Genomic DNA, 55347 nt, shown 5'->3' on the forward strand with positions numbered 1-55347 from the left:
AGCTCATCCAGCTACAAAACCCTGGCGCAGATCGGCATTACCTCAGATCCCACCACCGGTGAATTGACGCTGGATTCTGACAAGCTGAAAACCGAACTGACCAAAGATCCATCCGGCATCAAGCAGATGATTGTTGGCGATGGCAAAACCACCGGCATCACCACCACGCTGGCCACCAACCTGACCAGCTGGTTGTCATCAACCGGCAGTATTCAGTCAGCAAAAGACGGCGTGAGTAAAACGCTGAACAACCTGACGCAGCAGTACAACGACATGAACACGCGTATCAACGCGATGATTGCGCGTTACAAGACCCAGTTTACCCAACTCGACGTCACCATGAGCTCGTTGAACAGCACCAGCTCTTATCTCACTCAGCAGTTCGACAACATGACGTCGAGCAGCAGTTCTAAATAGTAAGGAGTGACCATGTACAGCGCTTCAGGCACCCAAGCCTACGCAAAAATTGGGGTGGAAAGTTCAGTGATGAGCGCCAACCAGCAGCAGCTGATTACGCTGTTGTTTGATGGCGCCATCAGCGCACTGGTCCGCGCCCGCCTGTTTATGCAGGACAACAATATCCAGGGAAAAGGTAACTCGATTTCCAAGGCCATTAACATCATCGAAGGCGGATTGAAACAAGGCCTCGATGAGCAATCAGGTGATGACCTCACTAACAACCTGTTAGGGCTGTATGCCTACATGGTTCGCCGTCTGGTACAGGCCAATCTGCGTAATGACGTCGAAGCCCTCGAAGAAGTTGAAGGTCTTCTGCGCAACATCGCTGATGCCTGGAAAGAAGTCGTACAACCTCAACACCTTCAGGACGCCGTTTAATGACTATTGCACCGCAACTGATCACCGTTTACCAACAGTTACTCGATCTCAGCCACGGAATGCTGCGTTTGGCAGCAGAAGGCGAATGGGATGATTTGATTACCAAGGAAGTGGATTACGTCAGTGCGGTGCAAAGGCTGGCACAAACAACCGAAGCTGCGGAACCGTCGCGCCAGTTGCAAGAACAGCTGCGCCCGGTATTGCGCCATATTCTCGATAACGAGAGTGAAGTCAAACGTCTGCTGCAACTGCGCATGGACGAATTGACGCAACTGGTGGGTCAATCATCGATGCAGAAATCGGTGATGAGCGCCTACGGCAAGCAAGGTAATGTGTTCTTGCCGCAGAATTAAGGTTGTTTAGCTGAATAAAAAACGGGTGAGAAGGCAGCTTCTCACCCGTTTTTGTTTTCCGGCCCAGGTCACCCTAAATGGCGACCTGGAAAATTACTTCTGCGTCGGCACCGAAACCGGCTGCATAATCTGCGGCTCGATGTCCTGAATCACCGCCTCATTCGGGCGCTTCGCCACTTCGTCCAGCGCCTGCTGGCACTCCACGGTTGGACGATCCACTTTACGCAGTGTTAACCCATCATAATGCAGCTCGCCATTCTCCAGCTCCAGCGGCATCACGCGCACCTGACGCGTCACGTTGACCCAATCATCGCCCAAACGCGTCAACTTGCCCGGTTTAGCAATCACACGTTGCCACTGGCGGCAATCCAGCGTATCGCCCTGCGCACCGATAATCAGGCTGCCCATCGCTTGCTCATTGATTAGCTTGCTCTGCGGGCCGACAGTTTGCCAGTTGCCTTGCAGCTCCAGCGGGGCCGGCGTTTTCACCGCGGCGTCATAATTGCTGATCTGCGCACAACCGCTCAGCGCCATGGCGGCCACTATCATCCACTTTTTCATTCTTAATCCCTACACTCGCGTCAATGGCGGCTACGTTATAATTTTTCCAGTGAGTTACGCAAGGTACAGCGTGTTTTTTGCCGCTCCCCGCCGGATAAAACCCTCAAGCCGCCCGCTTCTACGCCGATAACTCTTCTGGAGTTAAAAGACCCTGCAATAACAATAATTACCGACACTACACTCACCTTCGTTACGGAGAACACCGTTATGCGATTGACCCTTCGCGCGCGTCTGACATCGATCGTCAGCCTGTTGTGCATTTTACTGATTGTTGCCGCCATCTGGGGAATCATTGGATTGCGTGCTGCCGACCAACGGGCGCAAAACGCCTATCAAAATGAACTGTTACCGCTGCAATACTCTTCCCGCCTGTACCGCATGGTGCAGGAACAGTCTTCAACCCTGTTTGATGCACTGCGCTACTGGACGGACAGCAGCGAAGTGGAAAAACGTCTGGCGCGTATGGCGCAATATGGCGAGCAGATCGCGAAAGATCGGCACACCTGGCAACAGCTGTCGTTCGATGCGCAAACTAAACCGTTAAGCCAGCAATTCATCACCCATCTTGATAGCTGGCAAAGCGCATTAAAAGAAGCCGGCGACCTGCTGAAAAGCGGCAACCCATCGGCGGCGCTGGTGGTGATTGAAACACGCTTGCGCAGCGGCAGCCAGTTGCTGCAACAGGATATCGATCAGCTGGATGCGCTGATGCGTCAGCACGCGGAACTCACCTATCAGCAGAGCAACAGCGATTACCAATTGGCGCGCAATAGCCTGATTGTGATTCTGCTCGGCGGTTTGAGCGTGGCATTGATTGCCGGCTGGCTGCTGATTCGTTCGATCAACCGCTCGATTGGGCAAGCGCGCGAACTGGCCGAATCGATCGCTGCCGGTGAATTGAATCATGATATCGGCGCAGTTTCGCGAGATGAGATGGGCGAACTGATGCAATCGCTGCTGCGTATGGATGTGCGTCTGGCGGAGATCGTGCGTGATGTCGGCGAAAGCGCCAGCGCCTTGAGCGATGCCGCGCGTCAAATGGCGGACGGCAATGACGATCTCTCTGAACGCACCCATTCGCAGGCCAGCTCGCTGGAGCAAACCGCCGCCAGCATGGAACAGATGACCGCCACGGTGAAACACAACGCCGATAACGCCGCGCAGGCCAACGAACTCGCCACCGATGTGCGCCAACAGGCGGAACGTGGCAGCAGCGTGTTGCGTGATGCGGTAAGCGCGATGGAGGAGATCGAATCCTCCAGCAAGCGTATCGCCGACATTAACCGGGTGATTGATGAGATCGCCTTCCAGACCAACCTGCTAGCGCTAAATGCTGCCGTTGAAGCCGCACGCGCGGGCGAACAAGGCCGCGGCTTTGCCGTTGTCGCCTCTGAAGTGCGTCAACTGGCGCAACGATCGGCGGGCGCGGCGCATGAGATCAAAGCGTTGATCGATGCCAGCGTCGGCAAAGTGGAAGCCGGCAGCGCGCTGGTACAACGTTCAGGCGCGATGCTGAATGACATCAATCACGGCGTGGCGCGCGTGGTGGATATCGTCGGTGAAATCGCCATCGCCAGCCGCCAGCAATCCAGCGGCATTGAGCAGGTCAACACCGCGGTGATCCAGATGGATGGCGCTACCCAGCAGAACGCCTCGCTGGTGCAGGAAGCCAGCGCCGCCAGCCAAACCGTCAGCGAACATGCCGGATTGCTGGTCGAGAAGATGTCCTTCTTCCGCCTGCAAGCGCGTTAAGGAGCGATGATGCGAAAACTTCTCGCTTTACTCGCTGCCCTGCCGCTGCTGGGCCAGGCGGCAACCACGCTAAATATCGCCACCATCGCCAATGGCGATATGACCATCATGCAGCAGCTGTCGTCGCGCTATGAACAAGAGCATCCCGACATCAAGCTGCAATGGCATGTCATGGACGACGGCGCGCTGCGACAAGCGGTGCTGTCGGCGATGAACAGCGGCCAGGCGCAGTTTGATGTCATTACCGTCGGTACTTATGAAGCGCCGCTGTGGGGCGAAAAAGGTTGGCTGGCGCCGCTGGATAAGCTGCCCGCCGATTACGATAGCGATGATCTGATCGCGCCGGTGCGCAAAGCGCTGTCGTGGCATAACACGCTGTACGCCCTGCCGTTTTATGGCGAAAGCAGCATGACCTATTACCGCAAAGATCTGTTCGCCGAGAAAGGCTTAACCATGCCCGCCGATCCCGATTGGACCGATATCAAAAACTTTGCCGCCAAACTCACCGATCCGCAGAAAGGCATTTATGGTTTATGCCTGCGCGGGCAGCCGGGCTGGGGCGATAACGTGGCGTTTCTCACCACCATGGCGAATGCCTATGGTGCGCAATGGTTTGATGAGAACTGGCAACCGACGTTGAACTCACCGGAATGGCGTGAAGCGTTGGGCGATTATTTGCAGGTGGTGAAGCAGGATGGGCCGCCGGATACGGTGAAAAACAGTTTCGGCCAGATTCTGCGCCTCACCGCGCAAGGCAAATGCGCGATGTGGATCGACAGCACCGTCGCCGCTGGTTTGTTGGTGAATCCGCAAATTTCCATGGTAGCGGATAAGCTGGCGTTCGCACCTGCACCGGGTGGCATCACGCGTAACGGTTCGAATTGGTTGTGGTCGTGGGCGCTCGCCGTTCCGGCCAACACACCGAATCGTGAGGCGGCAACCGCCTTTATCAGCTGGGCCACATCCAAGCAATACATTCAGCAAGTGGCAGATACCGTGGGCTGGGGTGCGGTGCCGCCGGGCAGTCGCAATTCCACTTATCAGCAAGCCAGTTATCAACGCTTAGCGCCGTATGCGGCTCAAGTGCGCGCCGCGATTGATTCCGCCACCGTTGAGCAGCCAACGCTCAATCCGGTGCCGTATCAGGGCGTGCAGTACGTAAGCATTCCGGGATTTGATCAGATGGGTAATGCCGTTGGGCAGAATCTGGCGGATATGCTGAGCGGCAAGCTGACGCTGGATGAGACGCTGGAGAAGAATCAGCAGGACGTTGCACGGATTTATCAGCAGTTGCATTGATCGGGCGTTTTGTAGGGTGCGTATTCTCGCGCACCTTACATCCCTTGTAGGGTCGCCATTTATGATGACCGAACGTATGCGATCCTGACAACATGGGCAACGCACGTTACACTAGCGCGCAAGTTGATATGCAGGAATCCCGAATGAAAACCCCAGAAGAGTATTACGCTCAGGCGCGCACCATGTTCTTTGCCGCGCACCCCGATTTCCAGGCGGCTTTAGATGAACTCACCGAGAGTGATGCGCGCCAGGCCAACTTATCGTTGAACGAATTGCGCGCGTGGCACGCGGAACGCATTTACGCCGCGTTTCTGCGCCAGAAGAAGTTAGATGGCATGTTGTTTTCCATTCAGCTAGCGGAACCCGATAAAGCCGTTGCCGCCGATGCCATTGAAAAATATCTAAAATCTCATGCGGAAGCGTTGGGCATGACGTGGGAAGAGTTCTGTATTAAGAACGAACTCTGATGCCTGCGGTACTGAAAATGCATCGAGAATACAGCTCCAACCACACAAATTAACCAAGGAAAAAGTTGTACAAGTTAGCCTAAGTTGTATAACTTAATCATTACGACGTAAGTCGTAGATTGTCCTTGAACGAATGGTGCTGTTGCACCGCCTCTGGAAGTGTTGCTGGATTTCACTTCCAGAGGTTATATTTTTCACCCTTCCCGCTCGATCCCCTTCACTTCGATATAACTGGCCACCGCTAACAGGCGATTAATGTGCGTGAGCAGCAGATCGACATCCGACTGCAAAAACTCCTGCGATGCGCGCGATGCTGTAACAATCGCATCCTGCACCGTGTCAGTAATGGTCAGCGAATTATCCTCTTTCGCCTGAATCAGCAGTGCTGCAATCAGTAACGACTGCGCTTCTACCTGCGCCACCAACTCTTTTGCTTCCACATCCATTTTTGCCATTTTCAGCAATATATCGATAACCAGTTGGCGCATAGGTTTACCCCTGTATTTATTTACAGTATCATGCCGCACCCGATCCGTTTAATGGAATGCGTTGATGTTTGTGGAGTTGATTTACGATAAGCGCAATGTGGCCGGATTACCGGGCGCACGCGAGATGATTTTGCAGGAGTTGGAAAAGCGTGTACAGCGGGTGTTTCCCGATATTGAGGTCCGCGTCAAACCGATGGAGCGGAATGCGATTGATACCGATATGAGCAAGAACGATAAAGCGACGATTGCGCGGATTGTGGAAGAGATGTTCGATGAAGCGGAAATGTGGCTGGTGGCCGATTAAGCCACCAGCGCGTTGCAGAATTAGCTTTCCTGCTCGGCATGATTGACGGCGATTTCCAGATCCTGAATCGCCTGATCGATGTCATCTAATAGTTTGCCCTGCTTGTTGAGCAGCACATCAAAACGCTCTGCGTTCTCTTTGTCTTTGTACTCACCCGCATCAAACGCCAGCCAGTGGCTGGAAAGCGTCTCGGTGTTGGTCTGCGCATAGTGGCGCATCTCTTTAAGCTGGGAGGTGACATCACGCAAGTAGTCAGTTTTGCTTTTTACAGTTTCTGTATCACTCATGCTATCTTCCTTTTCGCTTAATAAGCCGGTTTAAATAACGCTTGAATGATTAAAGGTAGTGCAAAATATCGAAGCCGCCTTAGGAATAATCGGAAGTGGCGATTTGCGGCTTAACAGGGAACATCCTTATCCCCTTGGCGAGTGATGGTGCATTACAGATACTTCCTCGCCAGTGCAATCAGTTCATCTTTGGCTGCATCCCCTAACTTCATCACGCCTTGCTCGACAAAGCTAAACGCTTGAGAAAAGTCTTTCACGCCTCCTGAAATGTCCTGATTGACCGCATTTACCGCTGATGCAGCCGTCGGAGCCACATCGGCGGCCACGGGCGTCGCCACGTCAGCGGGCGCGGCAACAGCCGCGGTTGATGCTGCTGGTACTGCCTCGGCCACTGGCGCGCTTGCCGTTGCATTCGACGCCGCGACTTCATTGGCAAAGTCTTCGGCCGGTGACGAGGCTACCGCTGGGGTCGCCGCATTGTTGGTGGTTGGATCGATAATAGTTTGATCGCTCATAACGTTCTCCTTCTTACTCAATAAAGACCACAGTCGTTGAAGCGTGGCTGCGATCCGCTGGGTCATGCTCATGTTGCCCTCCTTACCGCTTGGGTTGAGATGGCGATTTCTCTCCCTCTGCCGCTGGCGCATTGCCTGCCGGACTGCTGGCAGCGCGCTTGGGTAATCCATCGAGTTTGTTTTGCAATGTCACCAGTTGCTGAGTCAGTTCGGCGACGCGCGCTTCACGTCGTTCGGATATCGTCCGATATTGTTGGCGGATATCCTCCACGCGCCGGTTGGCGTTATTACTGACAAACAAAAACAGCACCGTCATTGCCACGCACATCAGTGACAACATCAGCAGGAAGCCGCCGAGGAACAGTTGTCGCCGATGGTTTTTTACAACGTATTCACTATTTATCTGCGTCATCACGACTCTCCTCCAGAGTGGAAATCAGTTGGTTGACCTGATTGCGAAACTTCTCGCTGTGATCGGATTCTGTGGTGGCCAGCAAAATGCTCAGCGCGTTTTTGATCAGCCGCAGATCGGTTTCCAGCGATGAAATGCGCCGCAGGTTTTTATCATGACGGATGCGCAACTCATTGTTCTCCTTGCGCATCAGCTCATGCCCCTCTTTCAGCAGCATCACCTGCTCCTTGTAGCTGGTAATGATTTCACCGCCGGCCCGATTGCTGGTCACAATGGCGGCGATACCTGCCATCAACGGTTTCCAGAACACAGCTGCTGCGCCGCCGCCAAGCAGCAACGCACCGACGCTGGTGACTAAACTCCCTTCCATGCTGCACCTCCAGATTAAAAGGTTGTGTTCCAGAAGCACGCTGACCCTCTATCCTGTTATGTGGCCAACGCCCAAATTTAAGTTTACTTTAAATGATGAATTTAAGTATACTTAAGTCAATCTTTGAGGAGATGTCAAGATGATGAAAAAAGAATCTTCCGGTGAGCGCATCCGCTCACGCCGTAAAGCGCTTCAATTGACTCAGCAGGCGCTGGCAAAGGGTATTGGCGTGTCGCATGTGGCTGTATCGCAATGGGAAAAAGAGGAAACTGTGCCACGCGGTGAGAACCTGTTACGGCTAGCAGAATGGCTACAATGCACGGCGGCATGGATTATTGATGGCGATGGCGAGGTATTTACCCCTGCAACACGCGCAGCACCGGTTGCGACGGTGCCATTGATAAGTTTGGCGCAAGCATCGGCGTGGTTAAGTGAGCAACGTCTGTTGCTGCAACAACAGGCAACCCGTTTTCTCTACAGCGACAGCCCACTCAGCGAAGCGGCATTGGCGATCACGCTGGAGGATCAGGCGATGCTTCCAGAATATCGCGCTGGCGATGTTTTGATTTTTGATCCTCAGCTGCAACCCCAACCGGGTGATGCGGTGCTGGCATTACATGCAGGCGTGGCGCTGGTACGCATTTTTCGGCTGCAAAATCAGCATAATGATGAGCAACACTTTTCATTGCGGCCGCTCAATGATGATTTTCCTCAGTTGCATTCGGCGCAAACGGGATTGGAAATAATAGGCACGCTAATGGAATTACGTCGATATCGCACCCATTAGCGCTGCGCTTAAGCTGTTATTTTAAAAAAGTTTATGCAAAGTGCGTGAAGCGCTGGCAGATCCCGGCGGCGGCCTGCTAATGTACCGGCAAAATTAAAAAACTGCCGGACAATCGCTATGCTCACCACCATCCTTTATCGCAGCCATTTGCATGACCATGTGCCGATCAAAACGCTGGAAGATATGGTTGCTAAAGCCAATAACAAAAACAGTTCTTCCGATGTCACCGGCATCTTACTGTTTGATGGCCTGCATTTTTTCCAACTGCTGGAAGGGCCACGTGATGCGGTTCAGGGCATTTATGACCGCATCTGCCAGGATGCACGTCATCACAATCTGGTAGAACTGATGCACGACTTCGCACCAGCACGCCGTTTTGGCAAAGTCGGCATGGAGCTGTTTGACCTGCGTGAACATGACAAAGACACCGTGCTGCAAGCGGTGCTGGATAAAGGCACCTCGCGTTATCAGCTCACCTACAAAGATCGTGCGTTGCAGTTCCTGCGTACCTTCGTAGTGGCGCGCGATAAAGAGAACTATTTTGAAATCCCGCCAGCCAACATGTGGGAATTTCTTGCTGAAGAAGCAGACGTCACTATTCAGCCGGACAGCACGCAAGATTGCAGTTTTGCCTTCCAGCCGATCATCGATCCTTTCGCGCGCCGCGTGACATCTTTTGAAGCGCTGATTCGTACACCAGAAGGCGGATCGCCGGAAGCCTATTTTTCGGCGTTTACCGGCGATGACATTTATCAGGCGGATATCCAATCTAAACGTCTGGCATTCAAGCTGGCGCGTGAATTGGGCATCGGCGATCAGCGTCTGTCGATCAACCTGCTACCGATGTCGTTGGTCACCGTGCCGAATGCGGTGGATATCCTGCTGCAAGAAATCGCCGCTAACGGTTTGATTCCGCAACAGGTGATTGTTGAAGTCACGGAAAACGAAATCATTTCGCGTATCGATGAATTCGCAGCGGAAGTGAGAAAATTGAAAGCGGCGGGCATCAGTTTGGCGCTGGACGATTTTGGTGCGGGCTTTGCCGGTTTGTCACTGCTTTCAACCTTTCAACCGGACAAAATCAAAATTGATCGGCAGATCATTCGCGATGTGCACAAAAGCGGCCCAAAGCAGGCCATCATGCACGCGCTGATCAAATGCTGCGCCTCGCTTGAAATCGCAGTGATTGCCGAAGGCGTCGAGCAAGCTGAAGAGTGGATGTGGTTAGAAGCTGCGGGTATCAGTCAGTTCCAGGGCTTCTTATTTGCGCATCCGCTATTGAATGGCTTCCCGGCAGTTGCATGGCCGGAAATTAAGTAACTATTTCTGTGCGCACTAATGCGTACTCTACAAAAAACGCGCTAATTCTTTGTAGGGTCGCCATTTATGGTGACCTTATTCAAACCCTAACCGTCACTACTAAGACTGATTAACAAAGTAAATCTCTTTTTGACATGTTAACCATTGCGGTTACATGCAAAAAAGAGGTTTACATAACGTATTACAATAACAAATACTGAAGATAGACATTACCTTTCTTTCAATAACCTTCAAGATACTTAATTAAAAAGGCTATTGTTCCAGATAATCCCCATCAATAATACACAACCTCAATATTACCATGCTGTTTAGCCAACACCTTACCTTCATTATCGGTGGTAATAATGTCGCAATAATAAGGAGTGTCATTTTTATATTTGCAGGTATTACTAACGATTTTAGTTTGGTTATTGCTTTTAACTGTGGTCACCACATCTGATATTTTTTTCACATCAGAAGAACGCTCGGCCGTGGCGCGCGACACCTCTTCTCCTGCCTTGGTAATACTCAACACCGACATTTCGCCCGCATTGTTATAAGCCAGATTGAAGGTCACATCGGTATTCGGTGAAGAGAGTTTCTCCACTAAACCCTGCGGGTTGTAGCTAATATCCACCGTCAGCGTCGGCGTGACTTTCTTCACCATGGCGCAGTGTTTATCCAACGTCACCACCACGTCTTGACCGTTCTCGCTTCCGGTTAATTGATCGCCGTTACGCGAGACTTCAATTACCTTGCCTTCTTTATCTACCGATTTAACATGCTGCAAACAGCCCTGTTTATCGAAATCGGCATTCACTTCGAACAATTGCTCGCCATCTTCGGCAAACAGCGTTTGATGGGTGCTTTTCACTTTGCCCGGCAACGCTTCGAACTGATAGAGATAGGCAAAGTTTTTCATTTGCGGGTAATAGTTCGCTTCATCCTTATTACATCCTGACAGCAGGACAACGGCGCTTAAAAACAGCAGGGTTTTCTTCACCTGAGAATCCTCTTCTCGTAATGTTACCGCGCTGAACTATACCCGTAAGCGATTGGAAACTACACCTGCATGTTCATGACGTCGGTATAAGCCGATACCAGCTTATTGCGCACCTGAATGCCCATCTGCATCGAAATAGAGGATTTCTGCAGATCGACCATCACATCATTTAACTGGATGCCGGGTTTGCCCATTTCAAAATCCTGCGCCTGGGTGCGTGCGGCGTTTTGCGTGTCGCTGATTTTGTCTAACGCGGCTTTCATGGTGGCACCGAAATCCACTTGATTACCGGTCTCAACCTGCTTACCGCTGGCCTGCAATGACGTCATTTGTAGCTGCTGCAACACACCATCAATCGCCTGAATCGACATTACCTGTACCTCATTGAAGAAGGGATTAAATTTTCACGATGAGAAAGTTAACACAGTGTCAATAGGACAAAGGCGCTAAATGACAGCAAAAAACCCGGCTTATCCAGCCATCGAAGTGACACGTTTCAACAAATAATGCCTGCCATTAAGTGGAATTTAATTTTCACCTCCCCCTGACTTTGGGGGGAAGTCTTCAGGGAGTTCGTTTTGTCACCACTAATAATTTCAGGCAGGAATTGGTCATGAATGCGAGTGCAGCCGCTACACCAGAGACAGCAAAGAAAGGTTTCAGTGACCTTCTCGCCCGCCTGCGCGCTAATCCGCGAATCCCCTTAATTGTTGCTGCCGCGGCGGTGATTGCCGTGGTTTTTGCCTTGGTGATGTGGGCGAAAGCGCCTGATTATCGTGTCCTTTATAACAACCTCTCTGATGAGGATGGCGGCGCGATTGTCACTCAGCTGACGCAAATGAACATCCCTTACCAGTTTGCTGAAAACGGTGGAGCGCTGATGGTGCCCGCCGAAAAAGTGCATGAATTGCGTCTGCGCCTCGCACAGCAGGGCCTGCCGAAAGGCGGCAATGTTGGCTTTGAGCTGATGGATAAAGAGAAATTCGGTATCAGCCAGTTCAGCGAGCAAGTCAACTATCAGCGTGCGCTGGAAGGTGAACTGTCGCGCACCATCGAAACGCTGGGTCCGGTAAAAAGCGTACGCGTGCATCTGGCGATGCCAAAACCGACCTTGTTCGTGCGCGAGCAGAAAGCCCCGTCCGCCTCAGTAACCTTGAATCTGCAACCAGGCCGTGCGCTGGATGAGGGCCAGATTCAGGCGATTCAGCACATGGTATCGAGCAGCGTGGCCGGTTTGCCGCCAGGCAACGTGACTGTGGTCGATCAAACCGGTCGCTTGCTGACGCGTTCAGACAGCGAAGGTCGTGACCTGAATGATGCGCAACTGAAATATGCCTCAGAAGTGGAAGCGCGCTTCCAGCAGCGTATTGAAGCCATCCTTAATCCGATTGTTGGCCAGGGCAATGTGCATGCGCAGGTGACGGCGCAGATCAACTTTGACCGCAGCGAACAAACCGACGAGAAATATCAACCGAACGCCAACCCGAACAACACCGCGGTGCGTTCGCGTCAAACCAATACTTCCGAGCAAAATGGCAGCCCGTATCCTGGCGGCGTGCCGGGTGCATTGTCGAATCAGCCTGCGCCAGCCAATACCGCGCCGGTAACCAATCCGCAAAACAACGCTAACGGCCAGAATGCCAACGGGCAAAACGCTAACGCGCAGAACAATGCGCAAAATAACGGCAGCACCACCAGCACCGCACAAAGCAGCGGCCCAAGCAGCTCCAGCCGTAATGACACGGTTAACTACGAACTGGATCGCACCATCCGTCATACCAAAGTTAACGTTGGTGATGTGCAGCGCCTGTCTGTTGCGGTGGTGGTGAACTACCTCGACGACGGCAAAGGCAAACCGGCTGCGCTTAACGAGCAGCAGATCAAACAGATTGAAGATTTAACCCGCGAAGCGATGGGCTATTCCCAAGCACGTGGCGATAGCGTCAATGTCGTGAACTCGCAGTTCAACATGACCGAGCCAAGCACGGGCGACCTGCCATTCTGGCAGCAACAAGCCTTCTTCGATCAGTTGATGACCGCCGGTCGCTGGCTGCTGGTGGCGTTGGTTGCCTTCATCCTCTATCGCAAGCTGGTGCGTCCACAGCTGATGCGTAAGAAAGCCGAAGAGAAAGCAGCGGCTGAAGCAGCGGCAGCGCGCGCAGCGGCGATGGAAGATGAAGAAGCCTTCAGCGTGCAGCTCAGCAAAGATGAGTTGGAACAAGAGCGTAAATCTTCTAACCGCATGAGCGCCGAGGTGATGAGCCAGCGCATCCGCGATATGTCTGAAAACGATCCGCGCGTTGTGGCGCTGGTTATCCGTGAATGGATGAGTAACGAACTATGAGTCTGACCGGTACTGAAAAAAGCGCCATTCTGATGATGACTATCGGCGAAGAGCGTGCGGCAGAGGTGTTCAAGCACCTCAACCAGCGTGAAGTGCAGCATCTGAGTCAGGCGATGGCCAGCATGAAGCAAGTTTCGCACAAGCAGCTGACTGAAGTGCTGCGTGAGTTCGAAGCCGATGCCGAACAGTTTGCGGCGCTGAGCCTCAACTCCAACGATTACCTGCGTTCGGTGTTGATCAAAGCGTTGGGCGAAGAGCGCGCCTCCAGCCTGTTGGAAGATATTCTCGAGAAGAACGAGACCACCAGCGGCATGGAAACGCTCAACTTCATGGAGCCACAAGCGGCGGCCGATCTTATCCGCGACGAACATCCGCAGATCATCGCCACCATTTTGGTGCACCTCAAACGCGGTCAGGCAGCGGATATTCTGGCGCTGTTCGACGAACGTCTGCGTCACGATGTGATGCTGCGTATCGCTACCTTCGGTGGTGTGCAGCCAGCGGCGTTGGCGGAACTGACCGAAGTGCTCAACGGCTTGCTGGATGGCACCAACCTCAAGCGCGCGAAGATGGGCGGCGTGAGAACCGCAGCCGAGATTATCAACCTGATGAAAACGCAGCAGGAAGAAGCGGTTATCGAAGCGGTACGCGACTTCGATGGCGAGCTGGCACAGAAGATCATCGACGAGATGTTCCTGTTCGAAAACCTGGTGGAAGTGGACGACCGCAGCATCCAGCGTCTGTTGCAGGAAGTGGAATCCGAGCAGTTGCTGGTGGCATTGAAAGGTGCCGAGCAGCCGCTGCGCGAGAAGTTCCTCAAGAACATGTCGGCACGTGCGGCCGATATCCTGCGCGACGATCTGGCCAACCGCGGACCGGTGCGTATGTCGGCGGTGGAAACCGAACAGAAAGCAATCCTGCTGGTGGTACGCCGTTTGGCAGAAGCAGGCGAAATGGTAATTGGTGGTGGCGAGGAAACCTATGTCTGATGCCTTTTCCGCCCGTGCCTGGCAGCGCTGGCAGCCTGATGATTTAGGCAGCCCGTTTGGCGCCGAGCCGGTGCAGCCGATGGTTGAAGAACCGCAAGTGGATGTTGAACTGAGCGCCGAAGCGGAACAGCAGCAGCAACTCGAACGTATGCAGCAGCAGATGCGTAAAGATGCGCAGACGCAAGGCTACAGCGAAGGTTATCAAAAGGGGTTTGCCGAGGCGCAACAAAACGGTTATGACGCCGGTTTCCAGCAAGGTTTAGCCGATGCACAGCAGCAGCAAGCGCCGTTGCAGGCGCGTATGCAGCAGTTGGTGACCGAGTTCCATCACACGCTGGAAGCGCTCGACAGCGTGATCGCCTCACGTCTGATGCAGCTGGCATTGGAAGCGGCACGCACGGTGATTGGACAAGCCACGCAGGTGGATGGCAGCGCCCTATTGCGTCAGATTCAACAGTTGATTCAGCAAGAGCCGATGTTCAGCGGCAAACCGCAGTTGCGTGTGCATCCGGACGATTTGCAACGCATCGAGCAGACGCTCGGCCCAACGCTGGATCTGCACGGCTGGCGTTTGCTGGCCGATAGCACGCTGCATCCCGGTGGCTGCAAACTCAGCGCGGAAGATGGCGATCTCGATGCCAGCGTGGCAACGCGCTGGCAGGAACTGTGCCGCCTCGCTGCGCCGGGGACGCTGTAATGACCTCGCGCCTGTCACGCTGGCTCGGTGCGCTCGACGCCTTCGAAGACCGCATTTCTCAAGTGCAAACGGTGCGTCGTTATGGCCGTTTGACGCGTGCCACCGGCTTGGTGCTGGAAGCCACCGGGCTGCAACTGCCGCTCGGTGCCACCTGCATTATTGAACGTACCGATGGCAGCAAAATCACTGAAGTAGAAAGTGAAGTAGTTGGCTTCAACGGGCAGAAACTGTTGATGATGCCGCTGGAAGAAGTCGACGGCATTTTGCCTGGCGCTCGCGTGTATGCGCGCATCAGTGGCGACAGCGGACACAGCGGCAAACAGATGTTGCTCGGCCCGGAACTGCTGGGTCGCGTGCTGGATGGCAGCGGCAAACCGCTGGATGGTTTGCCCTCGCCAGAAACCGGCTACCGCGCGCCGCTGATCACCGCGCCATTTAACCCATTGCAACGTACGCCGATTGAAGATGTGCTGGATACCGGCGTACGCGCGATTAACGCCCTGCTCACCGTCGGTCGCGGCCAGCGTATGGGTTTGTTCGCCGGTTCGGGCGTCGGTAAAAGTGTGCTACTCGGCATGATGGCGCGTTACACCAAAGCCGATGTGATTGTGGTTGGCTTGATTGGCGAACGTGGCCGTGAAGTAAAAGAGTTTATTGAAAACATTCTCGGTGCCGAAGGCCGTGCGCGTTCGGTGGTGATTGCTGCGCCAGCGGATGTGTCGCCGCTGCTGCGTATGCAAGGTGCCGCTTACGCCACGCGCATCGCCGAAGATTTTCGCGATCGTGGTCAGCATGTATTGCTGATTATGGATTCCCTCACCCGCTATGCGATGGCGCAACGTGAAATCGCGCTGGCGATCGGTGAGCCACCGGCGACCAAAGGTTATCCACCTTCGGTATTCGCCAAACTGCCGGCGCTGGTAGAACGCGCCGGTAACGGTACGCACGGCGGCGGCTCGATTACCGCTTTCTATACCGTGTTAACCGAAGGCGACGATCAGCAAGACCCGATCGCCGATTCAGCACGTGCGATTCTTGACGGCCACATTGTGCTGTCGCGCCGTCTGGCGGAAGCCGGTCATTATCCGGCGATTGATATTGAAGCCTCGATCAGCCGCGCCATGACCTCATTAATTGATGAGTCGCATTATGCGCGTGTGCGTCAGTTCAAACAGTTGCTCTCCAGTTACCAGCGTAACCGCGATCTGGTGAGCGTGGGTGCGTATGCCGCAGGCAGCGATCCAATGCTGGACAGAGCCATCAAGCTCTACCCAGAGATGGAAGCCTTCCTGCATCAAGGTATTTTCGAACGCAGCGACTACGACGATGCCTGTTTGCATCTGCAGGCGATGTTCGGGTAACGCTGGGAAGCGAGGTTAAGCCATGAAAACTGCCAGTGCCATCGACAAGCTGCGCGATATCGCGGAGCAAGAGCTGGAAAGTGCGGTGATCCATCTCGGCGATATGCGCCGTGGCGTGCAGCAGGCCGATGAACAACTCAACATGCTGCTGGATTATCAGGATGAGTATCGCAATAAGCTCAACCAGGATATGTCCGGCGGCATCGCCAGCACGCGCTGGAGCAACTACCACCAATTTATTCAGACGCTAGAAAAAGCTATCGATCAGCATCGCCAGCAGCTTTTCCAGTGGAATCAGCGTTTAGAAACCGCGCTGAGCAACTGGCGTGAGAAGCATAAGCGGCTCAATGCTTATCAAACCTTGATTACGCGCGCTGAGGAAAAAGCATTACTACAAGAAAACCGTCTCGATCAGAAACGGATGGATGAATTTGCCCAACGGGCCGCATTGAGGAAAGGCGAATGATTACGCTGCCAACACTTGCTACGCAAACCTCGGTTAAGGGAGAAGCGGATACTTCAGTTTCACCCGATCTTTTGCAAGGTGTCGATACGCTGCCGCAGGGATTTATCACGGAACTCGGCAACCGTTTATTGACGCTGGCAAAGCAACAAGGTGTTAACACGCAATCAACTGATCTCACAGCAGAAGTTGATGAAAAAGACGTCACAAAAGCGTCATTAAGCGCGTTATTACAGGCATTGGACAAACCGGATGCGTTAAACGCACTTTTACAGCCGGAAAACACTAAAGCCACGCTGAAATCAGCCGATGATAAAGACAAGAGTGAGGCAAGTTCGTTAAGTGCCAGCGACTTACAGAATGTGCAGGCGTTATTCGCCATGTTGCCGGTAGCCGTTGAAAACCGCAACAGTCAGCCAACCGTAAGCAGCAGCCTGAGCGAAGGCAAAACTGACACTCGCGCTTCGCTTAATGCCGCATTGTTAAACGGTTCGCTGCAAAGCGCAGTAAAAGAAGAATCGGCGCAACCAGATAGTGCCGGTAAGAAAGCCAGCGATGCTGTAAGTGTCTTAACGCAAACCAGCGCCAGCACGCAGGCCAGCAACAACAGCGCCACCGCCAGTTCAGCCGGTGCACTGACGCTGGATGAGAGTTTCAAGCAAGTGTTGAGCGCGTTGAGTAAGCCAGAAGAACGCAGCTCTGCGCAAAACAGTAGTAATGATGTGGCGACGCCAATCACCAGTGCGCCGCTCAGCAGCACCAGTTCACTGGTTGCCAGCACCGCCTCGACCAGCACTACGCCGTCGACGCCGATGCTGAATGCGCAACTCGGCAGCAGCGAGTGGCAGCAAGCGCTGAGTCAACAAATTGTGATGTTTAGCCGCAATGGGCAGCAGAACGCCGAATTGCGCTTACATCCGCAGGATCTGGGCGCTATCCAGATCAGCCTGACGCTCGATAAAGATCAGGCACAGTTAAATATGGTTTCCAGCCACAGCCAAGTGAGGGCCGCGCTGGAAGCGGCTCTCCCTCAGCTGAAAACAGCGCTGGCGGAGAGCGGAATAAACCTGGGACAGAGTAACGTCAGCAGCGACGCCTTCGCACAGGGCCAGAGTTATCAGGGCCAACAAGAAGGACGTCGTGACGGACAGCACGGCAGCTTTACCCTCTCCCAGGACAGTGAAAACGAGATAACGCCTATTGCCGTCCCGGCAGCTCTTCAAGCGCGCGCGGCCGGTAACGGCGCTGTCGATATCTTTGCCTGACAGCAGCTAAACGCTGAAGGTAAGCGTAAAACCCGCGTCTTTTCTTGCCATTGTTTGACTTAAGACGCGGGATAATCTGTCCAGGTGAGCCGAGAGGTTTGCCCATAATTCACAGGAAGTAACTGCAAGATGTCTGATAACGCGAAAGCTAAAGGCCGCAAACGTTCACTACTAATACCGGTGTTACTGATTGTAACGCTGGCCGCTTGCAGCGTGGCAGGCTATGCAGTCTGGCGAATGATGAATAAACACGAGGGCAGCCAGACGGAAGCAGCGAAAGTTGAGCCTCCGGTCGCTCCTGTATTTTTTGCAATGGATACGTTTACAGTTAACCTGGTCAATCCTGACAACGATCCTGACCGTGTGCTGTACGTGGGGTTCACCCTGCGTCTGCCCGATGAGGACACCCGTCGTCGGTTGAATGATTACCTGCCGGAAGTGCGCAGCCGTTTGTTACTGCTGCTGTCACGCCAGAGCGCTACCGCGCTGGCAACCGAGCAAGGCAAGCAAGCGCTGGTTGATCAAATCAAACAGGTTCTTGCCCCGCCACTGGTAAAAGATCAACCGGCTCAGGTCGTCAGTGACGTGCTGTTTACCGCCTTCATTTTGAGGTGATTTAATGGGCGATAGCATTCTCTCCCAGGCTGAGATTGACGCGCTGCTTAATGGCGACAGTGACAGCGCGGAAGTAGAGAACAGTTCCAAAGGGGCCGATGGCGACATCCGTCCCTATGATCCCAATACTCAGCGTCGCGTGGTGCGTGAGCGTTTGCAGGCGCTGGAGATCATCAACGAGCGATTTGCCCGTCAATTTCGTATGGCGCTGTTTAACCTGCTGCGCCGCAGCCCGGATATCAGCGTCGGTGCGATCAAGATTCAGCCGTATCACGAGTTTGCCCGCAACCTGCCGGTGCCAACCAACCTGAACCTGATCCACCTCAAGCCGCTGCGTGGCACGGCGCTGGTGGTGTTTTCACCGAGCCTGGTATTTATTGCTGTCGATAACTTGTTTGGCGGCGACGGTCGTTTTCCGACCAAAGTGGAAGGCCGTGAATTTACCCACACCGAACAGCGCGTAATCCGTCGCATGTTAAAGCTGGCGCTGGATGGCTACAGCGATGCGTGGAAAGCCATTTATCCGCTGGACGTCGAATATGTACGTTCAGAGATGCAGGTTAAATTCACCAATATCACCACTTCGCCGAACGACATCGTGGTCAACACGCCGTTCCAGGTGGAGATCGGTAACCTGGTGGGTGAATTCAACATCTGTATTCCGTTTTCAATGATTGAGCCGCTGCGCGAGCTGCTGGTCAATCCACCGCTGGAAAACTCCCGTCAGGAAGATAACCACTGGCGCGACAATCTGGTGAAACAGGTGCAGCACTCGGAGCTGGAGCTGATTGCCCACTTCGCGGAAACATCGCTGCGTCTGTCGCGCATTTTGCAACTGAAACCTGGTGACGTCCTGCCGATTGAGAAGCCGGATCGCATCATTGCCCACGTCGATGGCGTACCTGTCCTGACCAGCCAATATGGCACCATTAATGGTCAGTATGCCCTGCGTGTAGAACATTTGATTAACCCGATTTTGAATTCGCTGAACGAGGAACAGCCCGATGAGTGACAGCAAGAAACCGTCCGATGACGACATCTCCGCGGACGATCTGTGGGCTGCAGCTATGAACGAACAGACCGCCACCAGCGCGCCTGATCCGACTGAGAATGTGTTCAAATCACTCGACAATCCGGGTGTCAGCGGCTCGCTGCAAGATATCGATCTGATCATGGATATCCCGGTCAAACTGACCGTGGAGCTGGGTCGTACCAAGATGACCATCAAAGAGCTGCTGCGTTTGACGCAAGGTTCAGTGGTGGCGCTGGATGGTCTGGCCGGTGAACCGCTGGATATCCTGATCAACGGCTATCTGATTGCGCAAGGTGAAGTGGTGGTGGTGAACGACAAATATGGCGTGCGCATCACTGACATCATCACGCCATCTGAACGTATGCGTCGTTTGAGCCGCTAAGCATGTTGAAGAACACGCAAACAGAGCAACCGGTTCACAGCCAGCCGGTGGTCTCCACCGGTTCGGTGATTGGCCAGGTCAGCAGCGTACTGGCGGTGATTGTTCTGTTGATTCTCGCTTGTGGCTGGTTGGCGAAACGTCTGGGTTTTGCGCCAAAAACCGTCACCGGCCAGGCGCTAAAAGTCAGCGCCACCGTGCAAGTCGGTCAACGTGAACGTGTGGTGATTGTCGATACCGCTGATGCGCGTTTGGTTTTGGGCGTAACCGCTCAGCAAATCACCCATCTGCACTCTCTACCGCCGTTGCCGCCGGAAGAACAGGCTGGCAACGCTGCTGCACCGCAGGATTTCCGTCAGCTGTTGCAGAACATGGTTAAACGTCCCGGAAAACCCCAATGATGCGTCGACTCCTCGCTCTTTTGCCGCTGTTATTGCTGGCACCGGTTGCCCATGCGCAACTGCCGGGATTGATCAGCCAGCCGCTGGCTAACGGCGGCCAAAGCTGGTCGCTGCCGGTGCAGACGCTGGTGTTCATCACCTCGCTGACCTTTATTCCGGCGGTGTTGCTGATGATGACCAGCTTCACGCGCATCATCATTGTATTTGGTCTGCTGCGTAACGCCTTGGGTACGCCTTCTGCGCCGCCTAACCAGGTGCTGCTCGGCCTCGCGCTGTTTTTAACCTTCTTTATTATGGCGCCGACTTTCGACAAGATTTATTCCGACGCTTATCTGCCGTTCAGCCAGGACAAAATCAGCATGGCGGACGCGATTGATAAAGGGGCGCAGCCGCTGCGCGAATTTATGCTGCGTCAAACGCGTGAAGCCGATTTAGCGCTGTTCGCTCGCCTGGCGAATACGCCGCCGATTCAAGGCCCGGAAGCGGTGCCAATGCGCATTCTGCTGCCGGCTTACGTCACCAGTGAATTGAAAACCGCCTTCCAGATTGGTTTTACCGTGTTCATCCCGTTCCTGATCATCGATTTGGTGGTCGCCAGCGTGCTAATGGCGCTGGGGATGATGATGGTGCCGCCAGCCACCATTTCCCTGCCGTTCAAGCTGATGCTATTTGTGTTGGTGGATGGCTGGCAATTGCTGGTGGGTTCACTGGCGCAGAGTTTCTACTCGTAGTTCGGTCACCATAAATGGCGACCCTACAAAAGGCAGGTACGGTTTTCGTAGGGTGCGCATTTTTGCGCACCTCCTCAGACATCTCCGCACCCATCAGCAGTGATCAATATCTATTGAGGAATGCAACATGACACCTGAATCAGTAATGGTTATGGGCCAGGAAGCAATGCGCGTCGCCCTGATGATGGCGGCACCGATGTTGCTGGTGGCGATGGTAAGCGGCTTGATCATTAGCGTGTTGCAAGCGGCAACCCAGATCAACGAACAAACCCTCTCCTTTATTCCGAAAATTTTGGCCGTGGCGGCAACAGCGGTGATCGCCGGTCCGTGGATGTTAAATCTTATGCTTGATTACATTCGCACCCTGTTTAGCAACCTGCCGTACATTATTGGCTAATGATTAACTTCGACAGCAGCCAGCTGATCCATTGGGTCGCACAATTTTTCTGGCCAATGGTGCGTTTGCTGGCGCTGTTTGCCAGCGCACCGATGCTGAGCGAAAAGTCGATTCCCAAGCGCGTCAAAATTGGTCTGGCGGTATTAACCACCTACATCATTATTCCAGTGCTGCCGCCGGTGGAAGTGACGCTGTTTACGCCCGCTGGATTCTGGTTGTTGCTGCAACAGTTACTGATTGGCATCAGCATTGGGCTGACCATGCAATTGGCCTTTGCGGCGGTACGTATGGCCGGTGAAGTGATTGGTTTGCAGATGGGTTTGTCGTTTGCCACCTTCTTTGATCCCGGCAGCCGTTTGAACATGCCGGTGCTGGCGCGCTTTCTCGATATGCTGGCGATGCTGCTGTTTCTTACCTTCAACGGCCACCTGTGGCTGATTTCATTGTTAGTCGATAGTTTCCACACCTTGCCGATCAGCGATCATCCGCTTAACGCCAATGCCTTTATGGCCCTGGTGAAGGCCGCCGGGTTAATTTTCCTTAATGGCATGATGTTAGCGCTGCCTTTAATAGTTCTGTTACTCACGCTTAACATGGCACTAGGTTTGTTAAACCGTGTTTCACCACAGCTATCCATTTTCGCCATTGGCTTCCCGATTACCTTAACGGTGGGGATCCTCAGTATGGGGATGATGATGCCGCTGCTTGCTCCCTTCTGTGAACATCTGTTCAGCGAAGTCTTTGATTTACTCGCGCAGTTTATGTCAGAACTTTCCCGCGCAGGTTGATTAACTATTCTGTAGGCGTTCTTAAGTAATAGTTAAGCAATGGGAATAGGTCTGTGCATTTTTCGAACCATATTTCCCAGAAATCAACTGAGGAAATTCTGATAAATGCGCATTTTAGGTGAAAATTATTCTTATTAAACGGCGCTTCGCGTATTTTAGTCAGACGATTCCTAAGGTATCTAACTTTATGAATTGGACGTTGAAATGCTCAAAGGGCTGTTTTTAAACAAAAAAAATTTCACAGCGATTTTTCTTGTCTAAATCCCTTTTTTCCGGCATTGTCAACGCTCGCTAAAGCGTCACACTTTCGCGATTCAAATGTTTTTAAGAATTGTCCTATCAGATTTGTCTGTGATCTAAGCGATAGTGACAGGGCTCTCAAAACAGAGCGATTTAAACACTTAATCCAAATCCTTAGCCATTCCCACTATGGCTGAGTTTAGAGTGACGTGGATGCACTAAAAAAATAACTTCGCAGGACGGTTCAGGGAAGAGTCATGATGGCGCATGGATCACTATCGCCAATCTGCCGAGCAGAATATAAAAGTGTCTTTGGAAATTTCTCTCGTACCGCAAACGCGTATTCATCGTTGATTTAAACGGATAACAAATTGGTGAGGGTCGCTATAATGCCAACGATTATTATGGATTCATGTAATTACACACGCCTGGGTTTGTCTGACTATATGTCGGCCAAAGGAGTTAAAAAGAAAAATATTACTCCGGTGTCCGATATCGAACAGTTACAACAACGTTGCGAGCAATTAAAGCCGGGCGTGGTATTTATCAACGAAGAGTGCTTTATTCACGAATCAGATTCGAGCGATCGTATTCGTGCCATTATTATGCAGCATCCTGATACTTTATTCTTTATATTCATGGCGATCTCGAATATCCATTTTGAGGAATACCTCTACGTTCGTAAGAACCTGATTATTACATCAAAATCGATAAAAACCTCGACGTTGGATTCATTATTAGGTACTTACCTGCAAAAGAAACTCAACGCTTCGCCACGTATTTCCGCTGGCCTCGATGTGCATCCACTGACATTAAGCCAGACTGAATCAAATATGCTGAAGATGTGGATGTCAGGTCATGACACCATTCAAATTTCAGACAAGATGCAAATTAAAGCTAAAACAGTTTCGTCACACAAAGGTAATATTAAACGCAAAATTAAAACCCATAATAAGCAGGTTATTTATCATGTGGTGCGTTTAACCGATAATGTGACCTCAGGAATTTACGTTAACGTTCGTTAATTCCGCACGGTGAATAATAGGGCCGATCGTGAGATCGGCCCTTTCTCGTTTTGCGAGTTAGATCCCACTTCCCCGTCTAATCCTTTCACCGCCGCTGCCGATGCTTACTCTCATCACCCCTAGATAGAGAGCAAGGATATGAAAACAGCATCGATTGATGAGCAACATAAGCTCAGCATCTGGCAGAACCTGCGCCTGATGCCTTTGTTCAGTATGATCTTTGGTGGCATTCTGCTGCTTTTTGCCCTGTGCATTGGACTCGCCAGCTATTTTTTGATTCAAAGTAACAATTCCCTCAATGATGCCACCGAAGAAATTCAAATCCGCATGGGCATCTCCAACAGTTCCAACCATCTGCGTACCGCGCGTTTGAACGTGCTGCAATCCGGTGCGGCGGCACGTATTGGTGAGATGGACGGTTACCGCGCGGATTTAGCGGCCACCGAGAAGCGCATCAAGCAGGCGCGTGAAGGCTTTAAGGTGTATATGGATCGCCAAGCCAAGACACCTGAAGATATCGCGCTCGACGAACCGTTAACCGCCAGCTTTAACGCGTATATCGATAAAGGCTTGAAGCCGATGATTGAATCGGCCAAACAAGGCAGCTTTGAAGGCATTGTGGCGCAAGAGACCGATGTGACGCGCAAGCTGGATGACGCTTACAACGCGGTATTGCTGAAAGCGATTAAAATCCGTACCGATCGCGCAGAAGCGATCAATGCCGCCGCCGCGCATCAATCACGCGTCGGCTTTATCGCCATGGCCGTGGCCTTTGTGGCGGCCTTGGTGCTGGTGCTGCTGACCTTCGTGTTCCTGCGTCGCGTGGTAATTAATCCGCTGCGCCAATCGGTTGATCGCATTGAACGCATCGCACAAGGCGACCTGACCGCGCCGGAACAAGCTTTTGGCCGCAGCGAGATTGGTAGCCTGCTGCACAACCTGCAACTGATGCAGGCTTCGCTGGTGCGCACCGTTGGCACGGTACGCGAAGGTGCGGTAGCGATTTACCAAGGTTCGAGCGAAATCTCCGCCGGTAACACCGATTTATCTTCCCGCACTGAAGAACAAGCTTCGGCGCTGGAGCAGACTGCCGCCAGTATGGAGCAGTTGACCGCGACGGTGAAGCAGAACGCCGAGAACGCCCATCACGCCAGCCAGCTGGCGGCGGATGCTTCTGGCAAAGCGCGCAGCGGCGGTGATCTGGTGAATGGCGTGGTGCAAACCATGAACAATATTTCTGGCAGCTCGAAGAAGATTGCCGAAATCACCAACGTGATTAATAGCATCGCCTTCCAGACCAACATTCTGGCCTTGAACGCCGCAGTGGAAGCGGCACGCGCCGGTGAACAAGGCCGCGGCTTTGCCGTGGTGGCCAGCGAAGTGCGTAATCTGGCCCAGCGCAGTGCGCAGGCAGCGAAAGAGATCGAAACCTTGATCGCCGAATCGGTGGGATTGATCACCAACGGTTCGCGTCAGGTCGGTGAAGCCGGTAGCACCATGGGCGAGATTGTCGAAGCGGTGCGCCGCGTGACTGACATCATGGCGGAGATTGCGGCAGCGTCTGATGAGCAAAGTCGCGGCATTCAGCAGGTGAGCCTGGCGGTGACCGAGATGGATAACGTGACACAGCAGAACGCCTCGCTGGTTGAAGAGGCGTCTTCTGCGGCGGCGTCGCTGGAAGATCAGGCGGGCCGATTGACGCAGGCGGTGGCGGTGTTCCGTCTCAATGACAGCCCGGCAGCGCAGCTGGTGAAATCTGCACCATCGGCGTTGCGTGCGCCAACGTTGACGCCACGTCCGGCATTGGCCTCGGCGGGTAATGATAATTGGGAAACGTTTTAATCTGTTTTAGGAAAGGTCGCCATGAATGGCGACCCTACGTTATCAGGTTCGCATTTATGCGCACCTGACATTACGCCTCTACATACGGCTCAACAAATATCCCTTCCGCGTGGTCGCTCTCATTAAAGAACCAAATCCCCAACGGATAATCTTCCAGCGCCACGAGATACATGATGCCTTCATTAAATGCTTCCACTGCCAGCACCGTACCTAAGCGGCGCGGGCCGCCGTCGGTTTTCACTGTAACGCGGTCATTCACCTTCATTGATTACTCTCCACAAATAGTCCTGCGACACAGTTTAACGGAAGATAATCAATGCTGCCTGATCGCGATCAGCGTCGAGCGATAACCCACACCGCATGCACGATGCCGGGAATGTAGCCACATAGCGTCAACAGGATGTTGAGCCAGAAAGCACCGCCAAATCCTACTTGCAGGAAAACGCCCAGCGGCGGCAGTAAAATCGCTATCACAATACGTAAAAAATCCATATTCGCTCCCTGATATCACTTAACAATCAATCGCTAAGCATAGACGCTGTCATGCACTTCGCGCTGAAAAACAGGTAAAGCTCTGTCAATATCAGACTTTTCGCTTTCTTAACATTTCATGGCGAGACTTTTGACGCAGCCAACTCGTACACTTCTCCTCACTGCACCAACCCCAAAGGCGCAGTCAACCTAAAAGTAACAAGGATTTTTGCCCGCGCAGCGCGGGCTTTTTTTTGCCCGCCATTTACCCTCGCCGCCGCCTTTTTCAGCAACGTCTATACTTGCAAACTATACGGGTAATTCATCCGACCGCCTCTGGGAGGGCGCCATGACGACGGCAAAAGAGTACAGCGAGAATGTGCAGCGCGAAGTCAATATTGATGTCGATGCGCTGCTGGAAGCGATTCAGAAGAAAACTTCCGGCGAAGTGAAAGAGTTTATGGAAGCTGAACACGCGCATCGCGTCAAAGTGAATGGCGAAGCTTATGACTCCTACACCGAGTTAGCCGAAGCCTTTGAACTCGATATCCGCGACTTCGCCATTACCGAAGTGAATCGCTGAAATCGATTACAAAAAAATACCCGGCACTCAGGCCGGGTAAAGTAAATCAGTAAATTCGTTACACCAGGGAATTCTTAACACCTGGTCAGATTACGCCTTAGTGCACTTAAGACAAGTCTTAACCCTGCAAGCTAATCGAACAATTTCGTCTATCCTTTCACGCTAACTGCCGTTAACACCGCGCCACGGCTGATGATTTTCTGTGCACGAATCGTGCATGGAGGATTCTGCAGCGGCTAGCATTTAAGAATTATCCTGGTTGTAGTGGTCAAGCTCACGCGAAAAAGTGTGATCGCCATTACGCTATTATACTGATTACTCTCTGCTTTACGGATGCCTTTGGCGTAAGGAGTGTGATGATGCTGAGTCTGAACGCGTCTCTGCTGATCGTTACCGATCTGGATGGCTCATTACTGGATCACCATGACTACAACTGGGATGCCGCCAGCGAATGGTTGGCGCGGCTGAAACAACATCAAATCCCGCTGGTGATTTGTTCCAGCAAAACCGCTGCGGAGATCATCCCACTGCAAAAACGTTTGGGGATCATCGGCGCCCCGTTTATTGCGGAAAACGGCGCGCGCGTGGCGTTGGAGGCACAAACACCGCCGGAAGAACCCAGCGCCGCCTACCGTGCGCTGTGCCACACGCTGCAAGGCTTGCAAACGCAATTCCGCTTCAACGGTTTTCATCAATTTAGCGATGCCGATGTGGCGCGTTTCACCGGTTTAACGCTGGCCGAAGCCAGCCAAAGCCGCTTACGTGAAGCTTCAGAGGTGGTGTTGTGGCGTGATGACGAACATCGCTTAGCGGCATTTCGCGAGGAATTAGCTAAACACAATCTGGCGCTAACCCAAGGGGGTCGCTTCTGGCACGTCATGCCCGCCGGCAGCGGCAAAGGCATCGCGCTGGAACAGATCACCCAACATTTCGCGCAACGGGAAGGGCAACCGCGCATCACCATTGGGCTGGGCGACGGGCCCAATGATGTGCCCATGCTGGAGCGCGTCGATTATGCCGTGGTGATCAAGGGCTTCAGTAAAACGCCAGTCAACCTGCAACGCAGCGATACAAACAACGTTTACCACACCGCGCACGTTGGCCCGCAAGGCTGGCGTGAAGGTCTGGACTATTTTCTTGCGCCTAACGATTAATGGCCTAACCAGGAGGATGAGACGATGAGTGATTTTTACCAGAATGGTGTCATTACTAATTTCCATAATCTCACCCACCGCAGCGTTGAATCGCTGGAAAAAGAGATGGTGCGCTTTGCGCGCAAACGCAAAATGGGGCTGATTTTACCGTCGCTGTTTTCTGAACTTGAAGGGCCAGCGTTGGATAACATCGTTAATGAACTGGCAAAAGTGCCCTACCTCGATGAAATCGTTATCGGGCTGGATCGCGCCGATCGCGATCAGTTTATGTTTGCGCGTGAGTTCTTCTCACGCCTGCCGCAACGGCATCGCATTTTGTGGAACGATGGCCCGCGCCTCAAAGCGCTGGATGCCGAATTAGACAAAGAGGGATTATCGCCGAGCCAACCTGGTAAAGGCCGCAATGTGTGGTTCTGTACCGGCTACACGCTGGCGTCGGATCGCACCCAATGCGTGGCGCTGCACGATTGCGATATCGTCACCTACGAACGGGGTATGCTGGCGCGATTGCTGTATCCGCTGGCCAATCCGGCGTTTCAATACGAGTTCTGCAAAGGCTTCTACGCACGCGTCGCCGATGGCAAATTGAATGGCCGCGTTGGCCGTTTGCTGGTCGGCCCGCTGTTACGTTCGCTGCAAAAAGTCTACGGCCATTCGGAATATCTCGATTATCTCACCAGCTTCCGTTATCCGCTGTCCGGCGAGTTTGCCATGCGCACCCATGTGCTGAACGGCATTAAGATTCCGGGCGATTGGGGATTGGAGATTGGCGTGCTGTCGGAGATCTATCGCAACTACACCACACGCCAAACCTGTCAGGTGGAGATTGCCGATAACTACGATCATAAACATCAGCCGCTGGCCGAGGATGATGGCACCGGCGGCCTGAAGCGCATGAGCAACGACATCGTGCAGTCACTGCTGCGTAAGCTGGCAACCATGGGCGTGCCGCTCACCAGCGATTCGTTCCGCGTGTTGAAAGCCACCTATTATCGCAATGCGCTCGATATGATGGAGATCTACAACCACGAAGCCACCATGAATGGCCTCAAGTTTGATCAGCACATCGAAGAAGCGGCGGTTGAGATGTTCACTCAGGCAATTCTTGATGCCGGGCAATCCTTCATTGAGCGTCCCAATGAGAAGCCATTTATCCCCAGCTGGAGTCGCGTGCAATCGGCCTTCCCCGACATCCTGCAACGTATTTATCAGGCGGTGGAAGAGGACAACGACGGCAAGGTTTAATCGCTGCCGCACACCTGATTACGCCCCTGGGTTTTGGCGCGATACAACCGGCTGTCGGCGCTGGCTTGCAGACTTTCGGCATCGTAATCGCCCTGCGCTTCACTGCTGCTCACACCCGCCGACAGCGTAACGCTGAAGGTGGTGCTGGCGTTAATCAAGATGATTTTCGCCTCGAGGCGCGCACGGATGCGCTCCGCCACCGCCTTCGCCTCTTCCAGCGAGGTTTCCGGCAGCACGATACAAAACTCTTCGCCGCCGATGCGCCCTGCTACATCGTATTTGCGTAACGTGTGGCTAATCACGCTCGCCACGCGAATCAACGCCTGATCGCCCGCATGATGTCCCCAGGTATCGTTGACCTTTTTGAAGTGATCGACATCCAGCTGGATCACCGCAATCGGCGTGTGTTGCTGACTGCCGCGTAGCGCTAAGGCCACAAACTGCTCGAAGAAGGCGCTACGATTGAGTAAGCGCGTTAAGCCATCGTAATTGGCACGCCAGGTCAGTTTGGCCGACATCGCATCCATACGTTTCACCAGACGGAAAATCACCTGATGCGCCACCGCCAGCAGCAGCACGAACAGCAGCCACATGCCCAACATGAACAGCGCCACGCGGCCCAACTCCTGCGAGAATCCCTGGCGCAAGCTTTGGATGTTGATCAGATAGGCATCGACGTTTTTCAGCTTGCTCCAGGTGGCGAACTGCGTTCCGAGCCGCAGCACACCGGCAGGCTGTTGCAAAATACGCTGCTTCAGACGCGCTTCTTGTTCATCGGTGAGCGGCTTATCATTAGGTGCATGCAGCCGGGTGACCTCTTGCAGTGAGCGATCCACCAACAGCAATTTGCCCTGCAACAAACTGTGCCGCGTGGTTTCCATCAGATCGTGGATACGTTGCTGGGTGAAATCCATCGACAGCACGCCATACCAATAGTTGTTGCTGTAAATCGGCGAGCTAACGGTCAACATCAACCCTTCATTGAACATGCCTTGATAACCTTTGGTCCAGCGCAGCGTTGCATGGTTTGGATTGCTCGGATCCTGATCGCGGAAATAGGGGCGCTGCGTCATGATCGCGTAGCTTTGCTCCAGTTCCTGTGCACTTTGCGGTGGGCGCGAACTGATAAAGAAACCGGCGCGTGAGATGTACCAAAAGCGCGAATGAAAATCCTTGCTGGCATCGCCAAACTGCATGATAAAGCTGAACTCCAGCGCGGCGCGCAACTCTTGATCGAGATGGCGGCTGTCGCGGATTAACAGCGAATCACGCATCAGCCAGCTATCGCTCACGCCGTTGATTGGCATGCTGCGTGGGCTGGAAAGCTGCAATTGCCACGAAGGCTGCTGGCGCACTTGCTGGAAGCGCGCAATGGTTTCACGCGCGTGATCGGAATCCAGCGGATGGGTGAGCGCATAGTTAAGCATCTGCTGGTAATAGAGCAGCTCATCAATGCTTTCCTGGAACTGGCTATCTAGGTTTTTCTGGATTTCAGAAAGCTGCGCGCGCTGGCGTTGTTCGTAATTATTTTTGAGCTCTATCGCTTCATGGGTGGTGAGAAACGCGGAGAAAAGAAAGACCGCCAGAAAGCAGAGATGAACCGATAAAAACGGATTACCTAAACGTTGCGAGAATGGCGAGGTTGGCATGCGCAGCCGTGCTCCGGAAAGAGACGAATGCGGAAAGTGTAGTCAGTTGCAGAGAAAGCGTACAGACAAGGATCAAAGTAAAATCAGCGAGCTAAAACAATTCGGGACGGTCCACAACCGTCCCGAATGCGGTTAACTGGCCATCTGTTGCGCGCTGGATAAGTGACTGAGTTCGTCACTGCGAAACGCTTCGCGCCGCACGCTGTAGCCGTCATACCAACGACACTCAACCATTCCACTGGCATTGTCAGTCACCACCATAATGGTGCCGCCCTGTTTGTGCTGAACTTCGTCGCCCATAGCAAAGATCATACCGCACCTCCTTCTTCATCGTTAAATGACCGATGTTAGGTATAGCAGCTGCGCCGGATTTTTTCCTATATGAGAAAGTTATTAATGCATCTTATGCAGAATAAGCAGTTAAAAATGCTGAGAATAAAAAAAGCCGACAAGATTACTTGTCGGCTTTGATAGCACTTCCTGAACAGGAAACTTAGATTTTGCAGCCTTCACAATCCGCTTCGTCGCTGATGTCGGCTGGCACTTCGTTGGCTTTTTCTGCCGCTTTGGCTTCAGCCTGTTCCAGCTGTGCATCGATATCGAATTCAAACATATCGTCGTTCATCATCATCTCCCGGTCGTGATTAGCAATTTCCTGCGCTTTATAACGATTAACCGCGCAGCTTGGCAATCAGATTTACACCTAACAGCACGATCGACCCAACGATAAAGCCGATCACCAGATTGGTGCCGTTGCTCAGCAGCGCTGAAACCAACCCGTTGAAACCGGTGCTGTATTCAGTGATGGCGTGATGCAGCGGCGTGATGCCATGCACGATAATACCGCCACCAACCAAAAACATCGCAATGGTGCCGACCAGCGTCAGCGCTTTCATTAACCACGGTGCAAACGCTAACAACGCGCCGCCAATCGCCTGCGCGACGGTGGACGATTTCTGTTTCAGCCACAATCCGAGGTCGTCAATTTTTACGATCATCGCCACGATGCCGTATACGCCGATGGTGACCAAAATCGCCACCCCCGCCAGAATCAGCACCTGATTCAGCAACGGCGCTTCCGAGACGATGCCCAAGGTAATCGCCACAATTTCCGCCGAAAGGATGAAGTCGGTGCGAATCGCGCCTTTTACTTTGTCCTTTTCAAATGCACGCGGATCTTGCTTAGCCAGTTTATCCAGGCGCTGCTGACGGGCTTCCGGGCTTTGTTCCGCTTTGTCGTGATTCAGGCTGTGCAGCACCTTTTCCACGCCTTCGTAACAAAGATAGGCACCGCCAATCATCAATAACGGCGTAATCAACCACGGCGCGAACGCTGAAATCACCAGCGCCAACGGCACCAGAATCAATTTATTTAAGAACGAGCCTTTGGCTACGCCCCACACCACCGGCAATTCACGGTTGGCTTTGACGCCGCTCACCTGTTGCGCATTTAGCGACAGATCATCGCCCAATACGCCTGCCGTCTTCTTTGCTGCTACTTTTCCCATCACCGAGATATCGTCGAGCAGCGTCGCAATATCATCCAAAAGCGTTAATAAACTGGTTCCTGCCAAAATGGTGTTCCTTATTATTCCGGTTGGTGATCCTGACAACAGGGGCAACGCTCAATCATTGTCACCGTCATATCAGCGATGCCCGCACAGTCCCATTCAACGCGTAATGGCCCGCTTACATCTCCGGCATGCAAATATTTGCTTACCGGGCTTTCCGTCATGCCGCTGATCTCTTCGGTGGCAACCAAGGTGTCGCCAAGATAAATGCGCGCCGTTGCATGGGTGTTCACCATCCGCTCGTCGCGGAGTTGATACAGGCGCTTGACGGTCAGTTTGATGCTGTTCATGGCTCAATTCCGCGTCCCAGAGAAAAGGAAGATCTAAACTGTTCTGCTGGCTAAAAGCAACAATCAGACGCTATTCAACGCGATAGTGATGCAATCCTTGATGATCGATTTCGCTGCTGTCGGTAGCGGCCAGCAGCCACTCTTCCAGCCGTTCGATCAGTGCCGCGTCGTCCAATTGCAGTTTGCCGCGCAGCGCGCATTCCCAGACGATCAGCACTTTCCAGCCGCCTTCACGCAGTTGCTGGATGTAGCGCCTGTCACGCTCCACGTTGCTGTTAATTTTGCCGCTCCAGAATTCGGTGCGCGTCGCTGGCATTTTGAACAGATAACAATGATGACGATGCCAGAAGCAGCCATGAACAAAGATGATCGCTTTTTCGGCGGGCAAGACGAAATCTGGCCGGCCCGGCAGCGCTTTATCCTGCACGCGATAGGTAAAGCCGCGATCTTTAAGAATCAACGCAATACGCTGCTCAATCGCCGTATCCTGATTACGAATGGCACGCATATTTTTGCTGCGAATATCTTGCGAGTGGACGTCTGCCATGGCGTCTCCTTGTTATTAGGGCTCCTTCAACTTTAGCGGTTTAGGCTAAAAGCGAAAGCACACGCCACGCCAATTTCCTCGTTGCGTGATGAGTGTTAGCATAGCCGCCTCTCTGTTAAGGAAAAACGCATGCTTGCTATTGATCCCGCCGCGCCTGTTTCACCCGCCTCTTCTGCTGCTCATCATGATGATGCCTCTGCGCTGTTATTGCAGGTGCTGGATATCTATGCGGCCCGCGATGTGGTGGAACGCTTAAGCGAAGCCGGCGGTCGTGACTGGAGCGTGCCGCGTTTGAACCGCATTCGCACCGGCAAAAGCATTGCACCAGCGCTTTCCAGCGCGGAAGTGACCTGCCTTCAAGCGTTGCTGCCCACGCGCCCGGCGCATTATGACGACGCCAAATTCCGTTTCATCGACTTGTTTGCTGGCATTGGCGGCATTCGCCGTGGCTTTGAACAGATCGGCGGCCAATGCGTATTTACCAGCGAATGGAATAAGGAAGCGGTGCGCACTTACAAAGCCAATTTGTACAGCGATCCGCAGCAGCATCAATTCAACAGTGATATCCGCTTAGTGACGCAACCGGCTGGGCTGAGTGATGAACAGGCGATTTATCAGCACATTGACCGTACCATTCCCGATCATCAGGTGTTGCTGGCCGGTTTTCCTTGTCAGCCGTTTTCACTGGCGGGCGTGAGCAAGAAGAATGCGTTAGGACGCGCGCACGGTTTTGAGTGTGAAGCACAAGGCACCTTATTCTTCGATGTGGCGCGCATTCTCGCCGCCAAAAAGCCGCCGTTCTTTGTGCTGGAAAACGTAAAAAACCTCAAAAGCCACGATAAAGGCCGCACCTTTGCCATCATCATGTCAACGCTGGATGAGCTTGGTTATGACGTCGCCGACGCCGACGAGAGTGGTTTGCCGGACGCGAAGATCATCGATGCGCGCCACTTCTTGCCGCAGCATCGTGAACGTATTGTATTGGTGGGCATTCGCCGCGATAGCGGGCTCAGCAACGGCTTTACGCTGCGCGCCCTGCCCGCGCTCTACCCAAAGAAAGTGCCGTCATTGCACAGCCTGCTGGAAAGCGCGCCTGAAGCCAAATACACCTTGTCGCCCACGCTGTGGAATTATCTCTATCAATACGCCAAAAAGCACAAAGCCAAAGGCAACGGCTTTGGTTTCGGCCTTAACGATCCGCGTAATCTAAATGTTTGCGTACGCACCTTGTCGGCGCGCTATTACAAAGATGGATCGGAAATTCTGATCGATCGCGGCTGGGATCACGCGCAGGGTGAAGCGGATTTCCAGCAAGCAGAAAATATGGCACGTCGTCCACGACGTTTAACCCCGCGTGAATGTGCGCGACTGATGGGTTTTGAAGCGCCGGGCGAAGCACAGCTGCGCATTCCGGTATCGGATACCCAAGCCTATAAGCAGTTTGGCAATTCGGTGGTGGTGCCGGTATTTGCTGCGGTGGCGCAATTGTTGTTGCCGCTGATTGAGCAGCATTCAGCACAAAACACCTAGCTTTTACCCAGCACAATTTCATTTAGTGCCGCGCTTTGTGCTGTTTTCGGAATAATCTCAATCTCTGTCACAAAGCTGTCACGCGCGCTGCCAATACTCGCCTTTTATTTTTTGGAGGCGTTCGATGTCACTCCTTTCCGTTATCTCCCTACCGATGCGTCTGCACGCGCGGTTATCATTCCGCGTCCCGCTGTGGCTCACCAGTTTACGTAGCCAGTTCCTGCTATTTATCGTGCTGTTTTGCGCCTTGCAGTTTGCCGGCGTGCTGTTGCTGAATAATCATGTCAATCAGACGCAAACCTCTCTGCAACAGGCGAATCAACTACGGGAACGCCTGGCGCTACTGGATAAAGCGCGCATTGAGTTGCTGACCGCCAGTGACAATAGCCACCGCGCCGGCATCTATTTGATGCAGGATCAACAAAGTGGCTCGGTAGATAGCTGGAAAAGTCTGGCAGCAGCAGCAGATGATTCACTGAAGCAAGCGCAGCAACAATTCGCCGCTTATCATGCCAATAAAGACAGCCCGCTGGCGCAAGGTTTTGCCATGCTGGCCGAAGGTTTGCAGGAGCAGCTAAAAGGCTTAGCCGCCAACGATATCAATGCCTTTTTCATGGTGCCGATGCAGGCGTTTCAGCAGCAATTTAACGATGCGTGGTTCAGCGAAATCGAGCAGGCCAACCATCAACTTAGCGACGTCAATCACAACACGCTCAGCACCTTAAAGCAGAGCCGCAATATGTCGATGATCGTCTGCGCGGTGTTGATGGCGCTGCTGGCGCTGGCTTCCAGCTTGCTGATGCGCGGCGTGTTGCTGCCGCTGCGTCGTGCCAATGCGCAGCTCGAACACATCGCCACCGGCGATCTGGTGCCGACTCACGATACGCCGCGCCGCCAGTCGCTGGAAACGCGCCAGTTATTCACATCCATTGATACCATGCGCAGCGGCTTGCAGCAGATTGTCAGCGACATCAATACTGTGGCCGTCAGCGTGGCGGCCGGTGCTGAAGAGATGCAGCAGAACAATGAGAAAGTGATGCAGCAGCATCAAGCGCAAAATGCCAGCTTCCATCATCTGTCGCAGCGTCTGGATCGCGTGTCGGAAGAGGTTGAAATCGGCGCGCAGTTCTCGCAGCAGGCTACACAAGAAGCGCAATCGGCGGACGCGTTGATGCGTAACTGCGCGGTTGAAGTCGATAACATGGAAAACCAGATGCAAGAGATCGTCAACGCGGCGGGCGATATCTCCGGCATCGTTGGCATGCTGGATAATCTTTCGATGCAAACCCGTTTACTGTCGTTGAACGCGGCAATCGAATCCGCCCACGCTGGCGCGTATGGCCGCAGCTTCTCGGTGGTGGCGAAAGAGATGGGTTTACTGTCGCAAAAAAGTGGTGAATCAACGCGCCAGATTGATGGTCTGATTCAGCATACGCAGCAGCACGTCAATGATGGCTTTGAGAAAGTACAGGCATTGGAAGTGTTGTTTGCGCAGATCAGCGGCGCAGTATCCGGCGTGGTGACGCAGTTGAGCGAGCTACAGCAAAACAGTGCGGCGCAAAGCCATCGGGTGAAAAAGATTGCGCTGGAGGTGGTCGAGATGAGTGGACAGCTGCAACAAAACGAAGCGTTAAACGCCCATCAAGTGCATTCGGCAACCCAGTTACGTGAACTGTCGGATCGACTGGCGCAGCGCGCGCAGCAGTTTCGCGTCAGTAACGCTTAACAAACCGCAATAAAAAACCCGCCAATCGGCGGGTTTTTTGTTTATTTCTTCTTCTTGCCTTTCTTCAGCAGCGCACGGATCTGCTTCAGTTCTGTTGCGGAGAGTTGTTCTGTTACCGCTTCTTCGGTATGCAGGCTATCCACGGTTGGCTGCTCACCCGCATCCAAACTGGCCTGTAAACGATTAACGATCTCCTGACTCATGGAGATTTGATTATCTGCAGCTAACTGTTTGATGTGCTCTTTCAGTGCCGGTTCAATCTTAATGGTTAAGTTTACGGTCTCGGTCATCTTCATACTCCCTTTTAATTTACAACAACGTAGCGGAAGAAGATGAAATTTAACAGACTGTCATAAAAATTTAATATTAAGAGTGTATAGGGCTGAAATCCCTTAACACCGATTCATCTATTGATGTCAGATTGCCTTGCAACTCCGCGCACAGCTTGCCCATGTAGTTGACCAAAAAGTCGGCGTTATGCTCTGCCAGCAGGCGCCCTGCTTCGGTTTGCATGGTTTGCGGCAGACGCAGTAATTTCTTCTGAAAGTGATCCAGCGTCCACTTTACATCGTCTAATTCACGCTCTTTTCCCAGCGGATCTTCACTATCAAACAGCGGTCGACCCAATGCGCCCGCAGTGTAGAAAACGCGCGCCAGGCCGATAGCTCCTAAAGACTCGAGACGATCGGCGTCCTGCACGATTTTCGCTTCCAGCGTATGCGGCGCGATACCGGCGCTGAAACTGTGTGCCTGCACCGCGTGTGCCACGGCATCCAGCAACTCCAGCGGAAAATCGGGGAAATCTTGCTGCAAGATTCGGCGGGTTTCTTCCGCCGCGTAGGTTGAAGCCAAATGACGTTCTGGATGGTTTTTCGGCAGGTTAACCACATCGTGGAAATAACAGGCGGTTAACACCACCATCGGATCAGCGTCGCTGTGTTGCATGATGCGTTTCGCACTCATCCAAACGCGGCGCAGGTGCGCGATATCGTGGGCTTTGTCGTCATGCAGCCAGTTCAGCTGCAGCCAGTTCTCGTAGCGTTGTTGCCAGTGAGTGAGAGACATCGTGCTTCTCCTTTTATTGCTGTTATCAAGCACCGCTCATGCAGGGTGCTGCTCCTGTGGACATCATAGCGGTTGGGTAATGACACTTTTTTTACATCCCTCCCGGATGTGCAAAGCGTAAAAATGCGATCACGATCATGTTATAGCGCTGTTAACGGCCGTTGCACAGCACCTAATACGATTTAGGTATTTCCTTACTGCCGTTTTAGTTAAATAACTCTGTTAAACACAGGTAATGTATTTTGCCCACAAACAAATTTCGCGCTGGAAGAATATTCCAGTTATATGTGCTGATTTATGCGGTTTATTAAGGAGAGTTCAACAGGGTATAATCTGAAACGGTTCCCATTCTGGCCTTTATAACGTACTGTATCTGGGAAAATTCTGACTTCGAACCCTTTGCGAGGCCGGTGACAGCACACATTTTGCTTATGAGCCATTTTTAAAAGCTAAAATCGCAGAAATAGCCTGATTATGAGGCGACAAATTATTAAGCAAACTGATTCAAACCCATTAAGCTAACTCTCACTTCTGCCAAGGCGGATGTTTTCGACAGTTTCCGGGTTTGTGACACTACATGAGGTATGCAATGAAAGAACGGCCGATTCTTTTTTCTGAACAGCGGGTGCGCGCCCTGTTGGTTGGCCAGCAAACGCAGACCCGACGCATAATGAAAACCCAGGCGTTTGGCCCGGGGCAAGATCATCACGAAGGCGTGCATGCGTTTGATGTCAGCGCCAACCATCTGCACGGTTATAAATTGATGTCGATGGCCGATGTCAGCTCTCACTGCCCGTTTGGTCAGGCTGGTGACAGTTTGTGGGTGCGGGAAACCTGGCGTGGCCCGATTGTGCCGGAAGCGTTACTCGCTGAATATGAGCGCGATCCGCTGCCTTTCCGCAAATCGTCGTTTTGTCAGTATCGTGCCGACAGCAATGAACTCGGCCAATTAGATGAAGACGTCCAACACGCCGAGCAATTTGGCTGGCAAACTGCCATTCATATGCCGCGCTGGGCCAGTCGCATTGATTTGCAAATCACTTCGGTGCGCGCGGAGAAGATTCAGGACATCAGCGAAGATGACATCATGGCCGAAGGTGTGCAGACCGATACGCACTTCCTGAACAACTTCTTCACCATGAACATGAATGCGGAATCGCCGAAAGAAGCCTATCGCAAAGCGTGGCAGAAGCAGTACGGCGCCACCAGTTGGGAAGTGAATCCGTGGGTGTGGGTTATCGCCTTTGAGCGCGTGGTGCGCGAAGGTTAAATTCCTTTATACCAATATTCATCAGGTCGTCATTTGTGACGACCTTTTTTATGCCTTCCGTCTGGTTTGCAACTCCAATCACAGACAAATCGTGTTGCAGCTGATTTAATAATCGGCTTTGAGTCCGCCCCTGAAGAGTGAGTGACGCGATGTTCAAATGGCCGTGGCATGCGCAAATAGAAACTTCAGTTACCGCGCTGCCGTGGCAATCAGCGTTAGCGCAGCCGATCTTTTCCCTGCTCGATCCATCAGAACAAAACGCGCTTGTCGCGTTAGCACAGCGTTTCTTGCAACAGAAAAAAATCACCCCGTTACAGAATCTGCAACTTGATGATCTGCTGTTGGCGCGTCTGGCTTTGCTGTTTTGCCTACCAGTGCTCAAGCTGGGCTTTGAATGGCTCGACGGCTTTCACGAAGTACTGATTTATCCCGAACCTTTTAACGTCGATGATCGTTGGGAAGATGACAACGGCTTAGTGCATCACGCGCCCGCCGTGCATGCGGGACAAAGCTGGACGCAAGGCCCAGTAGTGTTGAACGCGCTGGATATTCAGGATTCGTTCGACCTTTCGGGCTTTAATCTGGTAATCCATGAAGTGGCGCATAAACTGGATGCGCGCGGCAGTGGCTATACCAGCGGCATTCCGGTGATGCCGCTGCGCGATGTTGCCGATTGGGAAAAAGATTTGCAGCAGGCGATGGCAGAGATAGAAGCGGAAGTGGAGTTGGTCGGCGAACAAGCCGCCACCATCGATCCTTACGCCGCCAGCGATGCCGCTGAATGCTTTGCCGTGCTCTCCGAGTATTTCTTCAGCGCACCAGACTTATTAGCCAATCGCTTTCCGGTGATGTATCGCCATTTACAGCAGTTCTATCGCCAGGATCCGCTGGCACGATTGATGTTATTGACATCGGAACCTGCTTAAATCGCGATCGCTTTGTACTATTGCTAGCCAATTGAATATAAATGTGTTTTAAGCTGTTGACACCCGACGGAGGCGCCATTAATATTCGCCTCGTTCACACGATTCCTCTGTAGTTCAGTCGGTAGAACGGCGGACTGTTAATCCGTATGTCACTGGTTCGAGTCCAGTCAGAGGAGCCATATTTAGAGTAGCCCGCTTAGGAAACTAAGCGGGCTTTTTGCTTTTCTACTCTCATTTCAACAACAGTTCATTTTTGAACCTTTGTCCTCTTTGCGCCGCCAAAGAATGCCAAAACATCGCTAATTAATCATAAAAGTATCAAAAATGACACTTTTCACTTTTAACCTCGAATTTTGTTGTGCTTTTTCACATGAAGCTAGTCCAAAGGTTCAAAAATGAACCTTTTAGTACTATAGTCATTCCATATTGCGGTTTTACAGGCAGAAAGTGTCAAAAATGAACCCTGATGAAATGAAATTTAAGGCTTTTGACTTTACATCGTTGCCGGAACTGCTGACCAGCGAACTAAAGCGACAGAACATCACCTATGAAGAGATGGCGTTCCAGATCGGTGTCTCAATCTCCACGTTTAAGCGCATGATTGCCAATCCCTCCTCCGCGAAGGCGATTAATTTGCATGAATTGCTGACGGAACTGGGAATAAAAGTATGGCTCGGCAAATAGGCGTGTGGTTGTATGGCAAACCGGTCGGCAGATTGACTGAGGAAGCGGCCGGTTTTGCATTTTGCTATTTGCCGGCTTATCGCGGCCGGGCAATCTCACTGAGTATGCCAGTAAGATCTGAACCTTATTTGAGTGAAGAACTTCATCCTTTCTTTAAGGGATTGGCTCCCGAAGGTTGGTTACGTAAACGCTATTCTGAAATTCAAAAAATCGACGACCAAGACTTGTTTGGGTTGCTGATGCAGAATGGTAACGACTTACTCGGTGCAGTGGTACTCAAGGAGATAACAGATTGAATCCACAACGTTGTTTGATAAATTTAAATACGTTAAAAGACACCGAGCTTGAAACGCATTATTCAATCAAAGGCATCAAGCATCTGTTTGGCAGCCTAAACGTTGCTCTGCGCCTGCCTTTCACCCGCAGCCAGTTTATTCAGGAACTACCGGAACGTCAGAAAGGCATGAGTATTTCCGGCTATCAGCCCAAGCTCTCCCTTCGATTGGAAAATGGCGAGTTGCAGGTTGTTAGCAATGATGGCAGCTATATCCTCAAACCTTCACCAGAAGAGTACCCACATTTGGCGGAAAACGAACACGCCACCATGTGTGTGATGCAGCGGCTGCGATTCAACGTACCGCCTTTTGGCCTCATCCCCTTCCAGCATGAAGATAATCGGCCAGAAGAGTTGGCATTTGTGATTAAGAGGTATGATCGCTTAGGTGCAGATCAGGCGAGATTACATCAGGAACAATTAGATGGCGCGATGGGACTCGATGATAAATATGGCAAAATTGATAATAAGAAAGCCATTAGCTACGAGAAAGCGGCTAAATTTCTAAATAATGCGGTAAGCCGGAGTTTGCACAGCAAGCGCGACCTATTTTTACGCATCGTCTATGCCTACGTGCTGGGCAATAACGATTTCCACCTGCGCAATATCGGTATCATCCTGCCGGAGACGGAGCCAGCACATCTGGCACCGGTTTACGATTTTATTAGCGTGGTGCCCTATCCTGCCGCGTTCGGTGAATATCTCGCCTTGCCACTGTTGGAGCGTGAAGAAAATGATGCGGAGAACGCACCGGGCATCGATTCAGGGTACGGCGAATATGTTGGCGCAGACTTTATCCTGCTGGCACAAGGGATGGATATCAATCCCGCATTAGCACGCAAATGGCTTGCCGACGTGGTTAGCAGCCATCCGTTGATTATTGAAACCTACACTGAAAGCCATATGCCTGAAGTTCAGCGCCATGCCGTCCTTGAGTACGTTGCCCGGCGTATCACGTTGCTCGCCGTGACTGACCTCTAAACATAAAAAACCCGCTGGTCAGCAGCGGGTTTTTATTCATTGACGCACAGTTCATTCCAGTAACTGTAACGCATTGCATGATGCTGGAGTTCATCTCTCATAATAGCGATACACCGAAGGGTGGAACTCTACGCCGTAGAGTTGGCTAATCGGGATCAGCAGATCGATATGATTGCCAAGATCGAATTCTCCCGCTTCCATTGCTCTGGTATCGCCGTTTATTAGTTGGTTAAACCAATTTTGCAAACGTGTTTTCATCGTTAGCGTCTCCACAAATGATTGACGCTGACAGTAAAACGCATGCCGAGATATAACCAAAACGATTAGTTGTTCGTTTCTTTTCCGAAGAATGCATATAAAAGCAGGTCGCCATAAATGGCGACCCTACGTGCGGAAGTGAGGTTTTGTAGGGTTGCCATTTATGGTGACCTGGCGCGACCTATCCCTTAGTCTTCGCCATCATCTTGCGATAATTGTTCAGCCATTTTCCGCTGGTCAAGCGCCACCAGAAGCACACGCCGCGCACCGTCCAGTCAAGGAACATGCCGAGCCACACGCCAATCACGCCCATCCCCAGCACAATACCGAGGAAATAGCCTGCCACTACGCGTGCACCCCACATGCTGAACATCGACACGTACATGGTGAAACGCGCATCGCGTGCGCCTTTCAAGCTGGCTGGCAGCACCCAGGAAGCCGTCCAAATCGGCATAAAGGCGGCATTGAGCCAAATCAAATGCTTGGTCACCGAAATCACTTCGGGATCGCGGCTGTAAAACTGCGCCAGCGTTCCGGCGAGCGGGACAGTGAGCAATGCTAGCGAGCACAAGCCAATCATTGCCAGCCAGAACACATGTTTGATTTGCCGTTCAGCCTGCATCACCTGATTAAGCCCCAACCTGCGGCCAGTAATGATAGTCGAAGCCGATCCCAAGGCGTTACCTGGCAAGTTGATCAACGTGGCAATCGAGAAGGCGATAAAGTTACCGGCGATTTCGTTAGTGCCCATGCCTGCGACAAAAATCTGCGTCAGCAATTTACCGCCGTTGAACAGTACCGATTCAATACTGGCGGGCACGCCAATGCCCAACACTTCCATCAAGATGTTGCGATCCCAGCGACGAAAATAGCTAGCAATGGAGATTTTCAGTGCGGGCGTAATGCCGCGGTACAGCACGTAAATCGCCGCCGCAGCGCCGATATAACGTGAAATGGTCAGTCCCAATCCGGCACCGACAAATCCCAATCCTTCCCATCCCATGCAGCCGTAAATCAGTACGCTACTGATCACGATATTCAGGATGTTCATGCCGCCGTTGATCAGCATCGGAATTTTGGTGTTGCCCGCGCCACGTAGCGCACCACTGCCAATCAGCGCAATCGCCGCTGCCGGATAGCTCCACGCCGAGGTTTGCAAATAGCTCAACGCCAACTCTTTAACTTTGGGATCGGCGCTGCCGGCAATCACATCAATGATCAGGTGTCCCCAAAACTCAATGGCGATCACCAGCAGGAAGGCCAGCGCGGTCATCAATCCCAACGACTGCCGCGTTGCTGCGCGCGCACGTTTGCCGTTGCGTTTGGCAAGGCTAAACGCCACCACCACGGTGGTACCGAGATCGATGGCGGCGAAGAAGGAGATAATCACCATATTGAAGCTGTCGGCGAGGCCCACGCCCGCCATCGCCTCTTTACCCAGCCAACTGACCAAAAACGTACTGAGGACGCCCATCAACATCACACATAAGTTTTCGATGAAGATCGGCACGGCTAACGGGGTGATTTCACGCCAGAACAGCGTGCGATAAGAACGACGTTTGGGATACCACGCCGTATTTCTCACCGCCCGCATCACTGCTACGCCAGGATTTTGCAAGGGAGTACCAAATCACTTTGGAGAGGAAGAAGAGTAATAATGATGATAGGCCACTGACAAATATGCAAAGTGTTTCCCATCACCATTTAATCATTATTACAAACTTTTTGTCGCCACCACCGCAGGATCCGCTGCGCCGCCCAAATAGGCGCTGCGCACGTCATCATTATTCAGCAATTCAGCACCACTACCGCTGAGCCGAATCTCGCCGTTAACCATCACATAACCGCGATCCGCCAGTTGCAACGCATGGCGGGCATTTTGCTCGACCAGAAACAGCGTCATACCTTGTTGAGTTAACTCGCGTAGGATGGCAAAAATCTGTTTCACCACAATCGGTGCTAAACCCAGACTGGGTTCATCAAGCAACAGCAATTTCGGCCGACTCATCAGCGCGCGCGCAATCGCCAGCATTTGCTGCTCGCCGCCCGAAAGCGTCATCGCACGTTGTTTACGTCGCTCTAGCAGACGTGGAAACAGCTGATACATTCGCTCCTTATCTTGTTTCACGTAGCGCTCACCAATGGCAATGGTGCCCATCAGCAGGTTCTCTTCCACCGTCATATCAGGGAAAATACGTCGCCCTTCCGGCGCCTGCGCAATACCCCTGGCGGCGATGAAATGCGTCGAGCGCTGGCTGATGGCCTCGCCACGCAAACGAATCTCACCGCTAGCAATGCGTGGCTGGCCGAAGATCGACATCAATAAGGTGGATTTACCTGCGCCGTTGGCGCCAATCAATGCCACGGTTTCACCTTGATTGACCGTCAACGACACCTTTTTCAGCGCCTGCAAGGGACCGTAAAACACATCGACCTGTTCAAACGTTAGTATCGGTTCAGCCATGGTCGCTCTCCTCTTCCGCGCCGAGATAAGCGGCAATCACTTTGGCATCGTGGCGAATTTGCTGCGGCGTACCTTGCGCAATCACGTCGCCGTGATCAAGCACCACAATATGGTCAGAAATGCGCATCACCATCGGCATATCGTGTTCAATCAACAACACGCTAATGCGGTGATCGGCGCGCAGACGATGCAAAATTTGGCTAAGTGCTTCGGTTTCCACCGGATTGAGCCCTGCTGCCGGTTCATCAAGGCAAATCAATTCCGGCCGCGTGCACATAGCGCGTGCAATCTCCAGTCGCCGCTGCTGGCCGTAGGAGAGCGTGCCCGCCAGACGATTGGCACTCGACACCAAATCAACGTTTTCCAGCCAATAAAAAGCGCGATCCAATGCGCGATTCTCCGCCTCGCGATAGCCGCGCGTATTCAGCACACCGGCCAACAAGTGGCGATTAACCTGCATATGCTGCGCCACCAGCAGGTTCTCAATCACCGACATTTCACGAAATAGGCGAATATTTTGGAAGGTGCGCGCCAGCCCGGCACGATTGACCAAATGCGCGCCGCCAAACATTTTGTACCAGACACGCGAGCCAAGCCGCGATGGATTAATCCAATCACTGGCATGGATTTTTTGCCCTAATACCTGAATCACATCGGTACTGCGTTGGTTGGCATTGAGCATGATGCGGCCGCCCGTGGCACGATAGAAACCGGTTAAACAGTTGAACACCGTGGTTTTTCCCGCGCCGTTTGGCCCGATCAGCGAAGTCACCGAACCACGCTCAACTTGTAGACTGACATCATTGAGCGCCTTAATGCCGCCAAAGCGCATCATCAGATTATCGACTTGCAGAATCGCATCACTCATGGCGCACTCCTTTACGCAGCGGCACGCCGACGCGCGCGGTACGCACCAACCCACGTGGTCGCCAAATCATCATCAACACCATCAACATGCCAAACAGCAACACGCGATACTCAGCGAAACTGCGCAGCAATTCCGGCGCGACGGTTAACACAAAGGCCGCCAATACCACGCCCAGCGTCGAGCCCATGCCGCCCAGCACCACAATGGCGAGAATCAGCGCCGACTCAAAAAAAGTGAAAGAAGTGGGATTGACGAAGCCCTGATAGCTGGCGAAAAACACCCCGGCAATGCCGGCAGTGGACGCGCCCAGCATAAAGGCCGACAGCTTGACCAATACGTGATTCAATCCCATCGCGCGGCAGGCAATTTCATCTTCACGCAGCGCTTCCCAGGCGCGGCCAATCGGCATGCGCGTCAATCGATGTTTGATCCACAGCACCAGCAACACCACGAATACCAGCACCACGTAGATGAAAATAAACTTCATATTAGGGTTGTAAGTGACATGCAGAAACTCGTGATACGGCACGCCGCCATCGCGCGCGCGGCGAGCAAATTCCAGACCAAAAAAGGTCGGCGATGGCACCGAAACACCGTTTGGACCACCGGTAAACGACAGCCAGTTGGTCAGCACCAAACGAATGATTTCGCCGAACCCGAGCGTAACAATCGCCAGGTAATCGCCGTGCATGCGCAGCACCGGAAAACCCAATAGCGCTCCGGCGAAGGCCGCCATCAACGCCGCCAGCGGCAGCATGCTCCAGAATCCTAAGCCGAGATATTGATAGCCGAGCGCCAAACCGTACGCACCGATGGCGTAGAAAGCGACGTAGCCAAGATCGAGCAATCCAGCCAGACCGACAACGATGTTCAATCCCAGCCCCAGCAGCACGTAAATCAGGCCGAGAATCGCCACCGTCAGCAGGTATTTACTGGAGAGAAACGGGAATGCCATCGCCACGACCAACAGCAGCGGCAATATCCAGCGTAAACGCGAACGATAGCCCGGCTCACGCACGTAAACGCCGTCATCTTTGCCTGAAAAGCGGCGCATCACATTTTGGCCAAATGCCGTATGCAGGAACAAACTAAACAGCAATCGCCCCACCATCACCACCGCCACCAGCAGCGCCACGCGCTGTGGCGACAATTTGAAGCTGTAACCGTCGAGCACGATGCCGACAATCGGGCCAAACACCACCAGTGCCACCAATCCCGCCAACAGCGTGTCGAGCAGTGTCTGGCGCAACGGACTTTGCGTCATTGCATTCATCAATGCTTCCTCACACTTTAGCGACCAGTGGCCGTCCCAACAGTCCCTGCGGACGGAAAATCAAAATCACCACCAGCAGCGAGAACGAGAACACGTCTTTGTAATCGGAGTTCACCATGCCAGCAAACTGCGCTTCCGCCACGCCCAGTAATAAACCGCCCAACATCGCCCCCGGCAGCGAACCGATACCGCCCAACACAGCGGCGGTGAAGGCTTTGATACCAATAATGAAGCCAGCATAGAAATCAAAGGTGCCGTAATTCATCGTTACCAGTACGCCCGCTAAACCCGCCATTGCCGCGCCAATAACAAACACTAGCGAAATCACGCGATCGGTGTTGATGCCGAGAATTGATGCCATACGCCGATCCTGCTGCACCGCACGGCAAATGCGACCCAATTTGGTGAACTGGATAATCCACGTCAGCAACGCCATGCCACAAAACGCGGCAATCAGAATGAAGATTTTGGTCCAGGTGATTTGCACCACACCGCCATCAATCTCCATGCGCAGCACGCCGGTCAGCAGCGTGGGAATCCCCTGCTGATTCGGTCCCTGACTAAGTTGCACGTAGTTTTGCAAAATCAGCGACATACCAATCGCCGAAATCAGTGGCGCAAGGCGCGTTGAGTTACGCAGCGGACGATAAGCGATGCGCTCAATCGTCCAGCCATAAGCCGAGGTGACGATGACGGTAAAAATAAGTGTGCCAAAAATCAGCAACGGGAAGGAGTGAATACCGAAGAAACTCAGAATTGAAAGTCCAATCGCGCACAGATAAGCGGAGATCATATACACCTCGCCGTGGGCGAAGTTGATCATGCCAATGATGCCGTAAACCATGGTGTAGCCGATGGCGATCAAGCCATAAACGGCACCCAGCGTTAAGCCGTTAATCAGCTGCTGTAAGAAGAAGGCGTCCATAATGGGGTCTCGTACTCAATGGGAGCGCACACTTCGCGCTCAATCGCGAATGGCCCCGCAGCGCGCGGGGCCGCGTGACCAATCACAGTTGGTGATATTTGCCTTTGTCATCCCATTGATAGACGACGTAATCCGAGACTTTGAGGTCGCCTTTGCTGTCCCAGGCCTTTTTACCCATCACGGTATCGACGCTGTTCGCTTTCAGCCAATCGCTGGCTTTAGCATTATCTTTACCCGTAGCTTTGTAAGCGGCAGCCAGCGTTTGAATCGAGGCATACGCGTACAAGGTGTAGCCTTCTGGCTCAAAACCGCCGGCACGGAATTTCTCGATCACGGCTTTACCATCCGGGATAGTGCGCGGATCGTTGCCGAAGGTCATGTAGACACCTTTGGTGTATTGCGGACCGCCCGCGGCAGTGACCATATCTTCAGTAACGATGCAGTCACCCGAGAAGAAGGCGGCGTTGACACCTTGTTCACGCATCTGACGCACCAGCGGACCGGCTTCCGGATGGCAGCCGCCGAAATAGACCACGTCGGGATTGAGCGCGCCAATTTTGGTTACCAGTGCGTTGAAATCCTTCTCACCGCGCGACAAACCTTCATATAAAACTTCCTTCACGCCACGTTTTTCCAGCGAGGCCTTAGTCGCATCCGCCAGGCCTTGACCGTAGGTGTCTTTGTCATGAATAACCGCGACTTTTTTCGCTTTGAGCTTGTCGATGATGAAATCAGCGGCGATAGCACCTTGCTGGTCATCACGCCCGCACATGCGGAACATAGTTTTCATGCCGCGTTCGGTAATTTGCGGGTTGGTTGATCCGGGGGTGATCGCCAGCACGCCGGCTTCGTCATAGACTTCGGAGGCTGGCATGGTGGAGGAAGAACAGAAGTGGCCGACCACCGCCATCACTTTGTCTTGATCGACCAGGCGGTTGGCTACCGCCACTGCCTGCTTTGGCTCACAGGCGTCATCGCCCTGCACCAGGACAATTTTCTCGCCGTTAATGCCACCTGCAGCATTGATATCATCGGCGGCTTGGCTGGCACCTTTCCAATATTGCGCGCCGTACGTTGCATTGGGCCCAGAGAAAGGACCGGCCACACCAATTTTAATATCGGCCTGAGCGTAAAAGGCCACGCTTAAACAACCGGCAATCGCCACCTTCATTGGGTGTTTTATGAATTTCAAAGACATGCTTTCAATCCTCAACGGGTCAGGAACGGAGCCATACCACGGCCTGGGAGAAATCAATTTCTGAAACTTTGGTGAAGCTGAGTGCGACCAAGCGGATTTTTTCGTAGGGTCGCCATTCATGGTGACCACTTTCAATGGCGTGAATAAACTCACTCCAAACGAAATAACATCGGATTGCTATGGCCACGATTGAAAACTAAGCAATAAACTCGCCAATAACGTTAATGTGGACGATTTTTTGCCAGAGCATCGCGGCGGAGCGGGAGGCGCGCGATGTAACATCCCTGCTGATCATAAACATAGCCACAGTTACGCGGCGCACCAGCACCGTGATGGTGCAGAATGCGGTCGATCACAGATTCTTCATCGTGCTAAAAGGTTTATCCGCTATGCTCTGGTGAAAACGGTCCACGTTTCCTAAAGGAGAACCTATGAATACGCTACGGAACGGATTGAGCAGCCAGCAAGCGCTGGACGAATTGGAACGCCTGTACGACAGTGCGGTGGAAGCGCTGCGAGATGCGATTCGCGAGTTCACCACCAACGGGCAATTGCCGGAAGAGAGCGCACGCCAGCAAGGGCTGTTTGTTTATCCGGAACTGCGCATCACCTGGCTGGGCGAAGGTCCGCAACAAAATCGCACTCGCGCCTGGGGACGTTTCACCCATACCGGCAGCTACAGTTCCACCATCACGCGCCCCGCTTTGCTGCGCCACTATCTCAGCGAGCAGTTGCAGATGCTGGAGAAAGAGTATGACGTGTTGATTGAAGTGGGTCCGTCACAACAGGAAATCCCGTATCCGTATGTGATTGATGGCTTGTCGCTGGACCGCTCAATGAGTGCCAGTATCGCCCGCCACTTCCCCACCACCGAACTGTCGCAAATTGGTGATGAAACTGCCGATGGCCTGTTCCACGCCAATGCGCTTTTCCCATTGTCGCACTTTGATGCCCTACGCACTGATTTCTCGCTGGCGCGTTTACGCCACTACACCGGTACCGCCGTCGAGCATTTCCAGCCATTTGTGCTGTTCACCAACTACACGCGCTACGTTGATGAATTCGTGCGCTGGGCGATTGAGCAAGTGCAAGACCCAACCACGCCATACGACAGTCTGGCCTGCGCAGGCGATGTGGTGATCACCGCTGACACTCAAGATCCTACCGCGATGATGTCCGATCTGGCATGGAAGAAACATCAAATGCCGGCCTGGCATTTAACATCGCCAAATCGCCGTGGCATTACCTTGGTGAATATCGGCGTTGGCCCTTCCAATGCAAAAACCATCTGCGACCATTTAGCAGTGATTCGTCCGCACGCATGGTTGATGATTGGTCACTGTGGCGGCCTGCGCGAAAGCCAGACCATCGGCGATTATGTGCTGGCACACGCTTATCTGCGTGACGATCACGTGCTGGATAGCGTGTTACCACCCGATATTCCCATCCCCAGCATTGCCGAAGTTCAGCGTGCGCTGTACGACGCCACCAAAGCAGTCAGCGGCATGCCCGGCGAGGAAGTTAAACAGCGCCTGCGCACCGGCACCGTTGTTACCACCGATGACCGCAACTGGGAACTGCGCTACTCGGCTTCCGCGCTGCGTTTCAACCTGAGTCGCGCGGTGGCGGTAGACATGGAGAGCGCCACCATTGCCGCGCAGGGTTATCGCTTCCGCGTACCGTACGGCACCTTGCTGTGCGTATCTGATAAGCCGCTGCATGGCGAAATCAAACTGCCGGGCCAGGCCAATCGTTTCTACGAAGGCGCTATTTCTGAGCACTTGCAGATTGGCATCTGCGCCGTAGAACTGCTGCGTGCCGAAGGCGACAAGCTGCATTCGAGGAAACTCAGAACCTTCAACGAGCCGCCGTTTAGGTAGAAGTGCAATAACGCCAGTCGCTAATAAGACTGGCGTTGTTCAATAATTAGATTTTTAAAACACTATCTTTTACAAACCATATTAAAATTGCCGCAACGGCGGGAACCATAATGCTCCAGGTTAAACGCTCATTTAACCTATCGAACTTTTGATCTATTTTTTCGAATTGCTTATCAACTTTCTCAAACTTCAAATCCACCTGCTCAAATTTTTTATCAATCCGGTTTTCAAGCTTCCCAAGCTCACCCAAGAGCTCCGCACGCATGTCGTCTTGTCCTGCTCTCAGTTCATTTTTAACGGATTCAAGATCCGCTTTGGTCGCAAAATGCTCTGACCGAGCAGTGAGAACAGCAACATCCATCTGAATTTGTTGCGTGTTTTTTTCCAGCTGTTCTACCCGTTTGGTCAATTGCTCCATGTGATAATCTCCTTGCTTACTGACGCCAAAAATTAGCGGTGGAAACACGCGTGTTGCGCTGCTCATGGGATAATCCATCTCCGAATCCTCTTCCCTGGTTTGATGTAACTTTCCACCTTGAAGCTAGTGGAACAGATTTGCGTCGCATTAACATTCCACGATCCCGCCATTCGCAGTGAAAATTTTGCGAGCAGGCGTGAGCAATGCGCTGAGCCTAAGCCAGTACAGAATGCAGGAGAAGTGAGCTTCGTTGGGGATTGCGAGGTATCGCGCAGAAAATCAGCTGAAGAATGTAACAACAGACACGGAAGCCCGAGCGGGCTTCCGTAAACGACAACTTAGGCGCTCAGCCAACCCAGTTTGATGACAAACAGAATCGACAGAATGATCAGCGCCGGATTGACCTCTTTAGTACGGCCGCTCAGCAATTTCACCACGGTCCAGGTAATGAAACCAAAGGCGATGCCGTTAGCAATTGAGTAGGTCAGCGGCATGGTCAACGCCGTCACGGTGACTGGCGCAGCGGTGGTGATGTCTTTCCAGTCAATATCCGCCAGGCCAGAGGTCATCAGCACAGCCACAAACAGCAGCGCAGGCGCGGTGGCATAAATCGGTACGCTGCCCGCCAGCGGCGAGAAGAACAGGCTCAGCAGGAACAGAATCGCTACGACAATCGCGGTCAAACCGGTACGGCCACCGGCGCTGACGCCCGCCGCCGATTCCACATAGCTGGTGGTGGTCGAAGTACCCAGCAGCGAACCAAACAACGCCGCAGCACTGTCAGCGATTAGCGCACGGCCCATTTTTGGCACGTTGCCCTTTTCGTCCGCCAGACCCGCACGTTTGGTCACACCCAGCAAGGTGCCGGTGTTATCGAACACATCAACAAACAGGAAGGCGAAGATCACGCTGACCAAGCCCACATTGAAGGCACCTGCGATATCCAATTGCATAAAGGTCGGTGCGATAGAAGGCGGTGCCGAGAACACGCCACCAAACGGTGTCAAACCAATGCCCATAGAGATAAAGGTCACGATCAGGATGCCGATCAGTACCGCACCTGTTACGCGGCGTGCTTCCAGCACCACGATGATGAAGAAGCCCAGCAGCGCCAGCAGCGGGCCAGGTTTGGTCAGATCGCCCAAGCCCACCAATGTTGCCGGGTTATCCACCACAATGCCCGCGCCTTCAAGCGCGATGATCGCCAGGAACAGGCCGATACCGGCACCGATACCGGCACGCAGCGGCAGCGGAATGCTGTTGATAATCCACTCACGGATTTTGAAAAGCGACATCGCAAAGAAGATCACCGCTGACAAGAACACCGCGCCAAGCGCGACTTGCCAGGTGTAACCCATGTGCAGCACCACGGTGTAGGTAAAGAAGGCGTTGAGGCCCATGCCCGGTGCGAGTGCAATTGGATAGTTAGCGATCAGGCCCATCAGTACACAGCCAATCGCCGCCGCCAGACAGGTGGCAACGAATACCGCACCTTTATCCATGCCGGTTGCGCCGAGGATGCTCGGGTTAACAAACAGAATGTAGGCCATGGCCAGGAAAGTGGTGATACCCGCGATAATTTCAGTGCGGACCGTTGTGTTGTGCGCTTTTAGTTTGAAGAGTTTTTCTAACATCATCATCTCTCATGAGCGGAGTCGGCACGAATGCACGCGCTCCTTGCCAATGTGGTTTACATGCTTATTGTTGTATTGGACGTAAGGCTGCAAACCTTCCCCTGTCCTCATTCCCGTCATACTTCGAGTTGCAGGCGCGTTGGCTACGCGTAATCACCCCAGTCACTTACTTAAGTAAGCTCCCGGGGATGGTTACGCTTGCCGCCTTCCTGCAACTTGAATTATTTAGGGTATAGCAATAGCTATGCCACACCGTACGCAATCGTTTACGTTTCCAATTGCGGCTACGGTTAGGATAATTCCGAACCAAAATGAGGCGCGATTATGGTGCATCGCACCAGATCTGCGCAATCGTTTTCCTACACAAGACCTGTCTCATTGAAAATATTGCGGCACTGCACGCTTTCACACTCTGCCTGGCGATGGCGGTCACGTTTCTGTTGCTTGCATTAGCAGGGAAAAATCGCCGGATTACACTGCTTTTAACCCTTTCGTAACAAAAGAGGCTAGCCGATGAAGCCCGCGATTTTGGTGGTCGATGATGATCGTGCCGTATGCGAATTGCTGCACGATGTATTGCATGAACATGTGTTCACAGTTTACAGCTGCCATCAGGGTAAAGATGCGCTAGCGTTGTTAGCGCTGCACCCGGAAATTTCGCTGGTGATGCTGGATATGATGCTGCCGGACACAAACGGCTTGCTGGTATTGCAACAGATGCAGCGTCAACGCCCGGACCTGCTGGTGATTATGCTCACTGGCATGGGATCGGAAGCGGATATGGTGGTGGGGTTGGAAATGGGCGCAGATGATTACATCGCCAAGCCATTTAATCCACGCGTGGTGGTGGCGCGCGCCCGTGCGGCGCTGCGACGTTGTGGACGCTTAGCGCAGCCAGAGCTGTTCAATGATGAAGGTTGGCAATTTAACGGTTGGCGGCTGGACGATGCGCGCTGCGAATTGTTCAATCCACAACGTGAAAGCGTGCCACTCACCCAAGGCGAATACACGCTGTTGCGCGCTTTAGTTGCTCATGCGCGCAAGGTGTTAACCCGAGATCAACTGCTGGAGCTAACACACAGCGAAAGCCTTGACGTGTTTGATCGCACCATTGATGTGCTGATTATGCGGCTGCGGCGCAAAATCGAAGCCAATCCGCATCAACCGAGCCTGATCCGCACCATTCGCGGACTTGGCTATGTTTTCTCTGCCGATGTGATGCGCCCGGCTTCATCGCCGCGCGAGACACAAATCGCCTGATCCATCCAGCGCTGCATCTCGGCCAATGGCCGCGTGCCGTCCAGCGCGTTTGCTGCATGCAGATTAAAACAGGCGCAGGTGTGCGCCAGCTTAAGTGTTTCAGTTAGCGACCAACCTTGATGGCTGGCATACAACACGCCAGCGCAAAACGCATCCCCGGCACCGACGCTGCCAACAATCTCTTCCGGCGTTAAACACCACGCCGGTTGCCAGCGCCCTTCAGCGCCGCTTTCTTCTCCCCATGCGCCCTCCGGTGCGTGAATCACCACACGCTGACGCACACCTTGTTGCATCAACCAAGTAGCCGCCTCAGCGAACGCGCTGGCTCCGGCTAATCCGTGCGGCGTGCGCAAAGTGACTCCCGTTAGCGATTGCGCCTCAAGTTCATTGATCACCAGATAATCGAGCCAGCGCAGCGCGGGCATCACCAACGGACGGTATTCTCCCGTGCGCGACACCAAATCCAGCGAGGTTTGATAGCCGCGCTGCTGCATCTGCGCCAACAGACGTGCGCTGCGGGTGCCGAATTCGTCATCCGGCTGATCGAGGCTATCAAGCAGCAATAGATAGCCAAGATGGAAGATACGATGCGAAGTGGTCACAGCGGCGAAGTGCGCTAAGTCGAGCTGCCCATTCGCGCCACGCGCATGGAAAAAGGTGCGCTGGCCGTCTGGCGTGGTCATCACCTGAGTCATAGCGGTATTGATGCTGCGGGTGCGCTGGACAAACTGGCGATCAATATGATGATCATCAAGCAATTGCAGGATGTAATCGCCGTCGCTGTCTTCGCCAATCATACCGACGCCCGCCAGCGGCAGATTCACCTGCATACGCGCCAGCGTGAAAAGCACGTTGAGCGCCGCGCCGCCGCTGCATTTTTCGCTGTGCTCGATCTCCGCCAGCCAACCTTGCTCTGGCCAGTGGCTGATGCGCTGCACATGATCCACCAGCATGCTACCTGCGCCGAGAATACCGCTGCGTGCTGCCATGTCAGGCCCTCCTGGCGCTGCCGAACACCTGCATCTGCTGCGCCACCACATTGCTGATGGCACGTTCCACCGCCATTAACAATTCGGCAAATGAATCGTAGCGCGCATCACGCTGGCTGATTTGCGTTTCAATCGCCCCCAGCGCCGCCTGTGACATGCCGGTGTAGAAGTTGATTTTGTTGATGCCGAGGGTAATGGCGCGGCGGAAATCCGCATCGCTAATCCCGGAACCGCCATGCAGCACCAGCGGAATCCCGGCGCTGGCGCGTATCGCCGCCAGCCGTTCGAAATCGAGTTTAGGTTCGCCTTTGTATTTGCCGTGCGCATTGCCAATCGCCACCGCCAAACAATCGATACCGGTGGATTGTACAAAATCAGCGGCCTGCGCCGGATCGGTGAATTTATCGCTGTCGGCCTCACCAAACAGCGCCCCACCTTCATCGCCGCCCACCGCACCGAGTTCCGCTTCCACCGATACATCCAGCGCGTGACACATTTTCACCACTTCACGCGTCTGGCGCACATTTTCGTCGTAGCTGAGCGTTGAGCCGTCAAACATCACCGAGGTGAAGCCGAGACGAATCGCCTGCATCACCGCCTCAAAATGCAAGCCATGATCGAGATGCAGCACCACCGGAATATCGTGCAGCGCCGCTTCGGTGCGCACCGCCGCCGCCAGATGTTCGAGATTGACGTACTTAAAGTGCACTTCGGCGATGCTGATGATAAATGGCGAACGCTGTTGTTCAGCCGCCTGAAACAGCGCGCGCAAAAAGTGGGTATCGAGCACGTTAAATGCGCCCAGTGCGTAGCCATTTTGCTGCGCATGCGCCATGCCCTGCGCCAGTGA

At 53.0% G+C, this 55347-nt stretch carries 65 protein-coding genes and 1 tRNA gene (2 of these 66 only partly in view); 37 read left to right on the forward strand and 29 right to left on the reverse strand.

Translation table 11 applies throughout. The annotated features are described in order from the left end of the window. The 3 genes in view from fliD to fliT are tightly spaced (at most 12 nt apart) and all read left to right on the forward strand, a layout consistent with a single transcriptional unit that may run on beyond the window. On the forward strand, positions 1-417 hold the end of the coding sequence (fliD, locus tag ACPUC7_RS01905; RefSeq protein ID WP_494921558.1) for a flagellar filament capping protein FliD. Its footprint begins 1008 nt before the window's first position; only the last 417 of its 1425 coding nucleotides appear in the window; its start codon lies beyond the left edge, outside the window; its stop codon occupies positions 415-417. Between the two features lie 12 nt (positions 418-429). Next, positions 430-837, forward strand: a complete 408-nt coding sequence (gene fliS, locus ACPUC7_RS01910) for a flagellar export chaperone FliS (RefSeq protein ID WP_343551396.1) — start codon at positions 430-432, stop codon at positions 835-837. Next, positions 837-1190, forward strand: a complete 354-nt coding sequence (fliT, locus tag ACPUC7_RS01915; protein WP_343551395.1) for a flagella biosynthesis regulatory protein FliT — start codon at positions 837-839, stop codon at positions 1188-1190. Before fliS ends, fliT begins: the two co-directional genes overlap by 1 nt. Positions 1191-1283: 93 nt before the next feature. Here fliT and yedD read toward each other — a convergent pair whose 3' ends face one another. Further along, positions 1284-1751: a lipoprotein YedD gene (gene yedD, locus ACPUC7_RS01920; RefSeq protein ID WP_494921559.1), complete on the reverse strand. Its 468-nt coding sequence runs from the start codon at positions 1749-1751 to the stop codon at positions 1284-1286. A gap of 207 nt (positions 1752-1958) precedes the next feature. On the opposite strand from yedD, the gene ACPUC7_RS01925 reads away from it, so the two are divergent. The 3 genes from ACPUC7_RS01925 (at position 1959) to ACPUC7_RS01935 (ending at position 5269) form a co-directional block, all read left to right on the forward strand. Then, positions 1959-3503, forward strand: a complete 1545-nt coding sequence (locus ACPUC7_RS01925) for a methyl-accepting chemotaxis protein (RefSeq protein WP_343551393.1) — start codon at positions 1959-1961, stop codon at positions 3501-3503. A 6-nt stretch (positions 3504-3509) separates the two neighbouring features. After that, positions 3510-4802 carry an ABC transporter substrate-binding protein gene (locus ACPUC7_RS01930; protein ID WP_494921560.1) on the forward strand — a complete coding sequence of 431 codons (1293 nt, stop codon included), beginning with the start codon at positions 3510-3512 and terminating at the stop codon, positions 4800-4802. 143 nt (positions 4803-4945) lie between these two features. Further along, a complete protein-coding gene (locus ACPUC7_RS01935) occupies positions 4946-5269 on the forward strand; it encodes a DUF6388 family protein (RefSeq protein WP_343551391.1) in 324 nt (107 codons plus the stop codon). 194 nt (positions 5270-5463) lie between these two features. On the opposite strand, the gene iraP is transcribed toward ACPUC7_RS01935, so the two are convergent. Beyond that, positions 5464-5757 (reverse strand): anti-adapter protein IraP, encoded by a 294-nt coding sequence (iraP, locus tag ACPUC7_RS01940; protein ID WP_343551390.1) that lies wholly within the window; start codon positions 5755-5757, stop codon positions 5464-5466. Positions 5758-5821: 64 nt separating this feature from the next. Here iraP and ACPUC7_RS01945 point away from each other — a divergent pair, with 64 nt between their 5' ends. Then, a complete protein-coding gene (locus ACPUC7_RS01945) occupies positions 5822-6061 on the forward strand; it encodes a DinI-like family protein (RefSeq protein ID WP_007891408.1) in 240 nt (79 codons plus the stop codon). Positions 6062-6081: 20 nt separating this feature from the next. Here the strand turns inward: ACPUC7_RS01945 and ACPUC7_RS01950 are convergent, their stop codons facing one another. The 4 genes from ACPUC7_RS01950 to ACPUC7_RS01965 form a co-directional block, all read right to left on the reverse strand. Continuing rightward, positions 6082-6348: a hypothetical protein gene (locus tag ACPUC7_RS01950; RefSeq protein ID WP_343551389.1), complete on the reverse strand. Its 267-nt coding sequence runs from the start codon at positions 6346-6348 to the stop codon at positions 6082-6084. A 152-nt stretch (positions 6349-6500) separates the two neighbouring features. Then, positions 6501-6863 (reverse strand): hypothetical protein, encoded by a 363-nt coding sequence (locus ACPUC7_RS01955; RefSeq protein WP_494921561.1) that lies wholly within the window; start codon positions 6861-6863, stop codon positions 6501-6503. 82 nt (positions 6864-6945) lie between these two features. Then, positions 6946-7275 (reverse strand): hypothetical protein, encoded by a 330-nt coding sequence (locus ACPUC7_RS01960; RefSeq protein WP_494921562.1) that lies wholly within the window; start codon positions 7273-7275, stop codon positions 6946-6948. Then, positions 7259-7645: a hypothetical protein gene (locus tag ACPUC7_RS01965; protein ID WP_343551386.1), complete on the reverse strand. Its 387-nt coding sequence runs from the start codon at positions 7643-7645 to the stop codon at positions 7259-7261. Before ACPUC7_RS01965 ends, ACPUC7_RS01960 begins: the two co-directional genes overlap by 17 nt. A 139-nt stretch (positions 7646-7784) precedes the next feature. Here ACPUC7_RS01965 and ACPUC7_RS01970 point away from each other — a divergent pair, with 139 nt between their 5' ends. Next, positions 7785-8432, forward strand: coding sequence for a helix-turn-helix domain-containing protein (locus tag ACPUC7_RS01970; protein WP_494921563.1), 648 nt, complete (start codon positions 7785-7787; stop codon positions 8430-8432). A gap of 117 nt (positions 8433-8549) precedes the next feature. After that, entirely contained in the window at positions 8550-9752 is a 1203-nt protein-coding gene (locus tag ACPUC7_RS01975) for a diguanylate phosphodiesterase (RefSeq protein WP_494921564.1), read from the forward strand. 274 nt (positions 9753-10026) lie between these two features. On the opposite strand, the gene ACPUC7_RS01980 is transcribed toward ACPUC7_RS01975, so the two are convergent. Together ACPUC7_RS01980 and fliE are read right to left on the reverse strand one after the other, a co-directional pair. Beyond that, positions 10027-10734: a YnfC family lipoprotein gene (locus tag ACPUC7_RS01980; protein ID WP_494921565.1), complete on the reverse strand. Its 708-nt coding sequence runs from the start codon at positions 10732-10734 to the stop codon at positions 10027-10029. A gap of 59 nt (positions 10735-10793) precedes the next feature. Then, complete coding sequence (fliE, locus tag ACPUC7_RS01985) at positions 10794-11105, reverse strand: flagellar hook-basal body complex protein FliE (RefSeq protein WP_343551379.1); 312 nt, start codon at positions 11103-11105, stop codon at positions 10794-10796. 242 nt (positions 11106-11347) lie between these two features. Here fliE and fliF point away from each other — a divergent pair, with 242 nt between their 5' ends. The 15 genes from fliF (at position 11348) to ACPUC7_RS02060 (ending at position 25304) form a co-directional block, all read left to right on the forward strand. Continuing rightward, positions 11348-13078 carry a flagellar basal-body MS-ring/collar protein FliF gene (fliF, locus tag ACPUC7_RS01990; protein ID WP_494921566.1) on the forward strand — a complete coding sequence of 577 codons (1731 nt, stop codon included), beginning with the start codon at positions 11348-11350 and terminating at the stop codon, positions 13076-13078. Next, positions 13075-14067 carry a flagellar motor switch protein FliG gene (gene fliG, locus ACPUC7_RS01995; RefSeq protein WP_343551377.1) on the forward strand — a complete coding sequence of 331 codons (993 nt, stop codon included), beginning with the start codon at positions 13075-13077 and terminating at the stop codon, positions 14065-14067. Before fliF ends, fliG begins: the two co-directional genes overlap by 4 nt. After that, a complete protein-coding gene (fliH, locus tag ACPUC7_RS02000) occupies positions 14060-14764 on the forward strand; it encodes a flagellar assembly protein FliH (protein WP_494921567.1) in 705 nt (234 codons plus the stop codon). The genes fliG and fliH overlap by 8 nt, the downstream gene beginning before the upstream one ends. Further along, the gene (gene fliI, locus ACPUC7_RS02005; RefSeq protein ID WP_494921568.1) at positions 14764-16125 is read left to right on the forward strand and encodes a flagellar protein export ATPase FliI; all 1362 of its coding nucleotides are present in this window, start codon (positions 14764-14766) and stop codon (positions 16123-16125) included. Before fliH ends, fliI begins: the two co-directional genes overlap by 1 nt. 22 nt (positions 16126-16147) lie before the next feature. Beyond that, positions 16148-16591 carry a flagellar export protein FliJ gene (fliJ, locus tag ACPUC7_RS02010; RefSeq protein ID WP_343551374.1) on the forward strand — a complete coding sequence of 148 codons (444 nt, stop codon included), beginning with the start codon at positions 16148-16150 and terminating at the stop codon, positions 16589-16591. After that, positions 16588-17853 carry a flagellar hook-length control protein FliK gene (locus ACPUC7_RS02015; protein WP_494921569.1) on the forward strand — a complete coding sequence of 422 codons (1266 nt, stop codon included), beginning with the start codon at positions 16588-16590 and terminating at the stop codon, positions 17851-17853. The genes fliJ and ACPUC7_RS02015 overlap by 4 nt, the downstream gene beginning before the upstream one ends. 129 nt (positions 17854-17982) lie before the next feature. Continuing rightward, entirely contained in the window at positions 17983-18468 is a 486-nt protein-coding gene (fliL, locus tag ACPUC7_RS02020) for a flagellar basal body-associated protein FliL (RefSeq protein ID WP_343551372.1), read from the forward strand. A 4-nt stretch (positions 18469-18472) separates the two neighbouring features. After that, complete coding sequence (fliM, locus tag ACPUC7_RS02025) at positions 18473-19480, forward strand: flagellar motor switch protein FliM (protein WP_007891447.1); 1008 nt, start codon at positions 18473-18475, stop codon at positions 19478-19480. Continuing rightward, positions 19473-19883: a flagellar motor switch protein FliN gene (fliN, locus tag ACPUC7_RS02030; protein ID WP_494921570.1), complete on the forward strand. Its 411-nt coding sequence runs from the start codon at positions 19473-19475 to the stop codon at positions 19881-19883. Before fliM ends, fliN begins: the two co-directional genes overlap by 8 nt. A 2-nt stretch (positions 19884-19885) precedes the next feature. Further along, the gene (gene fliO, locus ACPUC7_RS02035) at positions 19886-20281 is read left to right on the forward strand and encodes a flagellar biosynthetic protein FliO (RefSeq protein ID WP_494921571.1); all 396 of its coding nucleotides are present in this window, start codon (positions 19886-19888) and stop codon (positions 20279-20281) included. Then, positions 20281-21012, forward strand: coding sequence for a flagellar type III secretion system pore protein FliP (gene fliP, locus ACPUC7_RS02040; RefSeq protein WP_343551400.1), 732 nt, complete (start codon positions 20281-20283; stop codon positions 21010-21012). Before fliO ends, fliP begins: the two co-directional genes overlap by 1 nt. Positions 21013-21139: 127 nt before the next feature. Then, positions 21140-21409, forward strand: a complete 270-nt coding sequence (gene fliQ / locus ACPUC7_RS02045; protein WP_494921572.1) for a flagellar biosynthesis protein FliQ — start codon at positions 21140-21142, stop codon at positions 21407-21409. Beyond that, a complete protein-coding gene (gene fliR / locus ACPUC7_RS02050; RefSeq protein WP_343551368.1) occupies positions 21409-22197 on the forward strand; it encodes a flagellar biosynthetic protein FliR in 789 nt (262 codons plus the stop codon). The genes fliQ and fliR overlap by 1 nt, the downstream gene beginning before the upstream one ends. A gap of 629 nt (positions 22198-22826) precedes the next feature. Beyond that, a complete protein-coding gene (gene rcsA, locus ACPUC7_RS02055) occupies positions 22827-23462 on the forward strand; it encodes a transcriptional regulator RcsA (RefSeq protein ID WP_343551366.1) in 636 nt (211 codons plus the stop codon). 138 nt (positions 23463-23600) lie between these two features. Further along, positions 23601-25304, forward strand: coding sequence for a methyl-accepting chemotaxis protein (locus ACPUC7_RS02060; protein WP_343551365.1), 1704 nt, complete (start codon positions 23601-23603; stop codon positions 25302-25304). Positions 25305-25374: 70 nt separating this feature from the next. Here the strand turns inward: ACPUC7_RS02060 and dsrB are convergent, their stop codons facing one another. Together dsrB and ACPUC7_RS02070 are read right to left on the reverse strand one after the other, a co-directional pair. Next, positions 25375-25569 carry a protein DsrB gene (gene dsrB, locus ACPUC7_RS02065; RefSeq protein ID WP_494921573.1) on the reverse strand — a complete coding sequence of 65 codons (195 nt, stop codon included), beginning with the start codon at positions 25567-25569 and terminating at the stop codon, positions 25375-25377. Positions 25570-25637: 68 nt separating this feature from the next. Further along, on the reverse strand, positions 25638-25796 hold the full coding sequence (locus ACPUC7_RS02070; RefSeq protein ID WP_097096922.1) for a YqaE/Pmp3 family membrane protein: 159 nt from the start codon (positions 25794-25796) through the stop codon (positions 25638-25640). 328 nt (positions 25797-26124) lie between these two features. Here ACPUC7_RS02070 and ACPUC7_RS02075 point away from each other — a divergent pair, with 328 nt between their 5' ends. The 3 genes from ACPUC7_RS02075 (at position 26125) to ACPUC7_RS02085 (ending at position 28757) form a co-directional block, all read left to right on the forward strand. After that, the gene (locus ACPUC7_RS02075) at positions 26125-26358 is read left to right on the forward strand and encodes a DUF2525 domain-containing protein (protein ID WP_343551363.1); all 234 of its coding nucleotides are present in this window, start codon (positions 26125-26127) and stop codon (positions 26356-26358) included. 359 nt (positions 26359-26717) lie between these two features. Next, positions 26718-27512: a mannosyl-3-phosphoglycerate phosphatase-related protein gene (locus tag ACPUC7_RS02080; RefSeq protein WP_494921935.1), complete on the forward strand. Its 795-nt coding sequence runs from the start codon at positions 26718-26720 to the stop codon at positions 27510-27512. Between the two features lie 24 nt (positions 27513-27536). After that, positions 27537-28757 (forward strand): glycosyltransferase family protein, encoded by a 1221-nt coding sequence (locus ACPUC7_RS02085; protein WP_343551362.1) that lies wholly within the window; start codon positions 27537-27539, stop codon positions 28755-28757. On the opposite strand, the gene dgcQ is transcribed toward ACPUC7_RS02085, so the two are convergent. The 6 genes from dgcQ to ACPUC7_RS02115 form a co-directional block, all read right to left on the reverse strand. Further along, a complete protein-coding gene (gene dgcQ, locus ACPUC7_RS02090) occupies positions 28754-30406 on the reverse strand; it encodes a cellulose biosynthesis regulator diguanylate cyclase DgcQ (protein ID WP_494921574.1) in 1653 nt (550 codons plus the stop codon). The two genes, ACPUC7_RS02085 and dgcQ, sit on opposite strands and share 4 nt — an antisense overlap. A gap of 132 nt (positions 30407-30538) precedes the next feature. Then, positions 30539-30718 carry a YodC family protein gene (locus tag ACPUC7_RS02095; protein WP_343551360.1) on the reverse strand — a complete coding sequence of 60 codons (180 nt, stop codon included), beginning with the start codon at positions 30716-30718 and terminating at the stop codon, positions 30539-30541. 181 nt (positions 30719-30899) lie between these two features. Beyond that, entirely contained in the window at positions 30900-31037 is a 138-nt protein-coding gene (locus ACPUC7_RS02100; protein WP_494921951.1) for a hypothetical protein, read from the reverse strand. Positions 31038-31077: 40 nt separating this feature from the next. Then, positions 31078-31980, reverse strand: a complete 903-nt coding sequence (locus ACPUC7_RS02105) for a DUF808 domain-containing protein (RefSeq protein WP_494921575.1) — start codon at positions 31978-31980, stop codon at positions 31078-31080. 14 nt (positions 31981-31994) lie between these two features. After that, positions 31995-32267, reverse strand: coding sequence for a hypothetical protein (locus ACPUC7_RS02110; RefSeq protein ID WP_343551358.1), 273 nt, complete (start codon positions 32265-32267; stop codon positions 31995-31997). 70 nt (positions 32268-32337) lie between these two features. Continuing rightward, positions 32338-32814, reverse strand: a complete 477-nt coding sequence (locus ACPUC7_RS02115; protein ID WP_343551357.1) for a very short patch repair endonuclease — start codon at positions 32812-32814, stop codon at positions 32338-32340. Positions 32815-32943: 129 nt separating this feature from the next. Between ACPUC7_RS02115 and dcm the strand changes: the two genes are divergently transcribed. Both dcm and ACPUC7_RS02125 read left to right on the forward strand, forming a co-directional pair. Continuing rightward, positions 32944-34344 carry a DNA (cytosine-5-)-methyltransferase gene (gene dcm / locus ACPUC7_RS02120; RefSeq protein ID WP_494921576.1) on the forward strand — a complete coding sequence of 467 codons (1401 nt, stop codon included), beginning with the start codon at positions 32944-32946 and terminating at the stop codon, positions 34342-34344. Between the two features lie 124 nt (positions 34345-34468). Beyond that, a complete protein-coding gene (locus ACPUC7_RS02125) occupies positions 34469-36070 on the forward strand; it encodes a methyl-accepting chemotaxis protein (RefSeq protein ID WP_494921577.1) in 1602 nt (533 codons plus the stop codon). A gap of 41 nt (positions 36071-36111) precedes the next feature. Here the strand turns inward: ACPUC7_RS02125 and ACPUC7_RS02130 are convergent, their stop codons facing one another. Both ACPUC7_RS02130 and ACPUC7_RS02135 read right to left on the reverse strand, forming a co-directional pair. After that, entirely contained in the window at positions 36112-36360 is a 249-nt protein-coding gene (locus ACPUC7_RS02130; RefSeq protein ID WP_494921578.1) for a hypothetical protein, read from the reverse strand. A 76-nt stretch (positions 36361-36436) separates the two neighbouring features. Further along, positions 36437-37135, reverse strand: coding sequence for a phosphohydrolase (locus ACPUC7_RS02135; protein ID WP_343551353.1), 699 nt, complete (start codon positions 37133-37135; stop codon positions 36437-36439). 589 nt (positions 37136-37724) lie between these two features. Here ACPUC7_RS02135 and ACPUC7_RS02140 point away from each other — a divergent pair. The 6 genes from ACPUC7_RS02140 (at position 37725) to ACPUC7_RS02165 (ending at position 41330) form a co-directional block, all read left to right on the forward strand. Continuing rightward, positions 37725-38405 (forward strand): ASCH domain-containing protein, encoded by a 681-nt coding sequence (locus ACPUC7_RS02140; protein ID WP_343551352.1) that lies wholly within the window; start codon positions 37725-37727, stop codon positions 38403-38405. A gap of 149 nt (positions 38406-38554) precedes the next feature. Next, entirely contained in the window at positions 38555-39331 is a 777-nt protein-coding gene (mtfA, locus tag ACPUC7_RS02145) for a DgsA anti-repressor MtfA (protein WP_494921579.1), read from the forward strand. A 103-nt stretch (positions 39332-39434) separates the two neighbouring features. Beyond that, positions 39435-39510: transfer RNA gene (locus ACPUC7_RS02150), tRNA-Asn, on the forward strand. Positions 39511-39787: 277 nt separating this feature from the next. Then, positions 39788-40015: a helix-turn-helix domain-containing protein gene (locus ACPUC7_RS02155; RefSeq protein WP_494921580.1), complete on the forward strand. Its 228-nt coding sequence runs from the start codon at positions 39788-39790 to the stop codon at positions 40013-40015. Beyond that, entirely contained in the window at positions 40000-40311 is a 312-nt protein-coding gene (locus tag ACPUC7_RS02160) for a HipA N-terminal domain-containing protein (protein WP_494921581.1), read from the forward strand. The genes ACPUC7_RS02155 and ACPUC7_RS02160 overlap by 16 nt, the downstream gene beginning before the upstream one ends. Next, positions 40308-41330, forward strand: coding sequence for a type II toxin-antitoxin system HipA family toxin (locus tag ACPUC7_RS02165; protein ID WP_494921582.1), 1023 nt, complete (start codon positions 40308-40310; stop codon positions 41328-41330). Before ACPUC7_RS02160 ends, ACPUC7_RS02165 begins: the two co-directional genes overlap by 4 nt. A 90-nt stretch (positions 41331-41420) precedes the next feature. Here ACPUC7_RS02165 and ACPUC7_RS02170 read toward each other — a convergent pair whose 3' ends face one another. From ACPUC7_RS02170 to ACPUC7_RS02200, 7 genes are all read right to left on the reverse strand, one after another. Then, a complete protein-coding gene (locus tag ACPUC7_RS02170; protein ID WP_494921583.1) occupies positions 41421-41588 on the reverse strand; it encodes a hypothetical protein in 168 nt (55 codons plus the stop codon). 181 nt (positions 41589-41769) lie between these two features. After that, the gene (locus ACPUC7_RS02175; RefSeq protein ID WP_343551346.1) at positions 41770-43182 is read right to left on the reverse strand and encodes an EmmdR/YeeO family multidrug/toxin efflux MATE transporter; all 1413 of its coding nucleotides are present in this window, start codon (positions 43180-43182) and stop codon (positions 41770-41772) included. Positions 43183-43302: 120 nt separating this feature from the next. Continuing rightward, complete coding sequence (locus ACPUC7_RS02180) at positions 43303-44052, reverse strand: ABC transporter ATP-binding protein (RefSeq protein WP_494921584.1); 750 nt, start codon at positions 44050-44052, stop codon at positions 43303-43305. Further along, a complete protein-coding gene (locus ACPUC7_RS02185; RefSeq protein ID WP_343551343.1) occupies positions 44045-44920 on the reverse strand; it encodes an ABC transporter ATP-binding protein in 876 nt (291 codons plus the stop codon). Before ACPUC7_RS02185 ends, ACPUC7_RS02180 begins: the two co-directional genes overlap by 8 nt. Beyond that, positions 44913-46193 carry a high-affinity branched-chain amino acid ABC transporter permease LivM gene (livM, locus tag ACPUC7_RS02190; RefSeq protein WP_494921585.1) on the reverse strand — a complete coding sequence of 427 codons (1281 nt, stop codon included), beginning with the start codon at positions 46191-46193 and terminating at the stop codon, positions 44913-44915. The genes ACPUC7_RS02185 and livM overlap by 8 nt, the downstream gene beginning before the upstream one ends. A gap of 10 nt (positions 46194-46203) precedes the next feature. Then, positions 46204-47118: an ABC transporter permease subunit gene (locus ACPUC7_RS02195; protein WP_343551341.1), complete on the reverse strand. Its 915-nt coding sequence runs from the start codon at positions 47116-47118 to the stop codon at positions 46204-46206. 82 nt (positions 47119-47200) lie between these two features. Further along, positions 47201-48316 carry a branched-chain amino acid ABC transporter substrate-binding protein gene (locus ACPUC7_RS02200; RefSeq protein ID WP_494921586.1) on the reverse strand — a complete coding sequence of 372 codons (1116 nt, stop codon included), beginning with the start codon at positions 48314-48316 and terminating at the stop codon, positions 47201-47203. Between the two features lie 431 nt (positions 48317-48747). On the opposite strand from ACPUC7_RS02200, the gene ACPUC7_RS02205 reads away from it, so the two are divergent. Beyond that, entirely contained in the window at positions 48748-50196 is a 1449-nt protein-coding gene (locus ACPUC7_RS02205) for an AMP nucleosidase (RefSeq protein WP_343551338.1), read from the forward strand. 46 nt (positions 50197-50242) lie between these two features. Here ACPUC7_RS02205 and ACPUC7_RS02210 read toward each other — a convergent pair whose 3' ends face one another. After that, positions 50243-50692, reverse strand: a complete 450-nt coding sequence (locus ACPUC7_RS02210; RefSeq protein ID WP_494921587.1) for a hypothetical protein — start codon at positions 50690-50692, stop codon at positions 50243-50245. 260 nt (positions 50693-50952) lie between these two features. After that, a complete protein-coding gene (locus ACPUC7_RS02215) occupies positions 50953-52251 on the reverse strand; it encodes an NCS2 family permease (RefSeq protein ID WP_343551336.1) in 1299 nt (432 codons plus the stop codon). A gap of 510 nt (positions 52252-52761) precedes the next feature. Between ACPUC7_RS02215 and ACPUC7_RS02220 the strand changes: the two genes are divergently transcribed. Next, complete coding sequence (locus tag ACPUC7_RS02220) at positions 52762-53508, forward strand: response regulator (RefSeq protein ID WP_494921588.1); 747 nt, start codon at positions 52762-52764, stop codon at positions 53506-53508. On the opposite strand, the gene ACPUC7_RS02225 is transcribed toward ACPUC7_RS02220, so the two are convergent. After that, on the reverse strand, positions 53445-54497 hold the full coding sequence (locus ACPUC7_RS02225) for a carbohydrate kinase family protein (RefSeq protein WP_494921589.1): 1053 nt from the start codon (positions 54495-54497) through the stop codon (positions 53445-53447). The two genes, ACPUC7_RS02220 and ACPUC7_RS02225, sit on opposite strands and share 64 nt — an antisense overlap. A gap of 1 nt (position 54498) precedes the next feature. Then, positions 54499-55347, reverse strand: partial view of a ketose 1,6-bisphosphate aldolase gene (locus tag ACPUC7_RS02230; protein WP_494921590.1) — the 3' portion only. 12 nt of this gene lie beyond the right edge of the window; only the last 849 of its 861 coding nucleotides appear in the window; its start codon lies beyond the right edge, outside the window; its stop codon occupies positions 54499-54501.

It is taken from the genome of Pantoea sp. CFCC18179 (assembly GCF_059412405.1).

Bases quoted from the DNA above. Each gene is read 5' to 3' on its own strand.
- ACPUC7_RS02185 (WP_343551343.1), bottom strand. From the start codon at position 44,920: ATGAGTGATGCGATTCTGCAAGTCGATAATCTGATGATGCGCTTTGGC.
- ACPUC7_RS02200 (WP_494921586.1), bottom strand. From the start codon at position 48,316: ATGTCTTTGAAATTCATAAAACACCCAATGAAGGTGGCGATTGCCGGT.
- fliL (WP_343551372.1), top strand. From the start codon at position 17,983: ATGTCTGATAACGCGAAAGCTAAAGGCCGCAAACGTTCACTACTAATA.
- ACPUC7_RS02170 (WP_494921583.1), bottom strand. From the start codon at position 41,588: ATGAAAACACGTTTGCAAAATTGGTTTAACCAACTAATAAACGGCGAT.
- fliM (WP_007891447.1), top strand. From the start codon at position 18,473: ATGGGCGATAGCATTCTCTCCCAGGCTGAGATTGACGCGCTGCTTAAT.
- ACPUC7_RS02085 (WP_343551362.1), top strand. From the start codon at position 27,537: ATGAGTGATTTTTACCAGAATGGTGTCATTACTAATTTCCATAATCTC.
- ACPUC7_RS02015 (WP_494921569.1), top strand. From the start codon at position 16,588: ATGATTACGCTGCCAACACTTGCTACGCAAACCTCGGTTAAGGGAGAA.
- ACPUC7_RS01970 (WP_494921563.1), top strand. From the start codon at position 7,785: ATGATGAAAAAAGAATCTTCCGGTGAGCGCATCCGCTCACGCCGTAAA.
- fliJ (WP_343551374.1), top strand. From the start codon at position 16,148: ATGAAAACTGCCAGTGCCATCGACAAGCTGCGCGATATCGCGGAGCAA.
- fliO (WP_494921571.1), top strand. From the start codon at position 19,886: ATGTTGAAGAACACGCAAACAGAGCAACCGGTTCACAGCCAGCCGGTG.
- ACPUC7_RS02130 (WP_494921578.1), bottom strand. From the start codon at position 36,360: ATGACCGAGACCGTAAACTTAACCATTAAGATTGAACCGGCACTGAAA.
- ACPUC7_RS01975 (WP_494921564.1), top strand. From the start codon at position 8,550: ATGCTCACCACCATCCTTTATCGCAGCCATTTGCATGACCATGTGCCG.
- ACPUC7_RS02135 (WP_343551353.1), bottom strand. From the start codon at position 37,135: ATGTCTCTCACTCACTGGCAACAACGCTACGAGAACTGGCTGCAGCTG.
- dgcQ (WP_494921574.1), bottom strand. From the start codon at position 30,406: ATGCCAACCTCGCCATTCTCGCAACGTTTAGGTAATCCGTTTTTATCG.
- dcm (WP_494921576.1), top strand. From the start codon at position 32,944: ATGCTTGCTATTGATCCCGCCGCGCCTGTTTCACCCGCCTCTTCTGCT.
- ACPUC7_RS01955 (WP_494921561.1), bottom strand. From the start codon at position 6,863: ATGAGCGATCAAACTATTATCGATCCAACCACCAACAATGCGGCGACC.
- ACPUC7_RS02195 (WP_343551341.1), bottom strand. From the start codon at position 47,118: ATGGACGCCTTCTTCTTACAGCAGCTGATTAACGGCTTAACGCTGGGT.
- fliR (WP_343551368.1), top strand. From the start codon at position 21,409: ATGATTAACTTCGACAGCAGCCAGCTGATCCATTGGGTCGCACAATTT.
- fliT (WP_343551395.1), top strand. From the start codon at position 837: ATGACTATTGCACCGCAACTGATCACCGTTTACCAACAGTTACTCGAT.
- ACPUC7_RS01930 (WP_494921560.1), top strand. From the start codon at position 3,510: ATGATGCGAAAACTTCTCGCTTTACTCGCTGCCCTGCCGCTGCTGGGC.
- ACPUC7_RS02100 (WP_494921951.1), bottom strand. From the start codon at position 31,037: ATGATGATGAACGACGATATGTTTGAATTCGATATCGATGCACAGCTG.
- ACPUC7_RS02155 (WP_494921580.1), top strand. From the start codon at position 39,788: ATGAACCCTGATGAAATGAAATTTAAGGCTTTTGACTTTACATCGTTG.
- dsrB (WP_494921573.1), bottom strand. From the start codon at position 25,569: ATGAAGGTGAATGACCGCGTTACAGTGAAAACCGACGGCGGCCCGCGC.
- ACPUC7_RS02075 (WP_343551363.1), top strand. From the start codon at position 26,125: ATGACGACGGCAAAAGAGTACAGCGAGAATGTGCAGCGCGAAGTCAAT.
- fliH (WP_494921567.1), top strand. From the start codon at position 14,060: ATGTCTGATGCCTTTTCCGCCCGTGCCTGGCAGCGCTGGCAGCCTGAT.
- ACPUC7_RS01960 (WP_494921562.1), bottom strand. From the start codon at position 7,275: ATGACGCAGATAAATAGTGAATACGTTGTAAAAAACCATCGGCGACAA.
- ACPUC7_RS02095 (WP_343551360.1), bottom strand. From the start codon at position 30,718: ATGATCTTTGCTATGGGCGACGAAGTTCAGCACAAACAGGGCGGCACC.
- fliS (WP_343551396.1), top strand. From the start codon at position 430: ATGTACAGCGCTTCAGGCACCCAAGCCTACGCAAAAATTGGGGTGGAA.
- rcsA (WP_343551366.1), top strand. From the start codon at position 22,827: ATGCCAACGATTATTATGGATTCATGTAATTACACACGCCTGGGTTTG.
- fliF (WP_494921566.1), top strand. From the start codon at position 11,348: ATGAATGCGAGTGCAGCCGCTACACCAGAGACAGCAAAGAAAGGTTTC.
- ACPUC7_RS02160 (WP_494921581.1), top strand. From the start codon at position 40,000: ATGGCTCGGCAAATAGGCGTGTGGTTGTATGGCAAACCGGTCGGCAGA.
- iraP (WP_343551390.1), bottom strand. From the start codon at position 5,757: ATGCGCCAACTGGTTATCGATATATTGCTGAAAATGGCAAAAATGGAT.
- fliQ (WP_494921572.1), top strand. From the start codon at position 21,140: ATGACACCTGAATCAGTAATGGTTATGGGCCAGGAAGCAATGCGCGTC.
- fliN (WP_494921570.1), top strand. From the start codon at position 19,473: ATGAGTGACAGCAAGAAACCGTCCGATGACGACATCTCCGCGGACGAT.
- ACPUC7_RS02070 (WP_097096922.1), bottom strand. From the start codon at position 25,796: ATGGATTTTTTACGTATTGTGATAGCGATTTTACTGCCGCCGCTGGGC.
- yedD (WP_494921559.1), bottom strand. From the start codon at position 1,751: ATGAAAAAGTGGATGATAGTGGCCGCCATGGCGCTGAGCGGTTGTGCG.
- ACPUC7_RS02205 (WP_343551338.1), top strand. From the start codon at position 48,748: ATGAATACGCTACGGAACGGATTGAGCAGCCAGCAAGCGCTGGACGAA.
- ACPUC7_RS02180 (WP_494921584.1), bottom strand. From the start codon at position 44,052: ATGGCTGAACCGATACTAACGTTTGAACAGGTCGATGTGTTTTACGGT.
- ACPUC7_RS02210 (WP_494921587.1), bottom strand. From the start codon at position 50,692: ATGGATTATCCCATGAGCAGCGCAACACGCGTGTTTCCACCGCTAATT.
- ACPUC7_RS02220 (WP_494921588.1), top strand. From the start codon at position 52,762: ATGAAGCCCGCGATTTTGGTGGTCGATGATGATCGTGCCGTATGCGAA.
- ACPUC7_RS02115 (WP_343551357.1), bottom strand. From the start codon at position 32,814: ATGGCAGACGTCCACTCGCAAGATATTCGCAGCAAAAATATGCGTGCC.
- ACPUC7_RS02140 (WP_343551352.1), top strand. From the start codon at position 37,725: ATGAAAGAACGGCCGATTCTTTTTTCTGAACAGCGGGTGCGCGCCCTG.
- ACPUC7_RS02110 (WP_343551358.1), bottom strand. From the start codon at position 32,267: ATGAACAGCATCAAACTGACCGTCAAGCGCCTGTATCAACTCCGCGAC.
- fliI (WP_494921568.1), top strand. From the start codon at position 14,764: ATGACCTCGCGCCTGTCACGCTGGCTCGGTGCGCTCGACGCCTTCGAA.
- mtfA (WP_494921579.1), top strand. From the start codon at position 38,555: ATGTTCAAATGGCCGTGGCATGCGCAAATAGAAACTTCAGTTACCGCG.
- fliE (WP_343551379.1), bottom strand. From the start codon at position 11,105: ATGTCGATTCAGGCGATTGATGGTGTGTTGCAGCAGCTACAAATGACG.
- ACPUC7_RS01950 (WP_343551389.1), bottom strand. From the start codon at position 6,348: ATGAGTGATACAGAAACTGTAAAAAGCAAAACTGACTACTTGCGTGAT.
- livM (WP_494921585.1), bottom strand. From the start codon at position 46,193: ATGAATGCAATGACGCAAAGTCCGTTGCGCCAGACACTGCTCGACACG.
- fliP (WP_343551400.1), top strand. From the start codon at position 20,281: ATGCGTCGACTCCTCGCTCTTTTGCCGCTGTTATTGCTGGCACCGGTT.
- ACPUC7_RS02215 (WP_343551336.1), bottom strand. From the start codon at position 52,251: ATGATGTTAGAAAAACTCTTCAAACTAAAAGCGCACAACACAACGGTC.
- ACPUC7_RS02125 (WP_494921577.1), top strand. From the start codon at position 34,469: ATGTCACTCCTTTCCGTTATCTCCCTACCGATGCGTCTGCACGCGCGG.
- ACPUC7_RS01965 (WP_343551386.1), bottom strand. From the start codon at position 7,645: ATGGAAGGGAGTTTAGTCACCAGCGTCGGTGCGTTGCTGCTTGGCGGC.
- ACPUC7_RS02080 (WP_494921935.1), top strand. From the start codon at position 26,718: ATGCTGAGTCTGAACGCGTCTCTGCTGATCGTTACCGATCTGGATGGC.
- fliG (WP_343551377.1), top strand. From the start codon at position 13,075: ATGAGTCTGACCGGTACTGAAAAAAGCGCCATTCTGATGATGACTATC.
- ACPUC7_RS02225 (WP_494921589.1), bottom strand. From the start codon at position 54,497: ATGGCAGCACGCAGCGGTATTCTCGGCGCAGGTAGCATGCTGGTGGAT.
- ACPUC7_RS02175 (WP_343551346.1), bottom strand. From the start codon at position 43,182: ATGCGGGCGGTGAGAAATACGGCGTGGTATCCCAAACGTCGTTCTTAT.
- ACPUC7_RS01935 (WP_343551391.1), top strand. From the start codon at position 4,946: ATGAAAACCCCAGAAGAGTATTACGCTCAGGCGCGCACCATGTTCTTT.
- ACPUC7_RS01945 (WP_007891408.1), top strand. From the start codon at position 5,822: ATGTTTGTGGAGTTGATTTACGATAAGCGCAATGTGGCCGGATTACCG.
- ACPUC7_RS02060 (WP_343551365.1), top strand. From the start codon at position 23,601: ATGAAAACAGCATCGATTGATGAGCAACATAAGCTCAGCATCTGGCAG.
- ACPUC7_RS01925 (WP_343551393.1), top strand. From the start codon at position 1,959: ATGCGATTGACCCTTCGCGCGCGTCTGACATCGATCGTCAGCCTGTTG.